General features: G+C 56.3%; 41 protein-coding genes (2 of these 41 only partly in view). 23 read left to right on the top strand and 18 right to left on the bottom strand.

Translation table 11 applies throughout. From position 1 onward, the window contains the following. The 4 genes from Poly51_RS07470 to Poly51_RS07455 form a co-directional block, all read right to left on the bottom strand. Nucleotides 1-271, bottom strand: the start of a protein-coding gene (locus Poly51_RS07470) for a putative bifunctional diguanylate cyclase/phosphodiesterase (RefSeq protein ID WP_146455913.1). Its footprint begins 1,739 nt before the window's first position; the window shows 271 of its 2,010 coding nt (coding positions 1-271); it begins with the start codon at nt 269-271; its stop codon lies off the left edge, out of view. Continuing rightward, complete coding sequence (locus tag Poly51_RS07465) at nt 268-2,205, bottom strand: ATP-binding protein (protein ID WP_186775408.1); 1,938 nt, start codon at nt 2,203-2,205, stop codon at nt 268-270. The genes Poly51_RS07470 and Poly51_RS07465 overlap by 4 nt, the downstream gene beginning before the upstream one ends. Nucleotides 2,206-2,411: 206 nt before the next feature. Then, complete coding sequence (locus Poly51_RS07460) at nt 2,412-4,634, bottom strand: serine/threonine-protein kinase (protein WP_146455909.1); 2,223 nt, start codon at nt 4,632-4,634, stop codon at nt 2,412-2,414. Between the two features lie 93 nt (nt 4,635-4,727). Continuing rightward, complete coding sequence (locus tag Poly51_RS07455) at nt 4,728-5,357, bottom strand: sigma-70 family RNA polymerase sigma factor (RefSeq protein ID WP_146455907.1); 630 nt, start codon at nt 5,355-5,357, stop codon at nt 4,728-4,730. A 303-nt stretch (nt 5,358-5,660) separates the two neighbouring features. Here Poly51_RS07455 and Poly51_RS07450 point away from each other — a divergent pair, with 303 nt between their 5' ends. Then, nucleotides 5,661-6,440: a TlpA family protein disulfide reductase gene (locus Poly51_RS07450; RefSeq protein WP_146455906.1), complete on the top strand. Its 780-nt coding sequence runs from the start codon at nt 5,661-5,663 to the stop codon at nt 6,438-6,440. A gap of 23 nt (nt 6,441-6,463) precedes the next feature. On the opposite strand, the gene Poly51_RS07445 is transcribed toward Poly51_RS07450, so the two are convergent. Next, entirely contained in the window at nt 6,464-7,648 is a 1,185-nt protein-coding gene (locus Poly51_RS07445; protein ID WP_246114329.1) for a glycosyltransferase, read from the bottom strand. A gap of 6 nt (nt 7,649-7,654) precedes the next feature. Beyond that, complete coding sequence (locus Poly51_RS07440) at nt 7,655-8,845, bottom strand: endonuclease/exonuclease/phosphatase family protein (RefSeq protein ID WP_146455904.1); 1,191 nt, start codon at nt 8,843-8,845, stop codon at nt 7,655-7,657. Nucleotides 8,846-8,923: 78 nt separating this feature from the next. On the opposite strand from Poly51_RS07440, the gene treZ reads away from it, so the two are divergent. Continuing rightward, nucleotides 8,924-10,735, top strand: coding sequence for a malto-oligosyltrehalose trehalohydrolase (treZ, locus tag Poly51_RS07435; RefSeq protein WP_146455902.1), 1,812 nt, complete (start codon nt 8,924-8,926; stop codon nt 10,733-10,735). 25 nt (nt 10,736-10,760) lie between these two features. Here treZ and Poly51_RS07430 read toward each other — a convergent pair whose 3' ends face one another. Continuing rightward, nucleotides 10,761-11,873: a fatty acid desaturase family protein gene (locus tag Poly51_RS07430; RefSeq protein WP_146455900.1), complete on the bottom strand. Its 1,113-nt coding sequence runs from the start codon at nt 11,871-11,873 to the stop codon at nt 10,761-10,763. A 131-nt stretch (nt 11,874-12,004) separates the two neighbouring features. Between Poly51_RS07430 and Poly51_RS07425 the strand changes: the two genes are divergently transcribed. The 4 genes from Poly51_RS07425 (at nt 12,005) to Poly51_RS07410 (ending at nt 17,861) form a co-directional block, all read left to right on the top strand. After that, the gene (locus Poly51_RS07425; protein ID WP_146455898.1) at nt 12,005-13,240 is read left to right on the top strand and encodes a BaiN/RdsA family NAD(P)/FAD-dependent oxidoreductase; all 1,236 of its coding nucleotides are present in this window, start codon (nt 12,005-12,007) and stop codon (nt 13,238-13,240) included. Nucleotides 13,241-13,263: 23 nt separating this feature from the next. After that, nucleotides 13,264-15,081, top strand: coding sequence for an adenylate/guanylate cyclase domain-containing protein (locus Poly51_RS07420; RefSeq protein WP_146455896.1), 1,818 nt, complete (start codon nt 13,264-13,266; stop codon nt 15,079-15,081). Between the two features lie 97 nt (nt 15,082-15,178). Next, nucleotides 15,179-15,796: a hypothetical protein gene (locus Poly51_RS07415; RefSeq protein WP_146455894.1), complete on the top strand. Its 618-nt coding sequence runs from the start codon at nt 15,179-15,181 to the stop codon at nt 15,794-15,796. A 124-nt stretch (nt 15,797-15,920) separates the two neighbouring features. Beyond that, nucleotides 15,921-17,861: a hypothetical protein gene (locus Poly51_RS07410; RefSeq protein WP_146455892.1), complete on the top strand. Its 1,941-nt coding sequence runs from the start codon at nt 15,921-15,923 to the stop codon at nt 17,859-17,861. A 138-nt stretch (nt 17,862-17,999) separates the two neighbouring features. Here the strand turns inward: Poly51_RS07410 and Poly51_RS07405 are convergent, their stop codons facing one another. Then, the gene (locus Poly51_RS07405; protein ID WP_146455890.1) at nt 18,000-18,335 is read right to left on the bottom strand and encodes a hypothetical protein; all 336 of its coding nucleotides are present in this window, start codon (nt 18,333-18,335) and stop codon (nt 18,000-18,002) included. A 21-nt stretch (nt 18,336-18,356) separates the two neighbouring features. Here Poly51_RS07405 and Poly51_RS07400 point away from each other — a divergent pair, with 21 nt between their 5' ends. Together Poly51_RS07400 and Poly51_RS07395 are read left to right on the top strand one after the other, a co-directional pair. Further along, nucleotides 18,357-19,709 carry an outer membrane protein assembly factor BamB family protein gene (locus Poly51_RS07400; RefSeq protein ID WP_246114328.1) on the top strand — a complete coding sequence of 451 codons (1,353 nt, stop codon included), beginning with the start codon at nt 18,357-18,359 and terminating at the stop codon, nt 19,707-19,709. Between the two features lie 380 nt (nt 19,710-20,089). Further along, nucleotides 20,090-21,682 carry an alkaline phosphatase D family protein gene (locus tag Poly51_RS07395; RefSeq protein WP_146455886.1) on the top strand — a complete coding sequence of 531 codons (1,593 nt, stop codon included), beginning with the start codon at nt 20,090-20,092 and terminating at the stop codon, nt 21,680-21,682. Between the two features lie 158 nt (nt 21,683-21,840). Here Poly51_RS07395 and Poly51_RS07390 read toward each other — a convergent pair whose 3' ends face one another. Continuing rightward, nucleotides 21,841-23,283: a trypsin-like peptidase domain-containing protein gene (locus Poly51_RS07390; protein ID WP_146455884.1), complete on the bottom strand. Its 1,443-nt coding sequence runs from the start codon at nt 23,281-23,283 to the stop codon at nt 21,841-21,843. Nucleotides 23,284-23,506: 223 nt separating this feature from the next. Between Poly51_RS07390 and Poly51_RS07385 the strand changes: the two genes are divergently transcribed. The 12 genes from Poly51_RS07385 (at nt 23,507) to Poly51_RS07330 (ending at nt 40,634) form a co-directional block, all read left to right on the top strand. After that, on the top strand, nt 23,507-23,920 hold the full coding sequence (locus tag Poly51_RS07385; RefSeq protein WP_146455882.1) for a hypothetical protein: 414 nt from the start codon (nt 23,507-23,509) through the stop codon (nt 23,918-23,920). Between the two features lie 147 nt (nt 23,921-24,067). Then, entirely contained in the window at nt 24,068-25,222 is a 1,155-nt protein-coding gene (locus Poly51_RS07380) for a DUF58 domain-containing protein (protein ID WP_146455880.1), read from the top strand. A 25-nt stretch (nt 25,223-25,247) separates the two neighbouring features. Continuing rightward, on the top strand, nt 25,248-27,431 hold the full coding sequence (locus Poly51_RS07375) for a transglutaminase-like domain-containing protein (RefSeq protein ID WP_246114327.1): 2,184 nt from the start codon (nt 25,248-25,250) through the stop codon (nt 27,429-27,431). Then, nucleotides 27,428-28,381: an AAA family ATPase gene (locus Poly51_RS07370; RefSeq protein WP_146455876.1), complete on the top strand. Its 954-nt coding sequence runs from the start codon at nt 27,428-27,430 to the stop codon at nt 28,379-28,381. Before Poly51_RS07375 ends, Poly51_RS07370 begins: the two co-directional genes overlap by 4 nt. Continuing rightward, the gene (locus Poly51_RS07365) at nt 28,381-28,923 is read left to right on the top strand and encodes a hypothetical protein (protein ID WP_246114326.1); all 543 of its coding nucleotides are present in this window, start codon (nt 28,381-28,383) and stop codon (nt 28,921-28,923) included. The genes Poly51_RS07370 and Poly51_RS07365 overlap by 1 nt, the downstream gene beginning before the upstream one ends. Next, nucleotides 28,920-30,527, top strand: a complete 1,608-nt coding sequence (locus Poly51_RS07360; protein ID WP_146455874.1) for a permease — start codon at nt 28,920-28,922, stop codon at nt 30,525-30,527. Before Poly51_RS07365 ends, Poly51_RS07360 begins: the two co-directional genes overlap by 4 nt. A gap of 79 nt (nt 30,528-30,606) precedes the next feature. Beyond that, nucleotides 30,607-31,632, top strand: coding sequence for a DUF1559 family PulG-like putative transporter (locus tag Poly51_RS07355; RefSeq protein ID WP_146455872.1), 1,026 nt, complete (start codon nt 30,607-30,609; stop codon nt 31,630-31,632). Between the two features lie 122 nt (nt 31,633-31,754). After that, nucleotides 31,755-32,054: a carboxypeptidase regulatory-like domain-containing protein gene (locus tag Poly51_RS07350; RefSeq protein ID WP_246114325.1), complete on the top strand. Its 300-nt coding sequence runs from the start codon at nt 31,755-31,757 to the stop codon at nt 32,052-32,054. Between the two features lie 472 nt (nt 32,055-32,526). Beyond that, on the top strand, nt 32,527-33,603 hold the full coding sequence (locus Poly51_RS07345; protein WP_146455868.1) for a hypothetical protein: 1,077 nt from the start codon (nt 32,527-32,529) through the stop codon (nt 33,601-33,603). 3 nt (nt 33,604-33,606) lie between these two features. Next, on the top strand, nt 33,607-34,647 hold the full coding sequence (locus Poly51_RS07340; protein ID WP_146455866.1) for a multiheme c-type cytochrome: 1,041 nt from the start codon (nt 33,607-33,609) through the stop codon (nt 34,645-34,647). Nucleotides 34,648-34,758: 111 nt separating this feature from the next. Continuing rightward, nucleotides 34,759-37,764 carry a secretin N-terminal domain-containing protein gene (locus Poly51_RS07335; protein ID WP_246114324.1) on the top strand — a complete coding sequence of 1,002 codons (3,006 nt, stop codon included), beginning with the start codon at nt 34,759-34,761 and terminating at the stop codon, nt 37,762-37,764. Nucleotides 37,765-37,904: 140 nt separating this feature from the next. After that, nucleotides 37,905-40,634 carry an MMPL family transporter gene (locus Poly51_RS07330; RefSeq protein ID WP_146455864.1) on the top strand — a complete coding sequence of 910 codons (2,730 nt, stop codon included), beginning with the start codon at nt 37,905-37,907 and terminating at the stop codon, nt 40,632-40,634. Between the two features lie 30 nt (nt 40,635-40,664). Here the strand turns inward: Poly51_RS07330 and Poly51_RS07325 are convergent, their stop codons facing one another. Beyond that, entirely contained in the window at nt 40,665-41,171 is a 507-nt protein-coding gene (locus Poly51_RS07325; RefSeq protein ID WP_146455862.1) for a hemerythrin domain-containing protein, read from the bottom strand. A 71-nt stretch (nt 41,172-41,242) separates the two neighbouring features. Further along, nucleotides 41,243-42,205: an EF-P lysine aminoacylase EpmA gene (gene epmA, locus Poly51_RS07320; protein WP_146455860.1), complete on the bottom strand. Its 963-nt coding sequence runs from the start codon at nt 42,203-42,205 to the stop codon at nt 41,243-41,245. Nucleotides 42,206-42,336: 131 nt separating this feature from the next. On the opposite strand from epmA, the gene Poly51_RS07315 reads away from it, so the two are divergent. From Poly51_RS07315 to Poly51_RS07305, 3 genes are all read left to right on the top strand, one after another. Then, on the top strand, nt 42,337-43,383 hold the full coding sequence (locus Poly51_RS07315; protein WP_146455858.1) for a ThiF family adenylyltransferase: 1,047 nt from the start codon (nt 42,337-42,339) through the stop codon (nt 43,381-43,383). Nucleotides 43,384-43,522: 139 nt separating this feature from the next. Continuing rightward, a complete protein-coding gene (locus Poly51_RS07310; RefSeq protein WP_146455856.1) occupies nt 43,523-44,506 on the top strand; it encodes an esterase/lipase family protein in 984 nt (327 codons plus the stop codon). A 175-nt stretch (nt 44,507-44,681) separates the two neighbouring features. Next, nucleotides 44,682-46,643 carry a hypothetical protein gene (locus tag Poly51_RS07305; protein ID WP_146455854.1) on the top strand — a complete coding sequence of 654 codons (1,962 nt, stop codon included), beginning with the start codon at nt 44,682-44,684 and terminating at the stop codon, nt 46,641-46,643. Nucleotides 46,644-46,906: 263 nt separating this feature from the next. Here Poly51_RS07305 and Poly51_RS07300 read toward each other — a convergent pair whose 3' ends face one another. The 7 genes from Poly51_RS07300 to Poly51_RS07270 form a co-directional block, all read right to left on the bottom strand. Then, a complete protein-coding gene (locus Poly51_RS07300) occupies nt 46,907-49,807 on the bottom strand; it encodes an FG-GAP-like repeat-containing protein (RefSeq protein WP_146455852.1) in 2,901 nt (966 codons plus the stop codon). A gap of 312 nt (nt 49,808-50,119) precedes the next feature. Continuing rightward, a complete protein-coding gene (locus tag Poly51_RS07295) occupies nt 50,120-51,250 on the bottom strand; it encodes a hypothetical protein (protein WP_146455850.1) in 1,131 nt (376 codons plus the stop codon). Nucleotides 51,251-51,280: 30 nt separating this feature from the next. Beyond that, nucleotides 51,281-52,039: a CheR family methyltransferase gene (locus tag Poly51_RS07290; RefSeq protein WP_146455848.1), complete on the bottom strand. Its 759-nt coding sequence runs from the start codon at nt 52,037-52,039 to the stop codon at nt 51,281-51,283. Between the two features lie 83 nt (nt 52,040-52,122). Further along, entirely contained in the window at nt 52,123-53,211 is a 1,089-nt protein-coding gene (locus Poly51_RS07285; protein WP_146455846.1) for a protein-glutamate methylesterase/protein-glutamine glutaminase, read from the bottom strand. 309 nt (nt 53,212-53,520) lie between these two features. Beyond that, entirely contained in the window at nt 53,521-55,641 is a 2,121-nt protein-coding gene (locus tag Poly51_RS07280) for a methyl-accepting chemotaxis protein (protein ID WP_146455844.1), read from the bottom strand. 70 nt (nt 55,642-55,711) lie between these two features. Beyond that, nucleotides 55,712-56,191 carry a chemotaxis protein CheW gene (locus Poly51_RS07275; protein ID WP_146455842.1) on the bottom strand — a complete coding sequence of 160 codons (480 nt, stop codon included), beginning with the start codon at nt 56,189-56,191 and terminating at the stop codon, nt 55,712-55,714. Between the two features lie 19 nt (nt 56,192-56,210). Next, nucleotides 56,211-57,671, bottom strand: the 3' portion of a protein-coding gene (locus Poly51_RS07270) for a hybrid sensor histidine kinase/response regulator (protein WP_146455840.1). The gene runs 1,443 nt beyond the window's last position; only the last 1,461 of its 2,904 coding nucleotides appear in the window; the start codon falls outside the window, past its right edge — the gene reads right to left on this strand; it ends in the stop codon at nt 56,211-56,213.

Genomic DNA, 57,671 nt, shown 5'->3' with positions numbered 1-57,671 from the left:
CACTGAATCGATCGTCTTCAGCGATCGATTCGCGAACCAGGACGACAGCTTGTTCGCCGCCGTGCGCATGCGAAAGTTCGTAAACGTCGTCTTGAGTCTGTTTCTGAGCGACACCGATCGCGTCCACGTCGCTCGATTTAAGAAACTTGGACTCGAAGTCGGTCAGCGCATCGTCAACGCAATCCTTTGCGACAAAGATACGCCGAAACGTGTCATGAATGGGCTGCTGATCGTCGACGATCAGCAGGCGGCGGTAGAGGGGCGGGTTCATGCCAGTGTCTCTTCGTTCTCGATGATCGATTCGTCGGCGTGGGCTGCCGAGGACGTGCGTTGCTTTGATTTTTCTAATCGGATGGCGAACGTGGACCCGTGGCCGATTCCGTCGCTGTGCGCCTGGATGGATCCGCCAAGTTTTCGGATCGTGTTGGCACAAAAGTGTAGTCCCAATCCGGTTCCCCCTTCTCGCAATGTGAAGTGGGCATCGAAGACTCGGGAAAGCGTTTCCGCTGACATGCCACATCCAGAATCGCGGATCTCGATGCGAACTTCATTGCCGTGGTCGAGCAGACATACATTCAGCGTTCGTTGATCCTGCGGCGAAAGCGTCATCGCTTGCGCCGCGTTGCTGATGATGTTGATGATGGTTTGAAGCAAAAGCGATCGATCGCCATAGGCAAACACCTTGCCGTGGTCATCCATACGAACCGCGACGGACTCTTCGGTCAGCTTTGCACTGCAACAGCCGATCGCATCGTCCAGAATGGATCCGACGTCAACCATTCCGTATTCGATCTGTTGATCGGCATGTCGTTGTTGATCACGGATGATATCGTGAATGTGTTTGACGTTGTCGTTGAGGGTCGCCAACGTTTCGGACAAAGAGTCTTGATCGGATCGCCATTTGTTCGCCAAACTGTCGAGGTACAAGGGCGTTGCTTGGATCAGCTCGGGAGACCCGCCCGGTTCCTGCAACCGACGTGCGAGTTGTCGCAGCGGTTCCACCCGCAACGAACCGACTCGATCTGACGCGGTGTCGATCAGGCTGTTGACATTGGTCAACACGTTTCCGACGTTGTGAATCACCGTCGCGGCGACTTCGCTTCGCCCGGACGCTTGCGATGCTTCGGAGAGTTGCTTTTGCGTCTCGCCGAGTCGATGGATCATTTGGTCGAATGCCCGCGAAAGATCGCCGATCTCGTCATCGCATTCGAGCAAGAGCGGCGATACGGTCATGCCGTCGACGCCGACCGCGTTGAAATGATCACGGACGCGATTGAGCGGGAAGACGACGATCCACTGCAACGTAAGCAACAGCGACAAAATGGCCAAAACGCTGCCCAGAATGAACAGATTGCGAGCCATCGAGAAGGTGTGATCAGCTCGCGAAACAATTTGACGAGGAATGCGTATGAACACGTTTGCCAAACTGGTCGCCGACCGTTCGTCAACCGACGATGATGCAGTGTGATCGGTCGCTGGGGTGCTAACGAGAGGAAACTCGACCACCAACACTTTGGCGGCTTCCCACATCACCATCGATTCAGATTGTCGCGGCGGCTGCAACACGAAATCGACTTGCGTTTGCTCACACAACTTGTCGAAAAACTGCGGTGTCAATTCACGCCCCACCACCAAAGTTTGGTGGGTAGGGTCCGATGAAGGTTCGGCCGAATTCGGAATCGGCGATGCTGAACACATCACCAGCGCCCCATTGTCGATTCGAGCGAGTCCTTGAAAGGGCTTGCGTGGCGATTCGCTTGCCGAGGAACTCGCCCGTCGCGCCGCCTCAATCAACTCGACAACGTCGTCATCCCGTTCATGATTCGATCCCAATATCCACGTTGTGTCACCATGGTCTTCGACCGTACAAATCCATTGCAATTCATGCTCGTGCCATGTCGACGAGTGATCGCCCGACAAGTTGGATGCCCAGTTCGCGGCAAGTTCGCCGAAGTGGTCCATTTCGTTCTCGATCGCTGTCTGCACACGGAGCGCGTCGCGAGCAGCCGAGGTTCGTTCGAGCGCTGCGAATTCAGGACCGATGACGATGCGTTCGACGAGCTCGTTAACCATGATCACGGCCAGAAACATAGCGGCCAGCGACAACACCAACTTGCTGCGAACCGAACCGCGATTCGCTTGATGGGGTACTCCGCAAACGACGTCGGTGCAGCGATCGATCCCACGACGAAGGCGCGTCGGCACGAAAGCTATAAATTGAAGAAGCGGGTATCGCATCAATTTTGACCGATCTGGGAGCATAGGAGAGGCTCCCAATCCTAGGTTCCCACATGCCTTCGGTCGGTCGCTTGACCACAGATGCTGGACTCCGACGGATCAGATCCGCTTGGCATTGCGGACTGAATCGATTACAGCGATTGCAGCGACGAATACCACCTTTGTGGAACCGCTCAGCGACTGGGCGACTTGGCCTGGGGCGATTCGCGATAGAACCGCCGTGCCGCCGGATGAAATGCCAAACCTTGCCACTCGGCGGCATGCCGACGCGAAATCAGCCCGTAGCAGGGCGCGGGATCTTCATACAACGCATCCAGCATCGCCGTCACGAGCTCACCGGGCGAGTCATCTCTAGCGGCCAAGAACGCGGTGGTTCCGACCGTCGGGATTCCCGTCGCCGGCAATTCGATCCCCGGATGATCCGACGCTTCGATCGACATCGGACGAAGCGTCGGGTGTTGGAGTGCAATCTGTATGCCTTCGGTAACCGGGATCAACCGCCACTTTCGTTCCGCCATCAATCGCGTCACTAACGGACTTCCCTGTCCGATACAGATCATCGCAACATCGATGCCTGCTTCCGATTCTTGGTTCCCGTCACTGGAAAGCGTTTGCCAGTCCACGACTTCACGATGAACCGCATCGTCATCCAGTTGCAACGAATCGAAGATCAGCTCGGCCGTCGTTCGCGAACCGCTACCCTGGGGACCGACGGCAACACGCCGCCCTTCCAAATCGGCCAACGAGGTCACGTTGGATTCACTTCGCACCAACACATAGAGCAATTCGTAAAATAAGGGTGCGACAACACACAAATGATCGCCATCAATGACGGTCGCTTGCATCGGCGCTAAATCAATTTCGTAATCCAGTAGTCGTCTGCGATTGTCGACCGAACCGTTGCTGGAAACGACTTCGGTCAATGTGCCGTGATTTCGCGCGACGCGTGATGCCAACACCGACGAAAGGTCGCTATAGACACCGCCCTCCAAACCACCCGCGATGCGAATAAAACTCGGAATCGCATCTTTCCGCTGATGCCACACAGTCAAGAAACCTGCGGCAACGATCGGCGTCAACAAAAACATCAACAACATCGCGGCCTGAAAACGACGATGTTGATCCGACGAATGGAGCACACGTCGCCCGGTAAGCGCGCCCACAAGGGGCACACCCTCGAACCAGTGCCAAGCCTTCATGGCCACCGAACGAGGACGTGCTTCGATCGGTCTACCTTCTAAGAACGCGTTGAGTTCATCGGCGAGGTGGCTCGCGGATGCATAGCGATTTTCGGGCTGTTTCTCTAAGCACTTGGCGACAATCGTTTGCAGATCGATCGGCGCATCTCGGCGCAGCGTTCGCACAGGAGGCGCGGGATCATGAACGACTTTGACCAATGTCTGCATGACTGTGTCACCGACGATCGGTGGCCGGCCCGTCAGGGCCGCGAAAAGCACCGCACCCAGCGAGTAGATGTCGCTTTGCGGGCTAGCCGAGTCGCTTTTGCCACTGGCCTGCTCCGGCGCCATGTAGTGCGGTGTCCCGACGGCATCGCCACTGCCGGTGATGCTGCTGTCGTTGTCGGTATGCTTGGCCAGACCAAAGTCGGTAACCAAAATTTCATCGTTCTCGTTGATCAACACATTCGCGGGTTTCAAGTCGCGGTGTAGCACACCTTTTTCGTGGGCGTGGTGGATCGCGCGAGCGACGTCGCGGACGTAGCGGGCGGCGTCATGGACCGAAAGGGTCTCGCCGTTGATTTTCTTTTGAAGATCCGTTCCTCGAACAAACTCCATCGAAAAAAAGTGGTGTCCGGCTCGACGGCCGAACTGGTGTACCGACACGATGCCGGGGTGATGCAACCGCGCCGCAGCTTGGGCTTCGGTATAGAAACGTCGAACCTCGTCTTCGCCCGCCAAAATGCCGCTGCGGATCATCTTCACGGCGACCAAGCGGTCGAGTTCCGTTTGTTTAGCAAGATAGACAACGCCCATTCCGCCGCGGCCGATCACATCCAACAGCAAGTAGTCACCCAAATCAAACGGCAACGTCGGCCCTGGATCGCCTTTTGCGCGGTGTGCCATCGGAAGGGTGACCGCCGGATCGTCGCCCGATTCGCCGGGACCGGGCGTATGCAGTGCAACCGTTTCGGCACCCGTTTCGGATACGGCGGGCGTCACACCACCTTGGGTCGGACCGTGCCCGATCGTCATCTGGCCAATCATGTCGGCCGCGTCGATCAGCTCTTTGAGTTGGCCAGAAAGCTGCGGGTACTTGGCCAAAAACGCTTCGCGGGTTTCCAATCCGCCTTCGTCGCAACTTCGCAGGTAGGCCGCAAAGGCTTCATCGAGCGGGTCCACCAAGGGTGGTTCAGTTTTGTCTAGTTCATCCGGCATTCAAATTTCTTCGCGATGAAAGGTGATTCGTGCGAAAGGAAAGGCCGAAAAGATGAACGGACGGGGCGCAAAGGACTGCTTCGTGTCGGCGGCTCAAATCCATGGACAATCCTCTGCCGAAAGTACCGTTCGCAGTTTTTGAAGCCCTCGTTTGAGCAACCCGGCGACGGCGGTATCGGATTTCCCCATCCGTTCGACGATGTCTGAAAGCGGCAACCCTTCCATGTAGCGAAGTCGAATTGCTTCGGCTTGGGTTTCGGGCAACTGGTGAAGCGCTTCGACGAGCGCCAATACGGCTTCGCCGCGAATCGCGACACCACTGGGGCTTGTCGTGCTGCCCGGCAATTGGCCAAGCCAAGCGGCGCCGGAATCTTGGTTGGCCGACGCCGGCGCCATGTTGACTTCACGCCGGACCGATCGTTTCTTCGTCGTGATGTGGCGAGTCACGGCGGTGGCCACATTATTTTTCAGCATGCCACGCAACCACCCGGCAAACTCGGCCGGCGTCTCGCCGCGAAACGAGGGTAAGTCGCGTTTGGCTTCCAAGAACGTCAATTGAACAATGTCGGCCGGATCCACGCGTCGCCGTAACCGTTCGGACAAATACCGATGGGCCAGCATCAATAAATAGCCACGGTACTGTTCCAGGAGTCGCCCCAGGGCTTCATTGTCCCCCTGTTTCGATGCGATGACCAACTGAGTAGTTGACTGGTGGCCGTCCACAGCGTGGCGAATCCGGTTGAAAGGGAGCGATGTCTCGATCGAGGCGTCGACGAAAGACTAGCGATGGGCAATGGCGTCCGATTCAACCAAAAATCTGGGCATTCTGAACTCGGATCACGTTTACAATCTAATCGATCGCCGACCCGCCGTCGCGAATGAAGGTTGCTTCTGGCCCGAAAGGTTTTTTTGGCGTCCTCATTTTCATTTGGGGCCGGTACATTTAGATTCAGGACGTGCCACAGCCCACTTGGGTCGCCGGTACTGGGATGGAAACGCCGTATGCAAAGTTTGAGAGAAAAAGCCATGACCGTTCACCACACGCAACACCCAGTTTTTCGACGCCCACAAGCGACGGCAACTCTGCTTGCAATCCTGGTGACGTCGTGGGTCGGATGTGGCGGTTCCGCCACCCAGTCGGTGCCCGATGCCGTTGCGACAACCAGTTCACCCTTGTCGACCGCAAGTGTTACCGAGGCTGTGGAAGCACCGGGCGAGATCGAATTGCCGCCTGACTTGGTTCCTACGTTGTCGACCCAGCCCTCCAAATCAAGCGGCGGATTTGAGATGCCGTCCGACGAGTTGCCCCAGACAGCGAAAAACCAAACGGCTAGGAAACCGCCCATCAACGAATCGGCCAAAGTTCAATTCGCCAGTTGGGACGCCATTCAATCTCAAGTCACGTCGTCAGGAAAAATCACGGTCGTCGATTTGTGGTCGCTTTCTTGCGAACCCTGTTTGAAGGAATTTCCCGAGCTGGTCCGGCTGCACCAATCCAAAGGCACGTCGATCCAGTGCATCTCTGTCAACTTGGATTTCGATGGTCGCAAGAGTCGGCCACCAGAGCATTATGAAACGAAAGTCGCCTCGTTTTTGGATTCCGTCAAAGCCGAAGGATTTCGCAGCTACATCTGCACCACGGCCAGCGACGACGTCTACGCCACCGCGAACATCGACTCGATTCCAACGGTCATGGTTTTCGATGCTGCCGGCAAACCGGTGAAAGTATTCGTCGACGCCGGCGAAACGATTGGCTTCACGTACAAGAAAGACGTCTTACCGCTGCTCGAAACGTTAACGCAGTAAGCGGCCGAACGCGTGTCCGGATTCTAGGGTTCGACCGCGGCGCCGAACAACTGTTCGACGCGGCCAGTTGCTTTGTGAACGTCATGATGTGTTTGAATCATCTGCAACGCAGCGTCGGTGCGATCGGCAGCACTGGCCCGGTCGACTAGGAAGTTTTCGATCGCCACCGCAAGTGAGTGTGGCGATCGGGGTTCCGCCCAAAGAATCGTCGGTTCATCGTGTTCCAATTCGACCGTTCCGCCGGCGCGTGTGGCAATGACGGGTGTCCCCAACGCCATCGCCTCGAGCACCACGTTGGGCATGCCTTCGAAATGAGACGGCAACACCAATGCATCGGCCGTTGAGATCCAACCGGCTGGCTGACCTTGGCGGCCCAGGAACTCGATCACGTTTCGGCGTGGCGCGGCGCCCCAGGCCGATTCCAATTCACCGCGAAGTGGCCCATCGCCGATCAATCGCAATCGGATTTTTGGTAAGTCTTTGCTACGGTCCTCCAATTCGATCATCGCATCGATCAGATCGCCGTGCCCCTTTTCGGTACTCATGCGACCGACGCAAACCAGCGTTGTCTCGTCGTCGGACTTGGCGATGGACGCGGCATTTTCGATCGAACGGGTGAGCGCGTGGACATCGACTGGATTGGGAATCACCTGGATGATCTGCTCTGTCAATCCGTAGTAACGATGCGCCGATTCGGCGGCTTGACGACTGACCGCGACGACACGAAACGATTGACGATACGCCTTTGCCAAACGTCGACGTTTCAGTTCCACAAAACGCGATTCAACCAACGGCAATGCGTGTTCAGGTGGGCTGACGATGGTCGAAACACGAGGTACACCGACCGATCGCGCGGCCGGTCCGGCAATCATCGTCATGTGAAACGTTCGATCATAAATCACGTCGATCGAATTCGATTGCAAGACCGATTCAACGTGGCTGACTTGCCGACGAAGTTCACGTCCAGGGAAATAGATTCCCGATGTTGAAGGTGCGTCGTCAAACGAGTGAACGATCACATCACCGGGGATCTGATCCATCCATTCACCGTCGCGCGTAAGAACATACAGGTGTGGCGTGAATCGCGTGCGATCGAGGTGCCGTAGCAGCAGCAATGTCTGCTGCTCGCTTCCACCGCCTCGCATCGAACTGATCATCAACAGGACGTTGATCCGGCGGGCCGGATTCTGTCGCTGGGATTCACTCACTTGGCTTCACTCATTTTGCAACTCCACGTCGACCCAAACCATCCGGTGGTCACTCGCGTTGAGCAGTTTCCGGTTCGGTGCTTTTTTCGTCGGCCAGAACACACCCGACTGTTGGATCGCGAATCCGCGACTGGGCAATACGTAATCGATTCGCATGTTGCCGCTGCGACCAAAGCTGGCCGTATCCAACCGGGGATCGCCCTTCGCCTTTGCTCCGCCAAGATATCCGCCCCCTGCTTCACGTCCGCCAACGCTTTGCGGTTTCGGATCGGTCAACAACGGATTGGCCAACAACGCCTTGATCGCTTCGGATCGGCTATCGCCATCGGCCGCGTCACTGTTCAAATCGCCGGCGACGAAGAACAATTCACCTTCCGTTAACCCTCCCGAGCGATCTTGATCATCGACCAAGAACGTCGCGGTCGGGTTTTGTGTGTACTCGTTCCAAAATCGAATCTCGTCGTGGTTACGACAGCCGTTGCGATCTTCGGGGCCGTCGAAAACGGGCGGCGTCGGATGGCTGGCCAAAACATGAATCACACGATTACCGATACGGACAGGAACGTCGATGTGGTTCTTGCTAGACAAACGGATCACGTCCCACGTCGCATCGTCGTAGAACGATTCACCAGTGTTCGGATCGGTTGGCCGCAGAGCATCGGGAAGGTCCTTCCATCGCAGTTTTTGAAACGTGCGAACGTTTGCCGACTCGATCGGAAAACGACTGAACACCGCCATGGAATACTGACCCGGATAGATCCCGAATCCCCACGCGTCGCCCGGCCCCGATGACTTGCCATCCCCATCAAGATCGCGTGTCGAGTCGATGCCGGTGTTGCTGGGTGCGGAGTAGACATAGGGATACTCGATCGGTTCCAGACCAGCTTGACCGACGGCAAAGTACGCTTCGGCAAGCCGTTTGGCCGTTGCAGCATCGGCGTCATAGTCGATCTCGTTGATCACCAGAATGTCGGGCCGAATGGTTTGAACGATCGTCGCCACGCGAGTCGCTTGCAGATCCTTTCCATCGGCCAGTCGCTCGAAAATCTGGCCGGCTTTCTTACCGTAAAGTGACGCGTTGAACGTCGCCAAACGAAGAGACTTCGGCGTCGCATCGTCGGCTCCGGCGGAGGAAGTGAACATGATGACGGCAATGAAGGCGGCGACGGTAGCAAAGTGGCGGTGGTGGATGATCATGACAAACGTGCAGTCTGGGAACGAACGGGCGGGCGGGTTACTTTAACGTCTTTCTTTCGGCAATGGATCGACGCGACCATGAACGTCCCTGCAACCTCAACTCCTGATCAAATTCCAACGATCCAGTTGCATCGCATCTTGGGTGCTCGCCCCGTCGACGATTCACAAACCTCGTTTTGTGTCTGGTCACCCGATCACGACTGCGTCGAAGTTCACCTCGCTGATTCTGGCCGCGTGGTCGGATTGGATCGCGTCGAAGGTGGCTACCACGTCGCGCGGATCGATGGAGTCCTGGCCGGCGATCGGTACTTTTATCGATTCGACGGCGGCCCCGATCGTCCCGATCCGGCTTCGCGTTACCAAGCCGAAGGCGTTCACGGACCAAGCCAAGTGGTCGACGATTCGTTCCCCTGGACCGATAACGCGTGGCAGCCACCGGCAAATCGCGGCTTGGTCGTTTACGAATGTCACATCGGCACTTGGACAACCGCAGGCACCTTCGTCGCGGCGATCGACCGATTGGACGATTTGGTAGACCTGGGTTTCAATGCAATCGAGTTGATGCCGGTCGCCGATGCGGCCGGGCGATGGAATTGGGGTTACGACGGAGTGTGTTTGTTCGCCCCCAATCGTAACTACGGATCACCCGATGATTTCCGAAGACTCGTCGACGCGGCTCACGCAAAAGGTGTGGCCGTCATCCTTGACGTCGTCTACAACCACTTGGGCCCTGAGGGAAACTACCTGGGCGATGCGGGGCCTTATTTGTCGGCCAAGCACCACACGGTCTGGGGATCGGCCCCAAACTTTGACGACGCCGAACACGGCGTTTCGCTGCGTCGGTTCTTCATGGCCAACGTGATCTATTGGCTCGAAGAATTCCACCTGGACGGCCTGCGTCTGGACGCGATCCATTGCATGATGGATCACAGCGGGCGGCACATCGTCAAAGACATGGCCGACGCCGTCCGCGACTGGTCGGCCGCAAGCGGTCGCCGAGCGATGTTGATCGCCGAATCGAATGTGTATGACGAAGAAATGCTGGTGCCGACGGCCGACGGCGGTTGTGGGTTCGATGCCCAATGGGGCGATGATTTCTTGCACAGTGTCTTTGCCGTCGTTCGACCGGGCGAGAGACTTTGCTGCCGAACCTACGAATCGGGCACGGACTTGGAACAAGTGTTGAAGATGGGCTACGTCTTTGCCGGTACTTTGACCAACCAGCGCGGACGACGCCCGATGGGCGAGCGCATCGATACATCGGGTCTGATCTACAACATTCAAAACCACGACTTCATCGGCAACCATCCGCTTGGGAAACGGTTGCATCAGGTCACTTCGCTGGAAACCCAGTCGGCCGCTGCAGCATTGTTGATGTTATCGCCCGGCATTCCGATGGTTTTCATGGGCGAAGAGTTCGCCTGCGAGCAACCGTTTGCGTTCTTTGTCGATTTTGGCGACGAGTCGCTTCGCAAAGCGGTCGTCGAAGGTCGACGGCGTGAGTATCCGCAACACGATTGGTCCGGCGGCGCATCGCCGATCGACGAAGCGGCTTTCTACCAAGCCAAGATCGGCGAAGCAGCCGACGGCAATCAACCGATGCGACACTGGTATCGATCTTTGATCCGCATCCGTCGCGACTGGCTCGGTCACGGGTTGATCTCAAGCGACGGTGTCCAGATCGAGACCAACTTGGCGGCCGGTTTGTTCGTGATGCGTTATCAACGCGACGAGATGTCGGCAACGGTTGCCGTGCGACTGGTCGAAGGCATCACGGCAACCGATCCCATCGAATTCACTTGCGATGGCAAACTGATCTTGGACTCACGCGGCGAATCGGCCGACGGAATGATCCTGCCCAATCACGCGAAAGTTTTTCTTTCGCTTTGAGCAGGGTTGATCAACGCAGGCAGGTTCACCGTCGATCGGGCGTCTTATTGACGGTTTCGGCAAACGATGGACGTCGTTCGGATTCGCGGGCGCGGTGCCAAAGGGCGACGATCTCGCTGGTCAAACTGGTCGCGATCGTTCGATGGTAGGGAGAGTCCGCTGGCAATCCTTGGACCAACCGCTGGTGGGCCTTGGCGAGATTGTGATACGGCATCCTTGGGAACAAGTGATGCAGTGCGTGATAGCGAGTCCCGATCGGTCCCCACAATTCGCTGATCCAGGGCTTGTGGGGATAGTTGACGGTGTCCAGCAATTGTTCCTCGAATGTCATCTCGCCTTCTTCGTTGGTCCAGCGATGCGCGCCGAGCGTGCGGATCTCGTTCAATACCAACAGCCCGATCCCAACACCGTATGCGACGATCCAAAACGGGTCGAACCAAATGCCGGTACGAAAATAGTGCCTGGACAACAAAACGATGCACCACAAAAAGCAAAAGAACTCTTGGATCACCACCGTCCGCATCAGTTCGGGACCGGCGTCGGTTCGCTCATAACTGGGGTCGACCAACATCGTCGACGCGTGACGATGCACCCATTGTCGGGCGCCGGGAATGACCCAACAAACCGGGCTGATGATCAAAAATCGTGCAATTCCTAAGAACGGGACCAGCAGTGCCTGGACCACGAAACCGACGATCATCCATCGCCCCATATGACTGAGTGCCAGGTACTCGCCGTCATGATCGGTGCCATAATGCTTGCGTCGGTGGTGGTCGACATGCGGGTAGTAAAGGAACGACGGAACCAAAAAGAGAATCCCACACAACGCGTTCCACACGAATCGAAACGCACCAAACCCGCGTTTGGGCAGGTGTACCAACTCGTGAATGAACATCAGTGCGCGCATGTACGCCAACACCGTGATCACATAACACACGGCGGATCCACCCCAAGCCCAGGCGGTATCGGGAAATCGCCGAGGAATGAATAGAATGCCATGGATGGCGATGTGACCGATCAGAATCGACGTTAAAAAATCGGTCCAATAGATCCAGGGTTTCGGCGAATTCAAATCGCCAATCAACCGGCGGGCTTGAGCGAACGAGAACGTCGGCGAATGGGTCGATGCGTCAGACATGATGGCAGCGAGTTTCGGGGCGTCGGGCAGAGAGACTATGTTGCTTGTTGACGTTTCGTCAGGCAAGTCCAACTTTGTCGCTGATGACTTGCACTCGACAAAAATTTAAATTTACACAAAAGCGTTTCTCAATGGACATCGTGGTGATTGGCGCTGGCGCGGCGGGCATGCTGGCGGCGGCGGAGGCTTCCCGTCGCGGCGCCAACGTTACTTTATTAGAAAAGAACACAAAAACGGGTGTCAAGATTTTGATGTCCGGCGGAACCCGCTGCAATTTGACGCACGACACGGATGCTCGTGGTATCTGCGAAGCGTTCGGACACGCCCAACGATTTCTACAACCCAGTGTCGGCGCGTTTCCACCCGTCGATGTTGTGAAAATGTTCGAAGCCGCGGGCGTCGCCACCAAGGTTGAATCGACGGGAAAAATTTTTCCCGAAAGCAATCGAGCCGTCCAAGTGCGTGACGCCTTGCACACAATGGCAGTCGACTCAGGCACCGAAATTCGATTGCGGTCGGGAGTACAGAATGTCCAGCGCAGCGACGATGGTTGGCAAGTGTTCACCGATGAAGGAACGGTTCACGCCGACCGGGTCATCGTGACTGCGGGCGGACGCAGTTGGCCCGGATGCGGCACCACCGGTGACGCGTACCGCTGGCTTGCCGATTTGGGGCACACCATTGTGACGCCGCGGCCGGCGCTGGTGCCGTTGGTCGGCGGCACCGCTTGGATGAATGCCTTGTCGGGGATCACACTAGATGACTGTGTTGCGACCGTTCGACGACGCGAAGCGAAACGCAAACAGGCCGCCATTGCACGACGTTCGTCATGGTTGTTCACTCACTTCGGTTTCTCGGGGCCCGCGGCGATGGATGTCAGCGGCGTGATGACGGCGGCATCGTCGATGAACGAAGTTCGCTTGGAATTGGACTTGGTGCCGGACTTGGACGACGGGCGGGTCGAAGCGACTCTGGGCGATCGCAATGCCGATGGCGGACGACGGCGAGTGTCTGCGGTCCTGGCCCAGTGGATGCCGAACCGTTTGGCCGATGCGATGGTGCAATGCGTCGATGCCGACCGGTCAGTCGCCGAGCTGCCCGCTGCGACAAGGCGACGTTTGGTGGACCAAATCAAACGGTTGCCCGTCCCCGTGTCGGGAACTCGCGGATTCGACAAAGCGGAAGTGACCGCCGGTGGCGTGTCGCTAAAAGAAGTCGACCCGCGAACAATGGAAAGTCGCCTGTGCCCCGGTTTGTTCATCGCCGGCGAAGTCTTGGACGTCGACGGTTGGATCGGCGGCTATAACTTCCAGTCGGCGTTCGCCACCGGTCGAGCCGCCGCAATCGCAGCATCCACGGCCAAATAACCTGCAACCTGTTACCTACTCCCATGCCTGACCTGATTGCCCAAGGACCGAATTTTGATGATCGATGGCGGCGGGAATTGCCGGCACCGACTTCCGGCATCGATATCGTGGTCGGCCGCGCCGATTCGGATTGGAATGTGCCTTGGGACTCGCTGATCTCGCGCAGCCACGTTCGCGTGCGGTCATTGTCCGATGATCGGATCGAAGTCGTGCGAATGAAGAACGCGCGTAATCCCGTTTTTCACCAAGGCCGCCAAGTCGACACCTTCATCGTGGTTGCTGGCGACCATTTCGTGATCGGGAAAACTACATTCACGCTGGTCAATCGTCCCGGCACGTCGGACACATCCAAATCGAAGGCGTCCGTCGGCGGAGGCGAGGTGACCGAACACGCGTTCGATCATCAATCGCTCAGCCGCCGACACTACCGCGACGCGTCCTCGCGAATCGAGATGCTCAGCCGGTTGCCGGACTTGATTTCGGGCAGCCATAGCGACGAGGAACTTCTGGTCCGCGTGACGGGCGTTTTGCTGCAAGCAACGCCTTCGGCCGCGGCCGTTGCCATCGTGCGGGTATCGCCAGAGACTCGCGACGATGACGGTCAAGAAGCCGTCGAGATTTTGCATTACGACAGCCGCACGCTGGGTACGAAGGAAACGCCGGTCAGTTCACGACTGGCTTTGGCGGCGACGGCGCGGCGCGAGAGTGTGCTGCATTTGTGGTCGTCACATGGCAGCGATTCACCGGCGTTCACGGCCAGCGATGAGGTCGATTGGGCATTTTGCGTTCCTCTGCGAAGCGAAGCATGTCCCGGTTGGGCGTTGTATGTGACGGGACAACGCGCGACCGAGCCCGGTTTCGATATCGGCCAGTCGATGCAAACTGCACCCGACGAGTTAGAAGACGACGTGAAGTTCGCCGAGTTGGTCGGCACAACCATCGCCAACTTGCGCCAAAGCCGACGGCTGCAACGCCGACAAAGCGAACTGCGGCACTTCTTCGCGCCGGTGGTGATGGAGGCGATGGCGGGTCGCGATCCCGACGAAGTGCTGACGCCGCGCGAAGCAGACTTGTCCGTCATGTTTTGCGACCTAAGGGGGTTTTCGCGAGCCAGCGAGCGCGACTCGGGTGACCTGTTGGATTTGTTGGCTCGCGTCAGCGAAGCACTCGGCGTGATGACACGACACATCTTGGACTCGGGCGGTGTCATCGGCGACTTTCACGGCGATGCGGCGATGGGCTTTTGGGGCTGGCCGCTGAAACAAGAAAACAGCGTGACGCTGGCCGCGCGGGCGGCGCTGCGAATTCGTTCCGATTATCGGCGTGATACCGATGCGGGCGGATTTCGATGCGGCATCGGCATCGCAACAGGTCGCGCCGTCGCCGGTCGAATCGGTACCGTCGACCAAGTCAAAGTCACAGCGTTCGGGCCGGTCGTGAATCTGTCGGCGCGACTAGAAGGCATCACCAAATCGCTGGGCGCGGAAATCATCGTTGACGCGGCAACGGCTGGGGCGATTCGATCGTCCGCGGACGATCGTTTTCGCGTTCGGCGATTGGCCAAGGTACGCCCAGCGGGATTTCTTAACGCGGTCGAAGTCAGTGAGTTGTTGGAACCCGATGACGGGACCCAGCCCACACTTTCGGATGAACAGATTGCGATTTACGAATCGAGCCTGGATGATCTGATCGCCGGCCGTTGGGACCAAGCCTACGAAAAACTCCACTCGATGCCCGCGTGGGATCGACCCAAAGATGCGTTGCTGTCGACGATCCTGCGGCACAACCGCGTTCCACCGGAAGGTTGGGACGGTATCATCGATATGCCCAAACTCGGATGACCGACCCCATCGACACGATTGACCACCTGTGAACTCGTCTCCTTCTTCGCCACAAATACCGCCCGATTCGAACGCGGACCCCCGATCGCGGTTGAAAATGTCGCGATGGGTTTGGATCTCGATCGGCATTGTCGCCCTGTTTGGCATCCGGTCTTACCTGCTGGATCGACGCGAAGCGGGAGTGCTGAACTATCGCGGGCAAGGAGAATGGATTCCGATCCGCGATCGAGATCGGGTGCAAGAATTCGCTGACTTGGGAATTCGTATCACGCTGCCCGACGGATGGTCGATGCTGGCACGAACCGTCGACGAACGCGATCTTCGACCCACGTTTGTGAACGAGGCGAGCGGCTGTTTGCTGCAGTTGTTCCCATCGGAGGGATCCTCCGTGGATCCGAAGGGGCTCGACGAAGCATCCACAAACTCTCGCAACGACGCACCCGCTGATTCCCGCGACGACGCACCGCCGTCCATTCAAACACCAAACGCCAATATTCGGTGGGTCCGCGTCTCGAAAACGGTCAATGTCGAAGTCCCTGATGGCGGCGGCGGCAAGTTTCCGCTGGCATGGAACCTGACCGATCCTCGGCAAGTCGGTCGGTGGTCCATGGGCGACGTAGAAATCGGCTTGGTCGCGGTCGCTCATCACAATGACCCGCAAGCCGTGACCGCCATCGAGCAGTTCTGTGCGGGAATCGAGCCCCTGGGGGGTTAGACGGACCGTCGAAATTCCGGCCGACCTACTCTCCGACAAAGAAATCAAGGCTAGAATGGTGCAATCTTGCCCAGGGCCTGCCACCCCCACTCCTTAACTCGCTTACGCATTTTGTTGGATCTCCATGTATCGCGTCGGACCGCTTTTGCATCGTTTTTTGTTGACCGGGGCCATGATGGGGTCCGTGTTGACATCGCTATCCCTTCCCTCGGTTGCCCTGGCCCAGTGGTCGGCCAGTGACCGCGAGCGGCTGGCATCGCAAATCGATTCGGCTTCCAAGCATCTGGATTCCAGCCGTTTTCCGAGCTTCGACGAGTCCCGCGGAACGGCCCTGAACAGCCTTAATGCCGCGGAATCATTCTTCACCCGGCAAACCGATGCGTCCAATGCGGCGGCATGGTTGGACTACCTCGACCTCGGTCCCTTGCGTGATGCCATCACGGCGGACGAATCGGAAACGGACGTTGCTCGACGAGCCATCGATCTGCGTTACCGCTTGGTCGGGACGTCGCCTGGTCTGGAACTGTCTCGGCTAACAACACTGCGCCGCGACCTCGAACGCCTGATTGAAGCCGTCCGCCTTCGCGATCCCCAACGCGCGGAAACCTTGGTGGCCCGCCAAATGGAAGCCTTGGCGGAAAAGATTCGCGAGATGGGCGACCACCCTTCCGCCGAAGACGTCTCGTCGCTCAACGCAGTCGTCGGCTTGTTGATCGCATCAGAGCAAGCCGGTGATTTTGTCGCCGCGTTGGGCAACCAGTTCAATCGACCCAACTTGGCCGTCCTGGTCAGCGAGTCGATGGTCCAGTCGGCCATCAACCGAGGCGTCAATCAGTCTCGCCCCGTTCGCGATTGCATCCTTGGAACACGCATCGTCGGCAGTGCATCGCTCAACGGCATGATCACTGCTGATGTGCTTCCGTCGATCGGCGACGTGCGGGTGCAAGTTGCCTTGGCGGGCTGCGTCACCAACAAAAACACCGGCTACAACGGCCCGGTCGTCCTGCGCACCTCGGGCGTCGGCAGCGTGAACGTATCGCGAATGCTGCACATCAGCGAAGCTGGCATTCGCGCCGACAATGCGTTTGTCCAAGCGTCGTTAAGCACCAACATTGATGCGATCGAGCACCGCATGCGATTGGTCCGCCGAATCGCGAGCAAGAAGGCCGCCGAGCAAAAACCGAAAGCGGATCGAATCGCCGTCGAGAAACTGCGAACTCAAGTCGGCAGCCAGTTCGTCGAGCAAACCGATACCGCCACTGCGGTCGCGCCACCGGACGTGTTGGCAAATGTGCGACCCGTTCTGACGCGAATGTCGTTAGACGAACCCGCACGCCTTTGGGGTTCGACCGACCAAATGATCTTCATCGACGCGACGCTGCGTCGAACCGACCAATTGGCATCCGTCACCACGCGGCCGCTAATCACCCAAGCGTTCGACGCAGCCGTGCAAATTCACGAGTCCGCGATTGACAACGCGATGACACCGCTGCTTGCCGGGCGAACGCTTCGCGAAGGCGACTTCGAGGAAATCATTGCCGACGCAGGTCTGCCTGTCCAAGCATCTAAGACGGCCGACACGGGTCGATCGGTGCTGGAATCGTCGACGGATGACGACAGCGGCGAAGAAGACGACGAAACACCGTTCGAGATCGACTTTGCAAGACTGCGACCGATCATCTTCGAAGCTCGCGATCAAACCATCCGAGTCGGCGTGCGGGGAACCCGATTTGCGACGGGTACTCGCGAATTGAAACAAGCGATGGAAATCACGGCGGTCTACGAACCAGCGCGAACCCAAGACGGTCGCATGTTGCTGCTAAGAAAGGACACGGTCGACGTGTCGTTCCCGGGCCCCAGCAAGCGGCTGACAATGTCGCAAGCCGGGCTGAAACGAACGATCCAAAAGAAGTTCGCGGAAGTCTTCCCCGAAGTACTGTTGGATCAATCGTTCACCGTTCCGATGACGTCAAAACTTGAATCGTTACGCGGCCGAGTGTTCCGACCGGAATCCGTCGACGCCCAAAACGGCTGGCTGTCGGTCGGCGTCGCCGCAGTAAACTGAGCTGCGAAGAACGGAGTCCTATCGCAGTCGTTCGGGCAAGCCGTACCGGCCCCGGAGACACCAAATCATACTGGCTGCTCCACGACATCCCCGCGGACTTCACGAACCTTCCGCCGAACGCAATGGGTATCGGGAAGTTCAGTCACAACGACAAGGGGCACCCAGGATATGATCCGATGCGATCAAACGGCCGGGTGCGAAACAGTACCACATCACCGTTTTCGCCTTGTCCGAGAAATCAATCTTTGCATCGTAGAAAGTGACGCGAGAGGAATTGCTGGACGGCATTCCGTCACCTAGCCAGTCACCAGCGTGACAAACAACATTCTGTTTAATTCGATCTCCTGAAACGATACTTTTGGGCGTGGGTCGGGTTGGATACTGGACGGCTTGGTCTTCATCGCCGTGTTCAAATGGCTTCTCGTCCTGCCGTGATCTTACGTCTGTCCCAGTCGCGTTCCGTCGTGCGTTCACTCGTCCTTCGTTGTATCCATGATGAAATACTTGATTTTTCCGTTGTTTTGTGTCGTTATCTCGATTGCGATGACTCAGCCGTCGTCGGCCGATTGGACGCGGTTTCGCGGGCCCAATGGAACCGGCATCAGCGAATCCGATGCTCCGACGGATTTCGGTGCCGACGAGAACATGCGATGGAAACTGGAACTACCCGGTCGTGGAATATCCAGCCCGATCGTGGTCGGCGACAAGGTGTTCGTCACATGTTATTCCGGTTACGGAATGGGTGACGGTCAAGGCGAACTGAAAGATTTGAAGCGTCACCTCGTTTGCGTCGATCGCATTGCGGGGAAGACACTCTGGACAAAAACGGTGGACGCCAAAATGCCGGAGGACGAATTTCGGCCGCCAGGCGTTACGACGCACGGCTATGCCAGTAACACGCCAACCAGCGATGGCACCTATGTGTATGCGTTTTTCGGGAAGTCGGGCGTCTATGCGTATGACATGGATGGCAACGACGTTTGGAATCAAAGCGTGGGCGCCGAACCCAGCTTGAAAGGCTTTGGGTCCGCAGCCAGTCCGATTGTGCTCGATGACTGTGTGATTGTGAACGCAGCGGACGAGTCACTGTCGATCGTTTGGCTCGACAAAATGACCGGGAAAGAGAAGTTTCGCGCGACCGCCGGTGGGCTGGGCGAATGCTGGACAACACCTGTCGTTGTCAACGATGGTGAAATCACCCACGTCGTCGTTTCGGTCATTGGCGAAGTCTGGGGACTGAACAACGCAACGGGAAAGCTCGCTTGGTATGCCAACGGAGTCAATTCCCGCAACGCCCAAGTCAGTGCGGTTCCCGGTGATGATGGAATCGTTTACGCGACTGGCGAAGAAGCGGTAGCGGTTCGCGTTGGCGGCAAAGACGACGTGTCGAAATCGAACACGGTTTGGGAAGGTCGCGTCAGACCTCGTTACGCAACGCCCATTGTCATGGATGGTCATCTCTATTCCGTAAGCGGTTCCGTCTTCGAGTGCCTTGATGCGAAAACGGGCGAACGAGTATTCCAGGAACGTCTACCCGATTCACCAGCGGGCGGCGACGAAGAACAGCGCGCAGGATCGCGACCAGGTGGCTTTGGTGGTGGTGGCGGACGTGGTGGCGGAGGCGGTGGTGGTGACTATGCGTCACCCGTCGTCGCCGAGGGCAAAATTTACATCACGACCAACGCAGGCATGGTCCATGTCGTCGAAGCGAAATCGGAGTACAAGCTGATAACATCGAACGACATGACGTTCGACAAGAGCGGATTCGGTGCCACGCCAGCGATCAGCGATGGCAACCTATTCCTTCGATCCAACGCATACCTCTATTGCATCGGCTCGGCCGAATAGGGCTTGCGAAGCTGCCCCCCTTTTTCAAACCCTGGTTTGGGTTCAGTGGAGCGATTTGGCGTCGAGATTCACAACTGCAAACGTCGCCCCATCACGTCATCGCTGAGTATGATGAGTGGATGAAAGAGCTTTGCAAACTCAAGAAGACGGAGCTTCAACAACGCGTCAGCGAAATCACCCAGCGCTGGGATGAGTGCGTGTTCCTGTGCAAAAAATGCGGTCGTATCGCTCCGGAAAAACAATGGCTCTGCAAAGCGAAGAGTCTCAAGGCAAGGCCGAAACCTAAGCCCGATGTGTCAACGGACGCCATCGGCAACGGGGCGTGAACTACAATCCACGATGACGTGCCCCAACCACTCGAGCCGATCCGACGGAATCTTATGGCAAATCAATTTCCGCTTCAGGCCTCCGCCGATTTGTTCAGGGACGCAGGATTTGACCGCCGGCAATTCATTCGCGCGGCGTCCGCACTGTCGTTGATTCCGTTGGTGCAACGTCCCGCCCTTGGCGTCGCGGTCAGCAATGTTTCGTTCAAAGATTACCCGTTCAGCCTCGGAGTCGCGTCGGGTGATCCGCTGGCCGACGGCGTCGTACTTTGGACTCGCTTGGCCCCGGATCCGCTGCACGGCGGGGGAATGCCAAATGAAAATATTGAAGTCCGTTGGGAAGTATGTTCCGACGAAGCAATGAAGAAAAAGGTCGCCCATGGAATGGAAGTCGCATCGCCGGAATTTGCGCATTCCGTTCACGTCGAAGTTTCGGGGCTGAAGCCGGGTCATTCGTATTGGTATCGTTTCAAAGCAGGCGATGAAGTCAGTCCGATCGGACGCACACGCACGGCGCCCGCGATCGATTCCATGCCCGACCGGTTGCGGTTTGCGTTCGCGTCTTGCCAGCACTTTGAAAGCGGCTTCTTCAACGCCTACTACCACATGGCCAACGAAGACTTGGACCTTATCGTTCACTTGGGCGACTATATCTACGAAGGCGACGCAGCCCATGGATCGGTTCGCAAACATGTTGGCCTCGAGATCGACTCGCTCGACGACTACCGCAATCGACATGCGCAGTACAAAACGGACACCGACTTGCAAGCATCGCACGCGGCGTTCCCCTGGCTGGTCACGTGGGACGATCATGAATTCGACAACAATTATGCCGGCGACATCAGCGAACAAACCTATGTCGAACCCGCCGCATTCTTGATTCGGCGTGCCAACGCATACCAAGCTTTTTATGAACACATGCCGCTGCGAAAGTCTGCGATTCCGCGCGGCCCACTGATGCAAATTTACCGTGGTTGTTCATGGGGACGATTGGCGGATTTCGACGTTTTGGATACGCGACAGTATCGAAGCGACCAACCGTGTGGAGACGGCAAATCTGAACCCTGCCCAGAATCGCTCTCGGACAAGCAGACGATGTTGGGCCCCGAACAGCAGACGTGGCTAGACGATCGACTGCGGCAATCACCGGCCATTTGGAATGTGCTGGCGCAACAAGTCATGATGGGTCGCGCCGACCGAAAAGCGGGCGACGGCATCGCCTACAGCATGGATCAATGGCCGGGCTACGAGGTTCCGCGGCGTCGATTGATGCAGTTTCTGCACGACCAACAAATCAGAAACCCCGTCGTTTTGACTGGCGACATTCATACCAACTGGGTCAATGATTTGAAGATCGATTTTGACGACGATGCGTCGCCAACCGTCGCCAGCGAATTCGTTTGCACGTCGATCTCGTCGGGAGGTAACGGTGGAGACAACCGGCGGGCCAGCGATATCATCCTGGCTGAGAATCCATTCGTTCGGTTTCATAATGCCCAGCGAGGTTACGTACGTTGTGATGTCACGCCCAAGCAGTGGCAAAGCGACTATCAAGTCGTTCCCTACGTCACGCGGAAAGGCTCGCCTCAGGTCACGCGAGCATCATTCGTTGTCGAAGAAGGCAAGGCCGGTGCAGAGCGAGTTTAGATCGTCGTCGATGGATGCGCGTCGACTCAGTTCAAGTAGTTCAGGTAGGGTGCGTGCTCGTCACGCACCAGACGCCGCCCACAAGCGATCCGTGGTGGTGCGTGGCGAGCACGCACCCTACTTTCATCACACCGATCCGTGAACGGTTACAGATGGATTCAGTGCATGAATGATACCGAGACGGGCACGGCGACACCGTTCTTAGTGGCGTCGAGTCGCTCGAGTTTTAGTTCCAGTACATTCTCGCCGCTGGATTCAAAGTACTCAATCTCGATCGGGTGCAGCCCTGCGGCCACACGCACCAGTCGGCTGAGCGTCATCGGCGGATGATTGCCGTCGTTGTTGATCAAGACGTCGCCATGAAAGACGAGCCGGCTACCGTCGTCAGAGTTCAAACTCACGCGGTACAACCCAGGATCGTCTACTTTCATGAACCCTTTCAACTTCACCGCAAAGTTATCTTCCGTGTCGCCTTGAATCGCTTTCAAATCTAGGGATTCGACGCTCCCCTTTCTGGATTGGGCCAGTTGTGCGAAATCGGGCAAAACACTGAACTCGCCATCGAAGAACTCGAACGACAACCCCGCATTCAACTCAGTCTCCGCAGGAACTTCGGCAGCCCGAACGACACCCGATTTTGATGGCGTGATTTCGATCGGAAGGATTTGTTCACCGCGACGGACGACGACCGAAATCGCATCGCCCCCGGACAAACATGCATCCAGCGTCCACAACCAATCCGCGGCATTGGAAAGCGGCCGGCCATCAACCGATTGCAGAACGTCGAAAGTGTGAACGCCCGCTTTGTCGGCGGGCGATCCCGACGTCACGCTAGTGACCAAGGCCGAATCGGCCAGCGGATTCAATCCGATTCCGACGCTGCGCTGGTGGATCAGCTCCGGTTCAACGATTCGTTCTAGCAATCGGCGGACACGATCGATGGGGATTGCGAAACTGCTGTTTTGTTCGCCGGGAATCAGCGCCGCCACAACTCCGATCAATTCGCCGTCCATGTTGATCAACGCGCCGCCCGAGTTTCCTCGGTTCGTGGCGGCATCGTACTGGATGAAGTCGTCACGCCATTTGGTTTCTGTTTGGCTGGCCCACAACGCGCTAGGCGACGTCAGGTGGGTGCCTTTTGCGCTGATGATGCCCGCCGTCACGATGGTGCCGCGTCCACCCGGATTCCCGACGACGGCGACCGTCTCGCCGTTGAGAACGTCGTGGCTGTGCCCCAGAGGCACGATCGGCAAATGACCTTGGTGGTCGCGCAGCTTGATGATCGCCAAGTCCTTTTCTGGTGACCGACCCACGACTTTGAAACGCACCGCTTTTCCTCGCAGGACGGCGAGTCCCGTTTCGCCTTTGACGACATGATTGTTCGTGATCGCGTAGCCATCCGGATGCAGGATCGTTCCGCTGCCGGATGAAAACCGGCGGTTATCATCAGGATCTGGAATGAACAGAGCCACCACCGCCGGCTCGACTTGCGCGACAACTCGGACCAGCGGTGACATCCGCGGCGAATCGTCAGGCAACTGAGCGATCACGATTTCAGGAGTCAGCGACATTGCGACGAATAACACGATTGACTTGTGCATTCAGAAAGGACCACGATTGGGGTTCGGCTGGGGGACACCTACCATAACGGCTCGGACTTCGCCGCTGCGAAAACGGGTTATTTTTCGCGTCTCGAACCTTCTCAATTGACAATTCGTAGCCATTGATGAAGAATCAAGTGATCCTTGGTCGGACCGTTGATTTTTCGAAGCGTTTTTTCAAGACGCTCAGCGATATTCTGTTTTCAACGATGGTTTCTTTGCTTTGACACCCCGGCGAGCTTTGTCGACGTATCTGTTGCTGGCGGCGTTGCTATTTAGCAATGTTGCAGGGTGGGTCCACGTCGGTGCCTGCGGGGCGGCCTCAGATGCGACGACGTGCAGCGAAGCATCAACGACGAAGTCTTGTTGCGGCCACCACCACTGCGGGCAACCGCAATCGGCGCAGGACGAATCGACGAGCGACCATCCTGAACCGTCGCACGAACACGACTCGGATCGCTGTAGCGTTTGCCAGAACTTTCTGGCCTTCCGGCATACGACGCTCGCCGTCGCAAGCGACATTGTTTGGACGCCGCTGCTGACCCAGCGTCTGGGACGCGACGTCGATTCCGATTTCGTTGATCCGATCTTCCTTTCCGGGCTTTCTGTCCGAGGACCACCGCAGCGCGTGAGCTAGTCGTCAGCCATTTCCGGCCGACGATCCGCGTTCGTGTCGGCTTTCCGAAGCCGGCGTCTTTATCTGTATGATCCTCGTGCCGAAGGTGCGCTCATCATGGCGATTGTCCATGCCGGGTCCACGCGCGTTGGTTGGTTGTCACAAGTAATGACGACTGACTTTTGCCCGTGGGCAAATCGTTTCGTTTATTGGCTGAAAGAACCCGTCGGTTGGTTCGTATTGGCGACCGCGATCAGTGTCATGGTCGGGCTGTACTTCAGCCCCATCGGTTGGACCTTGGCCGCATCCCTGACCGCGATCTTGGTCATCGGCATGGCGTGGCCGTGGGTCGCCGTGCGGGTGACGCGATGTGGCTTGCATCCGGAAACCGATGCCGTTCACGAAGGCGATTCCTGCCGGATGGTGTTGAGTGTTCGCAACCGAATTCCGCTGCCCGTTTGGGGATTGGCGATCGAAGGCTACTTGGACCGCCACATGGCCGGCGAGACGAATCCGACCGCCAGCCTGGCATGCGTTCCGCCGCTTTGCACCGCCGAATTCTGCATCGATGTGACACCTCGCCTTCGCGGCCACTACCCCGTCACACGACCGCAAGTCACGTGTTCGTTTCCGTTTGGGATTTGGACAGCACGGCGAGAACTGCCCGATGTCAATCCGCTGACGGTTTGGCCCAAATGCTATTCCATTCTAGGACTGTTTCCTGTCGCCGGACGGACCAATGCCGATCAAGGCGATGGAAGCCGCGGCGGTCGCAGCGGTGACTTCGTCGGCGTGCGATCATTCCGACGTGGCGATTCGGCCAAGCATGTCAACTGGGTCGCATCGGCGCGATCCGATTCGTTGGTCGTGACCGAACGAGGTGGCCCACAGTCGGTGGACTTGGATGTCTTCATCGATACGTCGCGTGGTGCGTCTCGCGAATCGCTCGATCGACGGATTCGCGTGGCCGCGAGCGTGTTGTCGTCGCTGCATCAAGTACGTGTGACGACACGCGTGCGATTGGGCGATCGGTGGCTGACGTACCGACTAGATGTGCGAGGACGCCGCCAGATGCTCGACGCTCTGGCGAGTGTGCCCGTTGACGGCGAGACTTGTCAGCCGATGATTCCGGCGGTCTCGAAGGCCAGTATCACGGTTACCGGTTCGGCCGATGGCGAGGTAGCGATCCGCATCAGCGACCCGCAAGGCGGGCGTCGAGGCGGCGGCAAGACTCGTGAGATCGTCGTCGCGATGGATGATGATTTGGGGATCGCGTTGGCCAGTTTGTGGCAGGAGGTGCGTGATGCACGCTCGGCAGCTTAACCGGCGAACGACCGAAGCCATCGTGATGGCACTCCTATCGTTGACGGCGGTCGGAGCCCTTCGTTTTCCCGTCGAATCGAGAGCGATGTTCGTCGCCGAAGTGCTCGCCATCGCAGTGCTTTTCATCGTTGGTCTGTTCCGATTTCCAACTTCAGCAGCATTATTGGCAAGTTCTATTGGCGTCGTCGTCATGCCGATCACGCTTGCGTTCATCGCGAGAGCCTGCGGATCTCCGATCGCATTTGAAATGACGGCGCTGACAACCTTCGGTACCGCGTCGCTAGCGATGGCCATCGGATCCCGACGCACCCAAGCGATGTCATTGGTTGCATCGGGCTTCCTGACACTCTTTGCCGTGACGATTTCCGACGATCGCTATGCCGTCGTGTTGGCGATGGCTTGGATGGCGGTTTGTGTGTGGCACTTGGTGGCGAACCACTGGGAACGACTGGAATTGTGTGCCGTGCAACAAGTGCGTCGAGGAACGGGTGTGCGTCCGATGTCGGTGCTTGCCGCGATCACCCTTTGCGTCATCAGCGGATGGGGCGTGCGAGATCGCTTTGCAGAATCCAAACGATTCGCGTCCGGTTTCATGCCCTTCAGCGGCGGTTCACATTGGTCCGATCCGGCGGCGCGCAGCGGCGTGGGAACAGGCGATGCCGCGATCGCCGCCAAGGATCATGCCGAATCATTCGGCGCGGTCGAATCAGACCTGTTTTTAGAATCGACCGAATCGACCTTGTTCGACATGTTCAGTGATTCGATTGGCGAGCCAAAAAAGAAGAACAAATGGGAACGACGACAAGCCATGACTCCCGATCAAGTCTTGGAAGCCCACGCCAAGACGGCCAAGAGCGAGAAGGGCGGCAGCTCGTTTTCAACCGATCGCGTACCGCCGAAGAAACACCTGAACTTGACCGATGCCACTGAGAAGGCAGTGATCCAATGGGCTGGCCCGACCGGAACGCGACTGGCAATGAACCGCTACGACACCTTCGACGGTGTGAATTGGACCAACACCGCCAACCACCGACAAGAAACGCTATCGCATCACGTGCAAGGTAATGCGGATTGGTTCATGGACCCAACAGTCGCCGGATCGTTTGGCCAATCCACAACGCGAGTCAATCAGCTCAAGGTGCTGCGTTTGGATTCGACGCGAATTCCCGTCCCTATGACTACGACGGGAGTTCATGTCAAAGAAGTCGACCGGCCCGACTTCTTTGCGATCGACGACGACGGGTCCTTCTTTATGCCGGGGCGAGAAAAGGTACCTCCGTTGACGGTCGTGCATGTCGCGTACGCGAAGGTGATGGAAGACGAATTGTGGGACGGCCTGTCACGTGGTCAGCCGAGCAAGATGGTCGATTTAGAGTTGGAAGACCATAGACTGGAAGACTATGCCGCGGATTGGACGGCGGGTTGCGATCATCCCTACGAAAAGCTGCGGGCAATCGTCGAGCATCTGCGATCCGAGTTCACGTTTGATCGAAGCGTCGAAACGGAAGCGGATCGTCCGATCGACGATTTTTTGCGGTCACGGCGCGGGGGCGACCATCTGTTCGCGACCGCCGCGGCGCTGCTCGCGCGCCAGATCGGTTTGCAGTCTCGTTTAGTCACCGGTTTCTACGTTCGTCCGTCGGCGTTTGATGTCTCGGCGGGGCACACGAACGTGTTACCCGATGATGTTCACGTCTGGACAGAAGTTCGTCTCGATGACGGTCGTTGGTTCGAGATCGAACCGACGCCGGGATATCGACAACCAATCTACACGCCATCCGTGTGGCTGGTCGCGGCGCAGCTTACCGCCGCGTATTGGCCACACGCGATTGCATGGATTTTGGCTGCGGGTTTGCTGTTCGCCACCCGTTTGTTCTGGATCGAATTGGGGTTAGTAGTTGTTTATCCGATCGGCGCGATCGTCTGGCCGAAAAAACGCACGGCGCTGGCGATGCGAGTCCTGCAAACGCGTGCAAGGGTTGCCGGTTGTCCTCGAATCGCCGGCCGACCCCAGCGAGATTGGTTGCTTGCGATCACCGCCACACACCAACAACTCCGTGACGCCGCTCGCCAATTCTGCGATGCGGCCGACCGGGCGGCTTTCGCGGGAACATCAAGTTCATCCTTTGAACACAACGCATCCAAAGAGTTACTCATGAATCTGAAGATCCGTGTCTTCCGACAACTATGCAAAGAGGAATCCGCATGACGGTGCTAGAAAAACCAATCGACGTCGGATCGGTCACCCAGTCGCTCGACGGACTTCGCCGCCAACTCAATAGCGTGCTACTGGGAAAGAATGATGCGGTCGAAATGGTGATTGCTTGTTTGCTTGCGCAAGGCCACTTGTTGCTTGACGATTTACCGGGAACAGGCAAGACAACGCTGGCCAAGGCGATCGCAGCCTGCATTCATGGAAAGCTTGCGAGAGTTCAATGCACGCCCGATTTGTTGCCTTCGGATGTGACCGGGTTCAGTTTGTTCAACCAAAAGACGCGTGAATTCGAATTTCACGCCGGCCCGGTTTTTTCGGATGTACTGTTGGCCGATGAACTCAATCGCACGACGCCTCGCACCCAAAGTGCATTGCTGGAAGCGATGGCCGAACGGCAAGTCACCATTGACGCGGTACCCTACGCCTTGTCGCCAACATTCTTCGTGATCGCGACACAGAACCCGATCGACTCGCACGGCGCGTATCCGTTACCGGAGGCTCAGCTAGACCGGTTCGCGATCAAATTGAAGATCGGCTATCCCGACCGCGCGTCACAGATCGGAATTTTAGAAGCAGCGACGCGTGAAGAGACACAGAGCGACGCTTCCCCAGGCGTGCTGACGCTGGATGAACTCGCTAGAATTCAAAACACCGTACGAACGATGACGGTGCATCCGCGGGTACGCGAATATCTAGTGGACTTGGTCGAGGCGACGCACAACGATGCGTCGATTCAATTGGGCGTCAGTCCACGTGGACTGCTGTTGTGGCAGCGGATGTCGCAAGCCTGGGCGATTCTGCAAGGCCGCGATTTTGTGACGCCGAGCGACGTCGTGCATGTCGCGCGTCCGGTGTTGTCGGTTCGGTTGCTGACGACGACCGATGACGTCGATGGGGTGATGGATCGTTTACTCGATACCGTCCCCGCACCGGAGTATCGATGATGCAATTCGCAGCCTTTCTAAACGTATTGGCCGCTTTGGCGTTAGCCGCGGTTCTTCTCGCAAAAACCGCGGCAAACGCCGTTCGGCTGATCCAGCGAAGCGGTGTCCAGCTAAGTTGCCAAGCTTTCTGTGCGGCGCTGATGTTGCTGTTGTCGGGATGTGGCGTCGACGAATCCGCTTCGAAGACTTCTCACTTTGAACACGATCACGTGGTCGCGTCGCATTGGCCAAACGATCTTGCTGACATCGCGGCGAAGTTGCGAAAACGTCTTTCGATACCGGAACCGAACACCGAGTCCCTTGCCGAAATAGAAGACCTGGTCAGTTGGACCGCCGAAGTGGCCGCTGACACTAATTTGCCCGAATCGGAATGGGTACCGCTGTACGAAGCATCCAAATCAACGATGGCAAATCTGCGAAGTGCCAAGGGACGCCTGACGCCCGAGAATCGAAAGCAGGTTGAATCGCTGTGCGATTTGATCACCCAGGCCGCCGGCAGGATTCCCGAACATATGCCGATTCTTGTGCGGGGTGAAACATGAGCCTGTCCATGATGTTTTTTGGCGGACTGATTCGTGTTTTTCAAGGCTTTGCCCAAGCGGCACCGACGTTGTTGGTCGGTTTGTTGATTGCCGCGATTCTGCGCAATTATCTCGGCCCCGAGGGAACGCGTCGATTGTTCGGCGGCGACCGGTGGCGATCGTTGCCCCAGTCTTGGCTGGTCGGAATGTTGTTGCCGGTTTGCTCGATCGGTGTGTTGCCTATTCTGTTTGAGATGCGCCGTGCCAAGGTAAAACCAGGGGCGATGTCGGCGTTCGCATTGTCGGCTCCCTTGTTCAACCCGCTGTCGCTGCTGTACGGACTGACGCTCAGTCGACCGTTGGTGATCATCTTGTTCGCATTGGGTTCGCTGGTGGTAGTGACCGCGTTGGGACTTTTATGGGACGCGTTGTCGCGAAAAACTCCGGCCGATGACCATGCTCAGTCCAGTGGCGAACCATTCGAAGCCGGTTCCGCGACCGATCGATTGATCGGACTTCGTCGCGTCTTTGCAACCTTCGTTCAAATCGCGCGCCAGTCCACTGGTGAGGCGTTGGTGGCGACCGTGGTTGCCCTAACCGGCCTTGCCGTCTTGGCGGCCGTGTTGCCTTTCGGTGCGATGCAGCATGAAGTCGAACGTGATGATTGGCTGGCACCGTTGAAAATGTTGCTGGTCGCGGTTCCCGTGTATGCGACACCGATGCTTGCCATGAGCCAATTGGGAATGATGTTTCAGCACGCGAACTCACCCGGTGCTTCGTTCGTGTTGTTGATACTCGGTGCCGGCATGAACTTCGCGACGCCGTTATGGTTCGGACGTCATTACGGATGGAAGGCCGCATCGATGTGGATGGCATCGCTGCTGGTCATCGTGCTGGGATTGTCCTATGCGATCAACGGGCCGCTGGTTCCGCCCGGAGTCGAACCCGCTGGGCATACACACGCTTTCGACATCTATGCGAATCCACTAACCAGTTATCACAAGATTGACTTGGCGTCGATTCGCGGACTGGTGGCCAAAGAGATGGACATCAGCGTTATTGCATCGATGATCGTGTTGGCGGTCGTGGCTTGCTTTGGATTGTTGTTTCGGCTTTTAAAAATTGACGAAGCGTGGTTGGTGAAAAACGCGAAAGCGGGTTCGCTGGCTTCGTCACTGACGGCCGACGAAGCTGCGCCACGGCGAGGTTTGGACATCGTCGTTCCCAGTGGTGTCATCGGTGCGACGATGTTGGCCGGATTGGTCGCCTTGAGCGCCGTGGCTTGCTATGCCTATTACCCCTCGCCGGACGAATGCCTGGAAGAGATCAGCATGGCTCGCGCCGAGTGCCTTTCGGCTGCCAACAGCGGGCAAGTCGATCACGCGTTGTTTTGGCTTCCGGTCTGGGAAGACTGGAGTCGTCGGCTGGAAGTCGGCACATTCATTCGTACCGGTCGGGTGCGTCCCTACCAACGAATGCAGGGCTACCTGATCCGGAAAAAGCTAGAAAATCTCGAACACGAACTGGAACACGACCCCTTTGAACCGGATGAGACTAAGCGGGTTGTGCGGGATTTACTGGCAACCAGCACCCGCTGGACGTCTTCATTTCGACCATCGAAGTGACTTCGGTGGCCCTTCAATTAGATTAGGATGACGTTCGGTCGGACCGGATTGATTTCATTTCACGCAGTTGATCCGTTTCATGTTGAATCAAAAAAGACAGTTGTTACGCGGCTTCACGTTGATTGAGTTGCTGGTGGTCATCGGGATCATTGGCGTTTTGATTGCGATGCTGCTGCCCGCCGTTCAATCGGCTCGAGAAGCCGCACGCAGTACCGATTGCAAGAATCGGGTGCGTCAATTGGCTCTCGCCACGCATTTGCACCACGACGCGCTAGGTTACTTTCCGCCGGCCCGATACGAGTCACGACCGGATGCTGATCCTGCCGACCAGTGTGGGTTGGAGACACCGACATGGCTCGCTCGTGTGATGCCCTACATCGAGCAAAGTTCGCTGGGCGAAAAGTGGGATTATTCGATGCCCTGGCATGAACATCCCGAGGAAGTCCGTACCGTCGTACCCGATATATTCCTTTGCCCGTCACGGCGCAGCGGTACTCGCCCGATTGGCACACGCAATTTGCGAACAACTGTTTCCGGTGGCGGCGGAACACTACCCTGCGGATGTCCAGTAGGGCCTCGCCCCATCAATGTGACGCTAGACATCGAAGGTGCCTTGAGCGACTATGCCGGCAACCATGGCGACTTAACCCCCGGCGCGACCGGAGCCCCGACGGACTTCTATTTTGGTGGCAACGGCACCGGGGTCATCATCAGCGTTCGTCCGAAATGCAAAGAGGGAAAGGCGATCGCACCATCGGACCGTGTCCGCATGGCATCGGTCAGCGACGGAACCTCCAACACTTTGTTGTTCGGCGAAAAGTTCGTCTCGCATGTCGGGCTTGGACAGTTCCCCGAAGACTCGCCCGCCTACGACGGCGATCACCTGCCCGCGTCGTGTCGTTTGGCCGGTCCTGGACTGCGTTTGGCTAACGGTCCCAGCGACGTGTTGGCCGACATGTTTTCATTCGGTAGTTGGCATCCGGCGGGCGTCCACTTCGCCCTGGTCGATGGCAGCGTTCGCATGTTCAGTCCCGATACCGATACCAAAATACTCGGCTCGCTCGCCAACCGTCGCGATTCAAGAGTAGTGGAGCTAGAGCATTGAAAACGGCGCAGCGGTATTCGTTTGTCATGCGCTGCTTTGCGGCGTCACTTTTGTTTGCCGTCGGCTGCGGGAGTTCCGATAGTTCATCACGCGGCTTTGTCAGGTTTGAGGATGGTGAACCGGTGCAATCCGGCAGCGTCGAGTTTCGATCGTTGACCGATGGCTCGCGATATGCCAGTCGTATCGGATCCGATGGCGGCTTCCTATTGACGGATCAAGATGGTGAACCGCGTTGCCCGTCGGGCGAGTACGAAGCGGTTGTGGTGCAAATTGTCTTGACCGAAGACTTAGCCGCCGACGAGCACCAGCATGGACGCACGGTCCCACGCAAATACGCGGACTACTACACCAGCGGATTGCGTATCACCCACGATGACACCGACGCCACGCCGTTGCTGGTCACCCTTGACGCGACCAACTAGATATTTCTCCGCTGGGCGCTCGAGTGCTCTGTCTTGATTGAACCTTAGTTCAGGTAGGGTGCGTGCTCGTCACGCACCAGTTCAGGTAGGGTGCGTGCTCGTCACGCACCAGACGCCGCCCATAGGCGAGCGGTGGTGGTGCGTGGCGAGCACGCACCCTACTTGTCTACTTGTCTGGGCAGTTCACAAAAGTCTTGCGACTCCGACTACGCTGCTAACTCACTCAAGTCAAATTTGGATGAATCGCTAGGCCATTCTGGCTGTACAAGACCAACGGATCTTCACGCCGTCCGGCTTGATCTCTACATCAATTGCGGACAGTGATCACAAGGCGTGTTTTCTTTGGAAGAGCCCAAAACGCCGCCTCACCTCGATTTTCTTGACCTAGGTTTCTTCTAGGCGGAACCTCTGTGGGTCCGTTTCCAGCTTGAACGTCTTTTTGTAACGAACGTCCGGATTGCAGCGGCACCCGATGAAACCCGCCTCCACCTTGCCCCGATATTTGATCGGTTGGGATCACTCCCAGCCCATGGGCCCGGTACGCGACGTGGTAGCGGCAACTCACCGATTGCACGAGATCTCGGTCTTCTCCGACGAGGGATTGGCGACACTGATCGACGGCCATCCTCGGTCCGCCATCGAAATCACCACGATGGGCGACAACCCGGCGTATCCAAACGAACGACGGTTCGGCGACTTGGGTCCGCACGACGGCCATTCGCTGTTGGAGATGGTCCGTCGGAGTCGTTTGTCTCTCGTGTTGAAAGACATTCAAAATCAACATCCGCTGCTCCGCGAAGTTATGGTTCGGCTGGTCGACGAACTGGCCGAAGTTTGCCCACGTGGCAGAACCAGTCATATCCACGGCGACATCGTGATCGAATCGCCCGGCGCGATGGAGTACTTAAACTGTGATGCCGTGCCGACAACCCGATGGCAAGTTCGCGGTTCACGGCAAGTCTGGACGTACCCCGTCTCGGACTCGGCCGTGACTTCGCAAGCTATCGATTCACGCGTCAAAGGCTGCCCATCGCATCCGTCGTCGCTTTACTACGAACCGGCGATCGAGGGCGAATCCGAAACGTTTGACGTTCCCGTTGGACGTTGCGTTCAGTTGCCAATCCTGGCGCCCTACCGGACGACCGTTGGCGAATCGATGAGCGTTTCTTTGCGGACTCGTCATATCGATCAATCATCCCGAAAACAACTGGAAGGTTTCCTCGGTCGTATGGCCCTGGGAAACCGCATCGGCCTGAAAACGACGCGACCTTCCGATCATCACCGAATCCTCAACCGAATTACCGCCACCATGCATCAGGTCGCAGGCAGAGTCCTGTGTCGCCGGTGGTTGAACCCGACCGCATTGATGGATCAAACGTCCATTGTTGAATCGACGTTTCAAATCGACCCATCTGCGCTCCGGTGCGTTCGCTTGTTATCGCCATCGGAAACCGTTCATGCGGTGTCGAATGAACGGCGTTCGCCCGCCATAGCGCCAAATCTTTTCCCAACGTTTCTCACTTCACCGTTTGCCGTCAACGAGACATAAATCATGTCGAATCGATATTTCGCTCGCTTTGCTATTCTCTGTTCAACCTTGTTGGTCGCCGGATCAACCGGTCACGCCGCAACGATTTCCGATTCGGATCACCCGACGGGAACTGCGGCGGCACAGTTGGACCCGACCTTGGTTCTTGGGAACGAGGCGTGCGTGAAGTGTCATGCGTCTGAGATTCAGGTTTGGAAAACGACACCGCATAGCCGAACCTTTGACGAACTTCATCGTCGCCCCGAAGCCAAACAGATTGCCGCGAAGCTAGGACTCGGTTCGATCAAGAACGAAGGTCGCTGCGTCGCCTGTCATTACACCGAACAAGCAGTCGCAGGCGCCGCCCCCCACGTGATCTCCGGCGTGTCGTGCGAATCGTGTCACGGCGAAGCAAAGAACTGGCTCGATCTGCACCACGACTACGGCGGCGAAGGCATCACGCGATTGAGCGAATCCGCGGACCACCGCCAAAGCCGCATTGCGAAGAGCGTGTCGGCAGGAATGCGCAACCCAGCCAACGTGTATGCCGTCGCCCAAAGTTGCTTGCGATGCCACACGACGGCCGACGAGCAACTGGTCAACGTCGGCGGACACTCGGCGGGAAGTTTGGACTTCGAATTTGTTTCGTGGAGCCAAGGAACGATCCGTCACAACTTTGTACGCACCGACGGAAAATCCAATGACGTCAGCGATCCCGAACGGATCCGCGTCATGTTCGTCGCCGGGATGATCGCCGAACTGGAATCCAGTCTCCGCGCGACCGCCGTCGCAACCGAGAAGGCGACCTACGGCGTGACTGTGGCCAAACGTGGCGCTCGCGCCGGTGCTCGGTTGAAGAGCGTGGCAGCGAAAGTGGATTCGCCGACATTGAACCAAATTGTCACCGTATTCGAAGGTGTGACATTGAAGCTGAACAATCGGGATCAATTGACCGCGGCTGCCGACCAGATCGCCGCCTTGGGATACCAGTTCGCTCAGCGGACCGATGGTGCCAGCTTAGGTGCTTTGGATTCGTTCGTTCCAGCCGGCGACCGATTCAAATAGGCGGTCGGACCTGCGAATTGCGGGGAATGACGGTGATTTGTGTTTGCCGTCGAGACAATTCATACTTAGTGTCTGATTTGTCTCCTCGTCTCATCGACACCGGGTACTCTCTTGACCTTTTCGCCATCCTTTTTTCGATCAATCATCCTTGCACTTGCGGTCGGTGCTTCGGTTTTTCCGATCGCTTTGAAGGCCGACGAAGTCACGGTTGTTGGTCCCGACGGTGTCTCGCGAACCATGCAGGTTCCGTCGGGTGCCGTGCCGCCGGGCGGGCGTCCGGGCGGGAAGCCTGACAAGAAGGAAGGCGACGAGAAGAAGGGCGATAAAGACGAAAGCAAGTCGGACGAGGACAAATCGGCCGATGCAAAGTCCCCCGAGCCGAAGGTGATTCGCCGCGAAACGACGCTTGACGAAGAAGCCGACGCGGACGAATTCAACGTGATGGTCGGCGAGGACGGAAAAGTCGCGTTCGAGTTTCGCAATCAACCCTGGGTCGACTTGGTCGAATGGTTGGCCGACATTTCTGACTTACCGTTGGATTGGCTGGAACTTCCTGGCGATCGGGTTAACATGCGATCGCCCGGTCGATACACGGTCGAGGAAGCGCGAGACCTGTTCAATCGTTACCTGCTCGCGCGAGGTTACACGCTTCTTGAAATCGACGGCGGGCTGACGGTTGCGAAAACCGAAAGCATCAACCCGGCGATTGTCCCGCGAGTCGATCCGTCCACACTCGGGCGACTTCCATTGCACTCGTTCGTGCGAACGTCGTTGGATGTTGGTTGGCTGTCGGCCGAAAAGTTGACCGAAGAACTGAAACCGATGATCAGCAGCAACGGGCGATTGACCGCACTGACGACGACCAACCGCATCGAAGCGATGGACGCAGCGATCAATTTACGGCAAGTAGCCGAGTTGCTCGGCCGTGAACTCGACAATGCGTCGCGAGAATCGCTGGCGCCGGAATTCAAACTGCGTTACCTACCGGCCGAAGAAGCCAAGTCGATGCTCGAACAGTTTTTGGGTGTCGAGAAGAAAAAGGAAACACCGTTAACGCCTCAGCAAATTCAGATGATGCAGCAGCAGCGGGGGCAAAATCAGGGTGCTCCACCGCAGGAAAAGAAAGTCGAAATTTCGATCGTCGCCAACGTGCGCCAGAACTCTGTCATCATCCGCGCCCCCGCCGATCGAATCGCAATCGCCAGCGAATTTCTTCTGCGGATCGATGTACCTCGCGACGACATCGTTTCGCTGTCGGACGTCCAGTCACGGGTTCAAGTTTTTCGATTGTCGTCGCTGGATCCGGAAAAGCTGATCGAGATTGTCAGCGAGATGAACGTGCTTGAACCGACCACACGAATCCGAGTCGACAAGGACAATGACGCGTTGATTGTGTCAGGATCCGCTGCGGATCGATTCATCATTTCGTCGTTGATCGAGCGACTCGACGGCAGCGGACGCAGTTTCGAGGTGATGGCGCTGCGCCGACTCGATCCGGCCGAAGTCGCTGAGTCCATTGCGTTTTTGATGGGCCAGAAAGACGAAGACGACAGCAACAAGAGCAACCGCCGTTCGTACTACTATGGCTATTACGGCGGTGGGAACGACGACGAGAAGAAAGAGAAGGACGAGTTTCGCGTGTCCGCCAACATGCGGTACCGACAAATCCTGTTGTGGGCGAACGAGCGAGAGATGGAAGAAGTGCGTTCGTTGTTAATCAAACTTGGCGAACTACCACCGCCGGGCGGCAATTCCCAAACCGTCCGAATCTTGGATGCGTCGGCAACACCGGAAACGTACGAGTACCTGCAACGCCTGCGTCAACAATGGAGTCGCATTTCTCCCAACCCGTTGGAATTGCCCGACGAAGGTAGCTTCATTGACCCCAACGCTCCACCGAATCGAGACGAAGACGAAGATGCCTCGGATGATGCGGACGAAGATGATTCCGATATCAAGCCCGCCAAACCCCAGCCAACGAAACCATCGGGCGGTGAAACAGCAGCCAACGAAGATTCCGTTGCGGTCGCGTCGCCGACAAACCAATTCCAGTTGACCGTCTTCCAAGACACATTGCCCGATTCCGATCCGAATGATCTGCCACCCGTGATCCGATCATCAAAAGACTTCGACAGGATGTTTGGCAAGAAAGATGCGAAACCAAAGCCGGCACGGGATTCGGGAGACCAACCACCCATTCGAATCGAACTGGATGCGAATGGAAATTTGGTTTTGGTCAGCCCCGATACTGACGCGCTCGACCGGCTCGAAAACTTGATGTTGCAAGTCACACCACCGAAGCGACCCTACCGAGTGTTCCATATCGAACACGCTTCGGCATCATGGATGCGGATCAATCTGGAGGACTATTTCAAAGACCTAGAGGACGACAAGGAATCGGATGCCGATTCGTTCTACCGCTATTTCTGGGGCAGCGGCAACGACGAAAAAGACGAAGGCCCATCGGGACTGGGCAAAGGCAATAAATTGAAGTTTGTCGATGACATCGACACCAACACGTTGGTTGTGACCGGCGCAAGCGGCGAACAGCTGCAAACGATCGGCGAGTTGATCGAGTTGTGGGATGTCGAAGAGCCTGTGAATAAGCGGAAGGCCCGTTTCACCCGATTGGTCGCCATCGAATTTGGGAAAGCGGATAAGATTTCCGAGACCGTCAAAGAAGCATATCGCGACCTGCTAAGCAGCAATGACAAAACGTTCGCTGGCGGCAAAGGCGGCGACGGGGGCGCAGCTGGCAAGAAAGAAGTAACGAAAAGTCGCGGCGGCTCCGGTAGCGAGTTGCAGAACACCGAAAGCGGACGTGACGGGGGCGGCGCCGATTTCTCGTTCAAGGGCAAGCTTTCACTGGGCGTCGATACGATCGGAAATACGATCTTGGTCAGCGCCGAAGGTGAACCGTTGCTAGAACTGGTCGCCGAAATGATCGACCAACTCGATCAAGCAGCCAAGCCGCAAGGCGAAGTTCAGATCGTCGAAATCAGTGGCGACATCAACAGCGACATGCTGCAATCAGCGCTTCGTGCTCTCGGATCAGAAACCGGTGCGAGGCCCCAGCGGAGGGAAACATCCAAAAGAGACCGAGAGTCGTCTGAGTAAACGATGGCCTTCTTAGTGACACTCTCTTGGGATTCGTGTCGTCGCGGATCATTTTGCCAGGCAAAGACATGTCAATGATGTGCTAAACTGACCGCGAAGTCACGTCGACATTCTTCCGCCCTCCTTGCCGCCAACCAACGATGCATCGCTCCCTTTCGCGTCGCTGGGCAGATAGTGTCACCAAGCATTGGTGGCTGATTTTGTTGGCTTGGTTGGTGACAGCCATTTTGATTCGGCTGATCGCGCCACGATGGGACACCGTTGCCTACGACGGCGATTTCGAATACCTGCCGCCCAAGATGAGCAGCGTAGCGGGCGGACGACTGCTGGACCGCGCGTTCCCCGGGGAACGCGCACGCAGCGAGGTTGTCTTTGTTCTGGGTCGCGACGACGGCCCGTTGGTCAAGAATGACCAAGTCGTGGGCTTGGACCTGTTGCGTCGTTTGTACCACCGCTTGAGCGAAGTGAGTTGGCAGCGAGCGATCGACTATGGTTATCAAGGCGGCGTACCCGACGAAAGCAATCCGGCCGCCCATTGGGTGAACCTTGCGCTCGAATCGCTCGGCAATTCGATTGATGCGGACAAAAAATTCTACGAGTTGATTTCGGATGATGTCCCCGACCAAGCGCCGACATTGACCGAACCTCGAATGGCGATCGCGTACTGGGATCGCGGCAAGCTGTTGGAACTGATCGGCAATTCGGACGAAGCCGTCGAGAAGGATTTTGAAGCAGCGTTGATCTTGATGCCGGACCTTCCGACCGTCGCGGAATCCATCAACGAGCGACCATTGACGGGCTGGAAACCCCTGTTGGATATCCTGTCGTGGGACGATCGTGTAATCGGATCCCGTCTGCGGAGCGAACGCGCCAAATTGGCCGTGCTGCAATTGTCCAACGAACTGGCCGCGACCGCCAACATCAAGACGATTGAAGCACTTCGTCAATTGATCGACGATGTGATCGCCTATAGCGGTCATCGGACCGATCCAGGAATTCGACTACTGACAACCGGTTCCGCTGCAATCGGTGGCGAAACCTTGATGGCCGCGCGTGACGCGATTCGCTACACCGAACTGATCACGTTTGTGATGATCGTCTTGATCTTGGCACTGGTCTATCGCGCGCCGCTGTTGGTAGCCATTCCGATGGTTTCGATCGTCGTTGCGGTTTTGGTGTCGACGTCGCTGGTCGCACTGCTGACGGGATGGTCGGTGAACCGAACGATACCTCAGCTTGACATGCGAATCTTTACGACCAGCAAGATTTTCATCGTTGTGATTTTGTTCGGGGCGGGAACCGACTACTGCTTGTTTTTGATTTCTCGACTTCGGGAAGAAGCATCCAAAGCACCATGGCCGGTCGCTTGTCGCAACGCGCTGTCGGGCGTCATGGGCGCATTGTTTGGCAGCGCGATGACAACCGTGGTCGGATTGGGAATGCTGTGGATCGCCAGTTTCGGCAAGTTCCACTACACCGGTCCGATCATCGCGATTTGCTTGTTGGTCGGCTTGTTGGTGTGCACAACCTTGACCCCTGCGTTGTTGTTCGCGATCGGACCTGTTGCGTTCTGGCCCTCTTCGGTGTCTACCGAAGTGCCCAAAAACTTGTCGCTTTTCGGAGACTCGAAAAACGCCGGTTCCTCGGGCGGAGTTTGGAGCCTGATCGCACTGATGCTGACCCGTCGCCCCGTACTAACGCTGTTGCTCGGGTTGGTCGTGCTGATGGTCCCGGCGATCTACGGCTTTCGAAACGAAGACGCGGTGACTTACGATTACAGCAACCAATTGAACCATTCGGCGGGAAGCCGACAGGGATTGCGATTGTTGTCGAAAAACTTCGATATCGGCGAGATCAATCCGGTCACGGTGTTGGTAGTCAAGCAAAACGCAACGCCGCGAAAAGATTTTGAAAAACAGATTCGATCGCTTGCGAAAGATATCTACACGATTGATGGCGTCTTGGCCGTCCGAACGGCCGACGATCCGCTAGGTGACTTTCCCCCCGATCGTGACATGGGTTTGTTGACCAGTGACGCCTGGAAGCGACGTGCATTGCGAAGCCACCGTGTCGCCAAGCGATACTTCTTTTCGCCACTTCCGGAATTAGAAAACCGATTAGCAAGAATCGACGTCGTGGTGGATGGCGATCCGTTTTCGATCGAAACAGCCAAGCGCGTCAGCGATCTGGGCAAGTCACTTCAAGCGATGACCAGCGAACCCGACTCGGTCATTGCGGATGCACAAGTTTTGTTGGCCGGAACAACTCCGTCGATTATCGATCTGCGGAGCGTCACGCTTCGTGACAATCGCCGAATCAAAATCGCGGTTGTGTTGGCCGTGTTTGCTGTTTTGGTGCTGGTGATCCGCCGATTGGGTTTGTGCGTTTACTTGATTGCAACGGTGTTGATCAGCTACTACGCGACACTGGGCTTGACGTTGTTGTTCTTCAAGTTCGCCTACGGCAATGACTTCGTCGGCTTGGATTGGAAACTGCCGCTGTTTTTGTTTGTGATCTTGGTGGCGGTCGGCCAGGACTACAACGTGTACTTGGTCACGCGGATCGTCGAAGAACAACGCAAACTCGGGTGGCTTGCGGCACTGCGCCGTGCGGTTTCGCGAACTGGCGGCATCATCACCGCGTGCGGTTTGGTGATGGCGGCGACATTCTTTAGCATGACCGCATCGGCTTGGTTTCCGATGGTGGCCCACTCGTTAGGTATTGAAACCGAAAGTAGCGGAACATCGATACGCGGGATCATCGAACTAGGATTTGCCCTCGGCCTAGGCGTGCTGATTGACACGTTCTATGTCCGTACGATTTTAGTGCCAAGCTTTGTCGCTGCGATTGGCAAACGCGGCAACACTTGATCATCGACACGGTTGCGAAATCACGGTGGACTAATCGCCGTTACCGATGTCGTCGTCGAGCGATTGAAGGATCAACTTCACTTCCGCCTCTTCGTGAATTTCAAATGCGTGGCGGAATCGTTGGAAACTCGACAGCAACGAAGCCACTTTCTCGGTTCGGTCGGACGTCACGTCACATGCCCGGTCCGCCAAGTCGCGGATACTTTCGAACAACGTCGCGTGCTGACCACGTAACTGTTCCGCGTCGATACTCAATTGCGGCACCACCTCGATCGCTTCCTCGAAATAGCCGAATGCTTCTTCGAGCGAAAAATGGAGTGCCAATTGATCTCGCAAATCGGCCAACAACGCGACAAACTCGGGCCAATGGTTCGCCGCGATTTGAGGATGCTCAGACAGCGGGTTGATTCTATCGACCAGGTTTTTCAATTCTCGGTTGTCGTCTTTGATGTCCTTCAAAAACGCGGCATTGACCGAGAGGCGTCGTTTGGTGTCCGCAAGAGCGCGATTCGCAATCGGACTGGGAGCGTGATCCATGGTTCGATCCTTGATAAGAGTAGAGTCTGCATTGTATCCCTTCGATCGCGTCAATGCGACAAACGACCGGGCTATGCGATCCTGATCGGAAAGGGGATCACCGGCCCAAGCGACAATGACGATGTACGCATCATCAGTAAACGATCCACACCCAACGCGACACCGGCGCATGCCGGAAACCCCTTTCGCATGGCGTCGACCAAGGAAGTCTCAACCGGCAGGGGGTGACGCCCACCTGCTTGGCGTAGCTGATTGCTCTGCTGAGCTCTTTGGACCAAAACGTCGGCATCCAGCAGTTCGTCGTAGCCGTTTGCCAATTCGACACCGCCCGCAATCAGCTCGAACCTTGCGGCACACTTCGGATCGTCGATCGCCGGACGAGCCAGAGCTGCTTGAGTGATGGGATAGTTCTTGATGATCAGTGGTCGATCTTTGCCGAGGTTCGGTTGAATTCGATGCGATAAGATGACGTCAAGCATCAGGTCTCGATCGCCAGAGATCGAACAGGCGAGATTTTCGTCAATCTCGCTGACCACCTCCTGTAGAGTCGACGCGGGTGCATCGATCGGATCGAAACCGAGCGACTGAGTGAAAACGTCTCGGTAGTTCGAAATATCGTACCCGTCCGAATCCAGTATCGTGCTAGCCAGTTCCCCCAATAGTGTGATCTCGTCGTCGATGTTTGCGCCCAAGTGATACCATTCCAACATCGTGAATTCGATGTTGTGATGGTCACCCGATTCGCCACTTCGGAACACCGGCCCGATGCTATAGATCGACGGTGCACCCGCAGCCAACATGCGTTTCATCGCCAACTCGGGCGACGTTTGTAGATATAAGTATTCGGGCAGATCTTCGGCGATCCCCAATTGCTTTGATCCAACACGGATCGGATCGATGTAGGCGTCGACGACACAATCACGCGATAGACACGGCGGTTGGACCTCGAAGAAACCACGCGTGTCAAAAAAGACTCGCAATTCTCGCAGCAATTGCGCTCGCTCGCGGACCAGGTCGATTCGGGGCAGATTCATATCGGATGCTGTGGGTTGGTTCAAAGGCGTCGGTAACTCATGATAGGACAGTCGTCTCGGGCGGACGCAAGCTCACGTCAACATGCCTTTCGCCAAGCGTTTTGCCCATCCCTGTCGTCCAGTGACTGCGAATGACCAATTCTCCTGAAAACCGTTACGCCCGCCAGATCCAATTCTCACCGATTGGCGAGAACGGTCAGCAACGCATTGCTGCTGCTTCGGTCGCCGTGCTGGGATGCGGTGCGCTTGGTACGGTGGCTGCAGAGATTTTGGCCCGTGCCGGCGTCGGCAAATTAACGTTGATCGATCGCGACGTGGTCGAGTGGACCAATCTGCAGCGGCAATCGCTCTACGATGAAACCGACGCGCGCGAGGGACGCTCCAAAGCCGGCGCTGCATGCGATCGAATTCGGATGATCAACAGCACCATTGGCGTCAAGCCGATCGTGGCGGACGTGGCCGCTGGAAATGTACGTGAGCTTTTGGGAGGTTCTGATCTGGTGATCGATGCGGCGGACAACTTCGCGATTCGGTTCTTGCTGAACGATTGGTCGCTGGCTACGAAAACCGCATGGGTGCACGGCGGTTGCGTTGGCGCTTCCGGCCAAGTCCGATTGTTCACTGGAAACGGAAAACCTTGCTTCCGATGCGTCGTCCCCGAACCGCCGCCGGCCTCGGCAGTGCAAACGTGCGATACAGCCGGCGTCGTCGGTGCGGCCACTCACACGATCGCAAGCCTTCAAGCAACCGAAGCGATCAAGTGGTTGTCCGGAAATCGTGATGTGATCCGTGGCACGATGCTGTCGATCGATCTGTGGCACAATCGTATTCGCGAAATCGAGATTCCCCTGTCGTTGTCCAGCGACTGCCCGGCATGCGCCAACGCAGACTATCAATTTCTTGAAGGCGGACGTGGGATCGCGGATGAATCGGCTGCGGTCCTTTGTGGGCGCGATGCCGTGCAGATCAACCGCGCCACCAACAAGACAATCGACTTATCCGGCATGGCCAACCGGTGGAGCGGGCTCGGCCGCGTCCAATCGACGCCCTTTTTCGTGCGGCTGTATCCCAATGACGCCACGACGATCACCCTTTTCCGCGACGGACGGGTGGTGGTCACGGGAACGGACCAGATCAGCGAAGCCCGCGGCCTGTGTGATCGCTACATTGGTGGTTGAGCCAAAGAAGCGTTTTCCAAATTGTTTTCGTCGCCCCTGCGCATCGCTGGGTCATTGGCGGGCTCTGATTGGTTGGGGGCCGTGGTGAAGCTTTGGCGGCCACCTTGGTTTAGATCTTTTTCGACGAAGGGACGAAAGAATGCGTACGATCTTGGTGATAACCCTGCTGACACTTGCAGTTGCGATCGTTGGTGGTGTGACGGCCGAATCGTCCGCGGCCGATGAAAACGACTTTTCGGACTCTGATGACTCCATGACCGCACACTTCAATATTCCAACTAAAACCGGCGGCGGCACCCAGCTTTGGACAGATCACGTCTATCGCGGCGGCTTTCGCGTTCAACAGAATGTCTGGACTGGCCACTGGCGGTTGATCGACGATGCCGACGTTCGTCGCGCATGGGGATCGCGTGAAGGATGCCAAGCAAAACTGGACCGGATGAAACCGTTGACCGCTAAGCCCGACGCGACATCACAGCACGTGATCGTGTTGCTGCACGGATTGATGCGCACCCATCACTGCATGAAACCATTGGAAGCAGACTTCGCGAAGGCTGGATTCACGAACGTTGTCCGGTTTTCCTATGCCAGCAGCCGCAGCTCGATTGGCGATCATGCCTCGGCGTTGCGCGAGATTATGGAAGCGATGCCGACCGACACTCAATTCAGTTTCGTCGGACACAGCATGGGTAACATCGTCGTTCGACACCTTATCGGCGACCTGCAACGAGCCAGTGACCCCAGCGGTGTACTCGGTCGATGCCGATCAATGGTGATGCTGGGGCCTCCCAACCAGGGTGCCGCAATCGCCACCCGACTGGCGCCGACGGGCGTCTACGGTTGGCTGACCGGGAAAGGTGGCCTAGAACTGGGACCGCAATGGAAAGAATTCGAAGGGAAACTGGCCACACCACCCTTTCCGTTCATGATCATCGCCGGCGACGTCTCGAAAAACCTGATTCAAAACCCGTTGGTCGACGGCAGCAGCGATTTTGTGGTCAGTGTCGAAGAAGCAACACTCGAGGGCGCCGAGGCGATTGAAACGGTCGCAGTACTGCACAGCTTCTTGATGAACGACGCCGGTGCAAACAAAATGACCGTCGACTTCATCAAGTCGCACTAGCAGCCTGTTGAAAAAGGGGTCTGGAAAACCGGAAACTCCGCGGTCCTGATCTTCCCAAAGCAACACGCAGGCATCCAACGTTGCCTGCGTTGTTTAGAATACCCCCTTCAGGAATCCAACCGCGGACCGTATTGAAATATGGACCGTGGGCTTCACTCGTTAATGGCTGATCTGCATGACTTTTTCGCAATCGAATCGGATTCCCGAACTGCTTCGCATCGGCGAACGGATTGCGATTTTGCCGATTGTCCATGGCAGTGGACAGTTTGCCTTGACGGTCCGCCGTTGGATGTTGGAAGAATCGTTCGACTGCGTCGCCGTCCCATTGCCCGAATCGTTTCGTGTGGCGGTTGAGGATGCCGTGTTGGATTTGCCGACACCGTCGATCGTGATCCAACCGGCCGTATCTTCATTCGAATCCGACGCGGAAAGTTGGGCTCCGAAGCCTTGGGAAGCGGAGGACGGTGATGGCGACGATGAAGATGACGATACGCTTCCGGTCAGCTACGTCCCCATCGATCCTTGCCAAGGCGTGATCATGGCGATCCGGGCTGCGATGGGCGAGCATGTGCCCCGAGAATTCATCGACTTAGAAACGAACCATTTCATTCCATACGCGACTGTCATGCCGGATCCGTTTGCGGTCCGCCACGTTTCACCCGAACGATTTGCCGCCGCCGTGCTTCCCAGCATCACGCGTCCGCCCGACCAACAGACTCGCGATCGCATGGTCCACATGGCGATCCGCCTGACCGAACTGGAAAAGCGTTACGAAAAGGTCTTGCTGGTGACCAGCGTCCTTGATTGGCCCTGGATACGCGAAGCCTACTGGCATCTGAGGAACAGCGACAACCATTCGGCGGCCGCGATCGCAAAGCCAGAACATGATGAAGTTACGCCTCCGGTGCATTACCCTGTTGCGCCGCGAACGCTGATGTTTCTCCTGGGCGAACTGCCGTATATCACTTCGCTTTACGAGCGGGCTCGTGCGGAAATCGAAGACGATGATGACTTGCAAATCGATGGAGTGAAAGAGCTGCTGCTGGCGGCCAGAGATTCTTACACCAAAGAACTCGGCAGCCGCGCCCGCCGCGTGACGCCTTTGTTATTGTCAAAGTGTTTGCAATACATCCGCAACCTGTCGCTGATCCATCGCCGCATGACTCCGGATTTGATCACGATCGTGACGGCGGCAAAGCAAGTGCTAGGCGACCAGTTCGCGTTGCATGTTGCCGAGCTTGCCAATCAATACCACGACCCCAAATCTGAAACGGCCCCGGCAACTTCGGTCACGCTTGGCATCGACCAGGCCAGATTGCCTGATGGTGACGTTTTACCCTTGGTCAGCCGATTGCCCGGTCCGCCGATCAGTTGGTGTACACTGCAATTGCAACGCCGCCCCAACGACACCGAAAGGGACCGTTGGAAGTACAAATGGAATCCGTACAGCCAATGCAGCTATCCACCCGAAGACGATTTGATCGAAGCCTTTCGCACCCGCGTGATCGATCGCGCCCGTTCGAACATCGGCAACGATTTGGCACGTACCGAAAAGTTCACCACTAGCGTCAAAGACGGCATCGACATTCGCGACACGCTTCGTCATTGGTACGAACGACAGATCTATGTCAAAGTCATTCCGCCCAGTCGTGGGATGCTTGATGCGTGCGTCATGCTTTTTGATTCGCCGGCGGATCCGCGGGACTATCCTTGGCGAACCACATGGTTTGCCGAACACAAAACGGAATCTACCTTGGCGTTGTTTGCGACGAACTATCAAGAAGAAATGGTTGGCCCAGGCATCGGCATGAGTGTCTATGGCGGTGCGATGTTTTTGTATCCACCCGTTGTCATTCCCGACGTTTGGCAGGATCGACGATTGGACTACACCGAGACGCTGGAAGAACGATTGATCGCCGCAGCCTGCTTGCACAGTCGCGGACGCGAGATCGCATTGCTGTCATCGTTGCCCCCAGGCAGTGGCTGGAAACGCCTTGCCCGCCGACACAAAAAACACTTGGTCCATGTCCCGTTAACGTCCTTCAGCGATGAACAGGTCCAACGCCTTCGTATGGTCCACGTGCTTAACGGCAGCGAGGTCCGAAGCTACGCCGAAGACTTCATTCGACGTGTTTAGAAGTGTACGACCTGAAGGCCGCGTGGTTGACTGCAAGTGATTTTTGATGACCATCGGGCGGCGTGTTGCGAACAAGATTGGCCGCACCGTTAAGCTTGGAAAGCAACGTGACCCTACGGACGCCATGCTGGGTTGCTTGGCAAAATGAAGGGTCCATGCCTTGATCAATATGATCGCAAAGCAGATTTGCGCAACATCCATCATCGTCTGTGTTGTGCGTGGACGCCACACCATGCGGGATTGCGCCAAGCCAACCTCCGTCATCAGTCGCACACGAACACATCGTCGATTCCTTGCGTAACGATGATGTGTTGATTGACCGACAATGAGGTTGTGACTTGCCTTGTCCCATCAGGCCAGTCAACGGCAAGGCTGTCAATCTTAGCATGCTGGCCAAGGCCGACGAACACGCGATTTTGATTTCGACACATATATCCGTCACCGGTACACACAAAAGAATTGAGCGTTTCACCGCCGGCTTGGACTTCGATTTTGGCGCCGATCGCATCGCGCTCACAACGGGTTCCTACCAACTGAATGCTGACCCAACCATTCGACGTTTCTGTTTGATTTTCCAAAAGAGCCAAAGGTTCTTCCAAATCGCCTACCACGACATCGACCAACCCGTCATTGTTCCAGTCGAGTCGCGCCAGTGCTCGGCTGAGGTGTTTCGCTTGAAAAAAGGGCTCGTCGTCAGGAAGGTCCGCCTGCTGGAAACCGTCTTGCGAATGGATCAGCAGTTGGATAGGCATCTTGAAGTCCTGGCCATCGTTAAAGTCTTCGATGTGACCATTTCCAACCCAAAGATCTTCGGTTGAGTTGTTGTCGAAGTCGACTGCTTGCGTTCCGAAGCCGACGTGTTCACGTGAGTGTCGTCCGATTCCCGATGCGACTACTTGATCGTCAAACGCGCCGCTTGGCTGCTGAAGAAAGTGGTTGGAGAGTTCATCATTGAAGGTGGTGACATGCAAATCGGGCCGGCCATTGTGGTCAAAATCCGCCACAGCAACTCCCATGCTTGCTAACGGCATTCCACGTACGCCCAGCCCAACGCCTTGCACCAGAGCCAGGTCCGTAAAACGATTGGGAATGTCCACGTCAGAGCGGTTCGCTTTCCAAAAGTGGTTTGCCGTTTGGTCATTAGCGACAAACACTTCGTTGCCTGGTTTGCCGTCGAAGTCTCCGACGACCAATCCCATCGCGGCCCGCCGATCCGGATCGTTCGGTGATTCGGCAAGAATCGACGACGCCATTGACCCATCGCCAACGCTAAAGAAGACGCGATCGACACCGGCTCGAAACTGCGTGGGACCTGGATACCGAAGTGGTTTGCCATCGGCTCCATACTTTATCGCCGTGAAAATTCGTTCGTCGTCGACGTAGTTCACTTCCAATATTTCAGGCAGGGCGTCGCCATTGAGATCGGCGATGGCAACACCGGTCGTGTAAACGCCACGGTTCCACTGTTTCCCTGTTGTCGCTTTGTGAAAAGTCCCGTCGCCTTGATTGATCATCAGCGTGTTGGCGAACATGTTTCCGATGACCAGATCCTGAAATCCATCTTGATTCCAATCGCCGGCCGTTACACCCATTGAATAGCCCAGGTCATCCGAGTTTGCTTTTGTGCAGACCTCAACAAAACGATTGCCAAGATTGCGGAACATTGCATTGGAAGATGCCGGTTCAGACCCTTCACGTTTGCGTGGCGAGACATTGAATCCACCTTGGGCCGCGTAAACGTCAACGCGTCCATCTAAGTCGAAGTCGATGCAGGCGATCCCAGCACCCAGAGCCTGATGCAACAGAAAATCTTTGTGCACCACAGGATTGGCGTTGATGTATCGAAAATCTAGCCCCGTCCGCTGTGCCACATTTTGATACACCGGCGTTGCGCTGGAATTTTGCGACCAACGTTGTGAATCGCTAGCCGCTATCGGCTCAGTGGCTTTATCAAGATCAGACCGGAGGTCAGCGTACGTTAGCGGTTCGACTTTGACGTGGCAAAGCGAAACTGAGCGTTGTTTGTCGCGGTCAAACAAAGACTTAGCACTCGCCAAACCCATTGCATGGTGTTGCATGGTGGCACTGCGTGGATCAAACAGAGACGTTCCAATGAACCGCCATGCCCAAGCCTGATAGGGCTGTCCCATTCGCGATTGTTCCGAAGTCAAAATGTTGAACGCATTCGCGGATGACTTGGGCGCCGCTGCAACTTCGCCGACCAATTCGACCAAGTCTCCGATTTCTTTCGCCCGTGCCATTACAAGTTTGGCATCGTCGGTTTGCCCTACAGCCGCAAGAGACTGACCAAGTCGCAAAACGGCCGATCGGTGCATCGGCTCGCGAGCGACGGCGGCTGCGTACGCACGGATTCCGTCATCGTGTTTGCCGGCCAAAGTCATTGCATTGCCTATCGCGATCCAAAAATCAGGATACCGATCCCAGGCTTTTTCTCGCTGCGCGTACCAGCGGGTAAAGGCATCGTCATCACGTTGCATGCTGAGCGCAAATCCCAGCAAACACATTGCCGCTGGATTCTTCTGCTGCACCAGAGGTTCGTTTCGGAGTTGGGCGACGCACTCCTCGATTCGGTTTCTGTTCAGATCTGCAAGTGCATCGACGAGCGACTGGTCTGATTGGCTTGCCCATTGAGTCGCCTTGGTTCGTCCAACATCAGACGTTGGGGCCAACAAACACCGCAGTTCGTGAATCTCCATCGGCACGGATCGACACAAAACTCGAAAATGTTCGTTCGCATCAAAACGCAAGCCAAGTTGATTGAACAAAGACGCAATCAAGCGACGCGTCTTCGTATCCCCAGGCGAAATTTTCAGCAAACGTTCGTACTGTGTGATCGCCCCGATGATATCCTCGTCAGAAATCAAAAGGCGTGCCGATTCATTGATGAACCGTTCCGCATACTCGGGCGAGTTTTCTTCTGCCTCGTTCAAAATCGCTAGTGCTTCTCGCGTGTTACCCTGACCGTGCTTGATCTGCGCGGAAAGAAGCTGACCATAGCCGTGATTAGGTTGCTCGATCAAAACAGCTTCGATCGCGGTGGTCGCTTCACCGTATTGGCCAGATTCCAGAAACCTCTCAGCGTCGGCAAGTCGACTTTCCAGCGAATCAACCGATTTCAACCGCGGCTCGGGTTCGGCGACCACTTGCGGTGATTCGACTGTATTGGACTTGGAGCAACCCGAAGCAAAAACCACAAGGATAGACAAACAGAAGAACGCAGCCAGCGTCGTCCGCCATCGAAGAACGCTAGTTGAATCGCAACGCAATGGGCGGCACTGATGCCGACGCGAACGTGTCTTGTCGTCTCGAAGAACGGTCAAGGAAAAGTACCGCCGGCTTTCAATGAACAGAAAATGAGCTGTTTCACGAGCTATCAGTGTCGTCGATTCTTACAATTGCGCCCACAAGCGAACCTTCGCCCCAAAGGGGCGGACACTCATTTTTCGCTCGCCCGTTTAACGACCGCGTTGGGCATTCTGCTGAGCTTCAAGAATTGCTCGTTCAAGCGGGTCCGGTCCCGAATCGAAGTCGTCTTCCTCTGCAAGAATGGGTGCAACAGCATCCGGGTTACCCTGTGAACGTGCCGCCCGATAGACATCGATACTGCCGGCTTTTAGTTCGTCACCCGGAGGCAACGGAAACCGTCCCATTCCCTTGCCGTGGACGTTGATGTCTTCGATCGGATTTTCACCGGCGCCCGCGGTGCGATCGATGGCGACCGACTGAATCTTCCACTCGTGAACGACAATCTCGTAGCGAACCGATGGTGGTACATCGTTCACGATCTCGCGAGTTTCCAAGTCGCCCAGCGGCGTGACCACGCGAATGTTCTGAACTTGTCGGGCCCCCGCATCGCGTTCCAAAGTCACCGTGGTGATACCACCGGCGGCGATCCGGACCGCGCGTGTCTTGGGTGGATTCTGCAGGTCGACCACGCCGACTTGAATATCGCGAGGCCCGCCGTTTCGTAACTGAACGGCAACCGGGGAAAGCGGCGGATTGGGGATGGTTTGCGAGTCAAGCACGACCGATTGCGGCAACGCCGGTCCGGTCGGAAAGCCAAGACTTGGTGTTGGGACGAAAGGACCGAATCCGGTGGGGCCAATGATCACCGGCCCAATGGGCCCTGGTCCGATCAAACCGGGATGGATATGACCGGGACCGATGTAGCCCGGCCCGACATAGCCTGGACCGGGTATCGGACCCGCCCGTCGGCGACCGGCCGGGCGAACCTGCCGACGGGTGATGCGAAAGTTCGGCGCGAAATCATCCAGATCCGCCGTCTGCATTGCTCCGAAACCGCCGCGCGGGAACCGCAGGATCCGGTTGAGTTCGAATTGAAAGTAACCAACGAATCGACCGTCAAACGAATCGTAGGACGGTTCGCGACTGAAGTACAACCGGCTGCCGGCGTACTCGTGCATCACCAATCGTCCGGGACCAATCTCGACATCCGCAACGACCAAACCGTTGGGTTCGAACATTTCAAAGTTCTGAGCCCCCGCCGAAGCACTCCATCCTAGGAACACGGAAACCAACAGCAAGAATCTCATCGCCAACCGTCCTTCGTATGTGAAAGACTTCATTATAGGCAGCCAAGAAGCCCGCTTGTCGGATCAAGTCAACGATGTGCTGCCGTGGGGGCGATAAACCGTCGATCGACAATGGTCTTCCGGAAAAAAGCGATGCGTCAAATCGCTCGGTGCCTCGGCCGATCCGACGAATAGATAGCCGTCGGCAGACAGCGAGTCGGCGAAACGCTTGAACAAATCGACTCGGCGTTCAGGCGTAAAATAGATCGCTACGTTGCGACAAAAAATGACATCAAATCGCCCGAATCCGGTGAATGGCTCAAGCAGATTCGCCCGCTGAAACCGGATTAGCGATCGAATCGCATCGGTAACCTGCCATCCGCCCGTCGAAGGCTGAAAGTACTTTTCGCGAAACTGGGATGGCAATCCGCGTTCCACGTGGTGGGCGGCGTAAACACCCGTGCTCGCGGTTTTGATCGCGTCATCGGAAACGTCGGTAGCGAAGATCGAGATGTCCCAGTCATGAATATCTGGAATCATCTCGCTAAGTGTCATCGCGATGCTGTACGGTTCTTGACCGGTACTGCATCCGGCCGACCAAATGCGAAGTCGCGTCGGATAAGCCGTTTTCTCTTTTGCATCAATCAGGTGAGGGATGATTTTGTGCTGCAGTGCTTCGAACGGCGAACGGTCACGAAAGAACAAAGTCTCGTTTGTCGTCATTTTATCGACGATCTCGCGTCTTAAAGCATCGTTCATCAACGAACGTGCTTGATTGGCAAGTTCTTGATAGCTGCCGCAATGAAATCGATCGACAAGTTCGCCCAGGCGAGCTTCAATCAAGTAGCCTTTCGAAGCGCCCAGAGTCACCCCACATAATTCGGAAACAAGAGTCGAAACTGCTTCGACATCCGTTGCACTTGCTGCTAGTTGCACGACATCACCCCTGATTTCGTTAGCACGGCTCTGCCGACCGTTCTGTTAATGGCCCCGGCGATGCTGTCCAACGGACAAACGATATTCGCGTTTCCTTGTTCGACGATGGCACGCGGCATTCCGTAAACGGTGCAGCTTGCTTCGTCTTGCGCGATCACTTTCAAATTACTGCCCCGCATCTCTTGCACGCTGCGACTTCCATCGTCACCCATGCCTGTCATGATGACAGCCAAAATTTGGTCGTATGCCTTAGCTACCGATCGAAAGAGATAGTCGACCGAGGGCCGACAACTCAGCACGGGTTCGTCGTCGGTAACTCTCAAATAGACGCCGCTTGATGTACGTACGGCTTTCATGTGCCTTCCACCGGGCGCGATGAAGACTTGGCCTGCCTGCGGTTGTTCGCCGCCGATTGCTTCACGCACTTCGATCTTACATAGTCGATTCAAGTCGTCGGCCAATGTTTTTGTAAACATAGGCGGCATGTGCTGAACCAATAGAATTGGAACCGGGAAGTTTGCTGGTAGCATCGGCAACATTCGCGTCAAAGCTGTGGGGCCGCCGGTCGACGTACCGATGACTACAATTTGGGGCTCGAATTGAGTCTGTGGAATCGGTGTCGTCGGCGACGCTTGGCGAATCTCTTTGCTGGTCCCCATCCGAGGGCGGCGACTGGTAAGCAACGCTTCGATCTTTGGCGCAAAGTCCGATTGAAGTTGCTGAATGTTTTGTTGAAGGTCCGCGCCGGAAGGCTTCAAAATAAAGTCAAACGCGCCAAGTGCCAGAGCTTGCATCGTCGAACGCGCACCCGTACCGGTCAGACTGCTTACCATGATCGCAGTTGTTGTAGGGCTAATGCCCCGGATCTGGCGCAAGACGTCAATCCCGCTGACGTCAGGCATCTCGATATCCAACGTCACGAGATCCGGTTTCAGCTCGTCGATCTTTGCCAGCGCGACTGCGCCGTTTTCAGCATGCCCGACTATTTCGACACTGGGGATACTTGCCAGGGAGTCCCGTACGATTTTTCGAAAGACGGTCGAATCGTCGACTACCAAAACGCGAATTTTGTCTGACATTGGACTGATGATCTCTGGGAAACCAATGTGAACCAATCGGTTCACCACTAGGACTTGAAACGGATTCGCTAACCGACTTGGACGACTCGCTCTCGCGCGAGTTGCAGTGTTGTTTCACACTGCCTTTCGACAAGCCCGTGCAAAGCACAGGGGCTTATCGATCGCTTGCAACCTGCTCGACCTTCCTGCGGCACAGCAGCAGAGTCGAGCGCGGAATGGACATTGCCATTCCTACCCGCCACTTTGCTCAGCCCTCCCGCTTCGCGAGAGGGCTGAGCAACATTGACGACTTCGCTTTCTAACGAGAAGTTAGACGCTCACACCCGTCTTAAACTTAGAAATGAGTCCCTTCATTTCGCCGGACAGTTTCGAGAAATTGTCTCCTGCCGAACGGCTTTGCGCTGCACCAGCAGCCGTCGATTGGAGAACACGATCCACACGGCTAATGTTCTGGGTGATTTCTTCGCTGGCAATTGCCGATTCACTGACACCCTTGGCAACCGTTTCCGCAGCCAATGCCGTTTGGTTGACGGTATCCGAGATCTGCTGGCTCATGATCCGTTGCTCTTCCACCGCAGCAGCAATGGTGCGAGAAACTTCATTCACGTTTCCGATCACTTCGCTGATTTCTCGGATCGCGTGCACCGCATCACCAGTCGAGTGCTGGATTCCTTCAACGCGTCGACGAATATCATCTGTCGCAGCAGCGGTTTGCTTCGCCAATTCCTTGACCTCGGTCGCAACCACTGCGAATCCCTTTCCAGCTTCACCCGCTCGGGCAGCTTCGATAGTAGCGTTCAATGCCAACAAGTTCGTTTGCTCGGCAATATCTTGGATCACTTGGATGACCTTACCGATCTCATCAGCAGCACTTCCCAGATCTTCGATCTTCTTATCGCTCAGTTGAACCAAAGTAGCCGCGTTGCCGGCAACCGACGCCGCTCGCTCAGCATTCTCGGCAACTTCACCGATCGATGCATTCATCTGAACCACGGAGTTCGCAGCGTGCTTCACATTACGCGAAACTTCTTCGGTCGATCGAGCAATGTTGCTCATGTTTACCGACATTTCTTCGGCAGCCGCTGCAACCGTTCCCGATTGGCCGGTCGCGTCGCTGGCACCGCTTGCCAGCTCTTGCGATACCGATGCCAACTCGGTCGACGAGAGATCCAAGTTATCAGCGTTGCAGGCAAGCCCTTGAATAGCAAACTCAATCGAGCGAGCGAACTCGTTGAAGGAATGAGCCATTTCGTCGAACTCATCGCCCGATCCAGTGGTCATCCGTTGGGTCAAGTCGCCGCCTGCCATTCCGGTGAGCGTCGTAACCGTCGATCGGATCGGACTTGTCAATCGGCGAGCGATGAAGAACGCACCGCCCGTGATAACAACGAACACGAAACCGGCCGAGGCTAACAAAGCCGTTTTCAGACTGTTCACGCCCGCAAGCGCTTCCGATGGATGAACCCGAACCAATACACTCCATTTCATTCCGGGAAAACCCAAAGCCCCCTTGAGCGGTGCGAAACCCGCACACTGAATCTCTTGCTTACGAGCATGCAATGCATCCGTCGTAGATCCTGCTTCACCCGCCACAACTCGCTTAGCGACTTCGACACCAGCGGTGACCAGATTGAGATTGCCAATGACCTTCATGTCGCGTGAGACTTCCGTCGATCCGCTTGTTGTCGGATCGTAGTCGATGATGACGTTACCTTCATCGTCGAGCAACGTCAGCTCAGCCGACGCGATGTTCCGCTCTTTCAATTCTGCGTAGGTTGCTTGGAAAATTTCTTCGACCAAACCGAACTTGGTAACGTTTTTCCAGTAGGCGATTACTTTGCCGTCTGGACCACGAACGGGCGCCGAGAAACCCAACGCCAATCCTTCGTCCTTGAAAATACTTTTTACCAAATTGTCTTCATAAAGGTGCTCCACCACAGTGCCCGTAAACGAACCATCCGATGACGAATAGTAGTTCCCCTGTTTTGCATCTCGGAACCAAGTCTCGTTGCCAAAGTCATAGTCATAGACGGCTGTTGAATCGATCGGCGATCCGTCAGCGTCTTTGTCATTGACTGCGATCAACTTACCGTCAAGATCCACCAACAAAGTCAGGTAGTAAATATCGTACGTGTCGACGTAGTCGTTCATCGCCGCAACGATTGGATTTTCTTCGCCTTGCACGTACCAAGAACCTTGGTCGCGTACGGCGTGGTTGAGACCGAACGCTTGCACATCCCCGTAGCGTTCAAACAAATTCCGATCGATCTTATCGGCAACACTGGCCGCAATTACCTTGTATTCGAGCGCAGTATTTTCGGCCATGCGATTTCCAGCATTCCATGCCATGCTGCCGATCAGCAGTGTAGGCAGAATCCCGCAAAGCATGCACGTAGCAATCAACTTATTTCGGATGGATAGTTTTAACATTTTCCCCTCGGTTTGGTGATAGAATCGGTCGGTGGTTGGCTAAGCTTGCGAATGCGAGCTCAGAAGTCGTCTAGGTCTGAGAAGCGTTGCTGTCGGTGGCCAGCGTTTCGCTGACATCTAAGATCACGGCGATCTGTGTATTGGTGGTATAGACACCACGAAAGAACCTTCCCTCGACGCCTTTGACATTCGCAGGCGCGATTCGGATTTCGTTCTTCGGGATGGGAAGGATGTCGGCGATGTCATCGACGATCAAACCGATCCGTTCACCCAGGTGATGGATGATCACGTTGCGACTGGTTCGCGTGACTTCGGCAGGACCGAAACCGAGTATCTTCGGTAAGTCGAGGACGCTGACGACCTCGCCACGCAGATTGATGACTCCGCGAATCGATGCGTCGGCATGCGGGACCTGGGTCACGTCGAAGTGACGATTTATTTCTTGCACCTGGTCGATGGGCAATCCGATTAACAATTTTCCGACGTAAAACGTGACATACTGGGTCGTCTGTGTTTCGTCGATCACGGCAGTGGAGTTGTTCGATGTCATGGATGAAATTCCTTTTGGATTAGCTAACCGTTTGCAATGGACGACGACTCGCGGATGTCGACTTCGGCTTCAGCCGTTCAACAGCCGCAAGAAGTTTCTCTCGGTCCATCTTGACCTGATAATCGTCGACGCCGCACTCCTGTCCTCTTCGTACGTCTTCATCGCCGGCTAGCGAAGTCAACGCGATAACCGGAACATGGGCCGTTCGCGAATCGCCTTTTAGCGTCGCACAAAACTCGAATCCATCCATTCGCGGCATCTGAATGTCGGTCACGACAAGGTCGAAGCCGTCGGGATCTGCGGACAGCTTTTCCCAGGCCTCTTGTCCGTCGTCTGCTTCAGTGATTTCATAGCCGTTCGCGACGAGGTGCTTTTTGACTTGGTTGCGAAAGAACTTCGAATCTTCTGCGAGCAGAATTCTTGTTACCAATGCCTCGGCCCCAGCGGCTTCCTTCTTCGGTTGACACCAATCCGGATGTGCGGTCAGCACGAGTTCAAACATGTCAAGCAGGCGAGTCGCCGTACCGTCGATGACCAATGATCCGATCACACCAGGTTCACGAAGCGTGGTGTCATCGACAACTGCGGTAACGCTGCGAACGTCATGCAGAATCGGCGCGACCAATCCGACTTCTCGACCATTGGTTTCGAACACCACGACGAACAGTCGATCCTGTTCGTTTCGCGGTTTCGATTCGATATGATCTTCGAGGCAAAGCAACGGCAGCGTCGACGCTGGATACTGCAGCAGCATTTGCTCGCCAACTCGAATAGTCTGAGACAATTTGATTCGCTCGATCCGAGAGACAAGCCCCATCGGTACGGCAAATTGCTCACCCGGTGAATTGTCGAACAGAAGTAAGCGTTGAGTGTCCCCAGCGACGTTTTCGGATTCGGCATCTGCCGCCGCCGCACATGCAGCAACATCGTTGGATGTTCCTAGTTCAGCGTGTTGGCTAATGCCCGAGATATCCAAAATCAAAGCGACGCGTCCGTCACCAAGAATGGTAGCTCCCGATAGGCTTCGGCAGTTTTTGAGATGGTGACCGAGCGGCTTGACAACGATTTCTTCGGAATCGAAAAGGCCGTCAACGATGATTCCGTATCGCAGTTGTCCAGTTTCGACAACGATAATATTGATGGCGCCGTCGGATATTTTGCTAGATTCTAGGTTCGTTGCATTCTTGACTACTAAAACGTCGCCGAGCCGAACAAGCGGAAGCAAGCTACCACGCAACCGTAGCACCTCCGCATCTTTCACTCTGCCAATGCGATTGGCTACCTCGGTACCTCGGACGCGGACAAGCTCGACGATATTCGCCTGAGGTATCGCAAAACGGTCTTCAGATGCTCGCACGATTAAGGATGGGATGATTGCCAGCGTCAACGGCAAGGTGACTTCGATTTTCGTTCCCGCACCCAGTTTTGAGCTGACTTCGACTGTGCCGCCAAGGCGTTCAATGTTGGTTCGCACCACGTC

Origin of the sequence: Rubripirellula tenax (assembly GCF_007860125.1) — a bacterium.
In the GTDB taxonomy this organism is placed as follows: Bacteria; Planctomycetota; Planctomycetia; order Pirellulales; family Pirellulaceae; genus Rubripirellula; species Rubripirellula tenax.
Note: the sequence above shows the minus strand (reverse complement) of the source record. Positions and strands in the feature narration are given on the sequence as shown.

What these genes read in the sequence shown, in the direction of transcription:
- Poly51_RS07460 (WP_146455909.1), bottom strand. Translation starts at nt 4,634, where the DNA reads ATGCCGGATGAACTAGACAAAACTGAACCACCCTTGGTGGACCCGCTC.
- Poly51_RS07450 (WP_146455906.1), top strand. Translation starts at nt 5,661, where the DNA reads ATGACCGTTCACCACACGCAACACCCAGTTTTTCGACGCCCACAAGCG.
- Poly51_RS07440 (WP_146455904.1), bottom strand. Translation starts at nt 8,845, where the DNA reads ATGATCATCCACCACCGCCACTTTGCTACCGTCGCCGCCTTCATTGCC.
- treZ (WP_146455902.1), top strand. Translation starts at nt 8,924, where the DNA reads ATGAACGTCCCTGCAACCTCAACTCCTGATCAAATTCCAACGATCCAG.
- Poly51_RS07430 (WP_146455900.1), bottom strand. Translation starts at nt 11,873, where the DNA reads ATGTCTGACGCATCGACCCATTCGCCGACGTTCTCGTTCGCTCAAGCC.
- Poly51_RS07425 (WP_146455898.1), top strand. Translation starts at nt 12,005, where the DNA reads ATGGACATCGTGGTGATTGGCGCTGGCGCGGCGGGCATGCTGGCGGCG.
- Poly51_RS07420 (WP_146455896.1), top strand. Translation starts at nt 13,264, where the DNA reads ATGCCTGACCTGATTGCCCAAGGACCGAATTTTGATGATCGATGGCGG.
- Poly51_RS07415 (WP_146455894.1), top strand. Translation starts at nt 15,179, where the DNA reads ATGTCGCGATGGGTTTGGATCTCGATCGGCATTGTCGCCCTGTTTGGC.
- Poly51_RS07410 (WP_146455892.1), top strand. Translation starts at nt 15,921, where the DNA reads ATGTATCGCGTCGGACCGCTTTTGCATCGTTTTTTGTTGACCGGGGCC.
- Poly51_RS07400 (WP_246114328.1), top strand. Translation starts at nt 18,357, where the DNA reads ATGAAATACTTGATTTTTCCGTTGTTTTGTGTCGTTATCTCGATTGCG.
- Poly51_RS07395 (WP_146455886.1), top strand. Translation starts at nt 20,090, where the DNA reads ATGGCAAATCAATTTCCGCTTCAGGCCTCCGCCGATTTGTTCAGGGAC.
- Poly51_RS07390 (WP_146455884.1), bottom strand. Translation starts at nt 23,283, where the DNA reads ATGCACAAGTCAATCGTGTTATTCGTCGCAATGTCGCTGACTCCTGAA.
- Poly51_RS07380 (WP_146455880.1), top strand. Translation starts at nt 24,068, where the DNA reads ATGACGACTGACTTTTGCCCGTGGGCAAATCGTTTCGTTTATTGGCTG.
- Poly51_RS07375 (WP_246114327.1), top strand. Translation starts at nt 25,248, where the DNA reads ATGGCACTCCTATCGTTGACGGCGGTCGGAGCCCTTCGTTTTCCCGTC.
- Poly51_RS07370 (WP_146455876.1), top strand. Translation starts at nt 27,428, where the DNA reads ATGACGGTGCTAGAAAAACCAATCGACGTCGGATCGGTCACCCAGTCG.
- Poly51_RS07365 (WP_246114326.1), top strand. Translation starts at nt 28,381, where the DNA reads ATGCAATTCGCAGCCTTTCTAAACGTATTGGCCGCTTTGGCGTTAGCC.
- Poly51_RS07360 (WP_146455874.1), top strand. Translation starts at nt 28,920, where the DNA reads ATGAGCCTGTCCATGATGTTTTTTGGCGGACTGATTCGTGTTTTTCAA.
- Poly51_RS07355 (WP_146455872.1), top strand. Translation starts at nt 30,607, where the DNA reads ATGTTGAATCAAAAAAGACAGTTGTTACGCGGCTTCACGTTGATTGAG.
- Poly51_RS07345 (WP_146455868.1), top strand. Translation starts at nt 32,527, where the DNA reads ATGAAACCCGCCTCCACCTTGCCCCGATATTTGATCGGTTGGGATCAC.
- Poly51_RS07340 (WP_146455866.1), top strand. Translation starts at nt 33,607, where the DNA reads ATGTCGAATCGATATTTCGCTCGCTTTGCTATTCTCTGTTCAACCTTG.
- Poly51_RS07330 (WP_146455864.1), top strand. Translation starts at nt 37,905, where the DNA reads ATGCATCGCTCCCTTTCGCGTCGCTGGGCAGATAGTGTCACCAAGCAT.
- Poly51_RS07325 (WP_146455862.1), bottom strand. Translation starts at nt 41,171, where the DNA reads ATGGATCACGCTCCCAGTCCGATTGCGAATCGCGCTCTTGCGGACACC.
- epmA (WP_146455860.1), bottom strand. Translation starts at nt 42,205, where the DNA reads ATGAATCTGCCCCGAATCGACCTGGTCCGCGAGCGAGCGCAATTGCTG.
- Poly51_RS07315 (WP_146455858.1), top strand. Translation starts at nt 42,337, where the DNA reads ATGACCAATTCTCCTGAAAACCGTTACGCCCGCCAGATCCAATTCTCA.
- Poly51_RS07310 (WP_146455856.1), top strand. Translation starts at nt 43,523, where the DNA reads ATGCGTACGATCTTGGTGATAACCCTGCTGACACTTGCAGTTGCGATC.
- Poly51_RS07305 (WP_146455854.1), top strand. Translation starts at nt 44,682, where the DNA reads ATGACTTTTTCGCAATCGAATCGGATTCCCGAACTGCTTCGCATCGGC.
- Poly51_RS07295 (WP_146455850.1), bottom strand. Translation starts at nt 51,250, where the DNA reads ATGAAGTCTTTCACATACGAAGGACGGTTGGCGATGAGATTCTTGCTG.
- Poly51_RS07285 (WP_146455846.1), bottom strand. Translation starts at nt 53,211, where the DNA reads ATGTCAGACAAAATTCGCGTTTTGGTAGTCGACGATTCGACCGTCTTT.
- Poly51_RS07280 (WP_146455844.1), bottom strand. Translation starts at nt 55,641, where the DNA reads ATGTTAAAACTATCCATCCGAAATAAGTTGATTGCTACGTGCATGCTT.
- Poly51_RS07275 (WP_146455842.1), bottom strand. Translation starts at nt 56,191, where the DNA reads ATGACATCGAACAACTCCACTGCCGTGATCGACGAAACACAGACGACC.